We start from the raw sequence: 42,742 nt of genomic DNA, 5'->3' as shown, positions 1-42,742 counted from the left end.
GATAATTAAATCTTCTTTATTCATTTTTTACTTCCTAATTTTTGAACATCTTATTTACAAGTTATCAACATTGTTGACAACTTATAAACATAGAATTATTCATTAATAGCTATCTCATCTTCTATATCGGTTAACACTGATTCAAAATCTTCATATTTTCCTCTTTTAATAAAATCTTATAAAAATAATCAAAATAATATTTTGACTATTTAAGCAATTATTAATTCTTTATACTTCTGCATTTCTATTTCTATAATTTTTAAGTTTAATAGTCTGCTTGTAAGTCTACCTTTCATATATTCAGAATCAGTTTTTTTATTCAAACTCTTTAATAAATCATCATAGCTTTTATTTGATGTCAGTATCACAGTTTTTTCTCCGCTTCTTATATTATCAAATATTTTATAGTATCCATCTATGGCATAATGAAAACCTACGCTGTCAATATCATCTATCATAATAATATCTGCATTTTTGGCATTATCTATTTTTTTATCAATAGTGGCTTTCATATCTTTATCTTTAGCATTTTTATTGAATAAGTTTTTATTCAAATCTTCAAAATGGCTAGCCTTCATATACATTACTTTGATGTTATTCATAACATATATCTGCCATAACATTTTTAGCATTGTAGTTTTACCTGTTCCGCTCTTCCCCCTGAAATATAATGACATTGTACTTCCTACATTCAAATATTTTTTTATAGAATTAATCAGCTCAGTTTGATTAAATCTTTTTGCAAAAATATCTAAAGTCATTTCATTATCTAATGTGCCGAATACTAAATTATATGTTTTTATAAGGTTATCAATTCTTTCTATCTTTTCTGATATTTTAGTTTTTTCATCGCTTACACAGTCGCACATAGTAGGCAGACTGTATTTCCTTCCTGAAAAACTTAAATCATCTGGAACTTTTAGAAATCCATACTCATCGCATTTAGTACATTTTGGGTCTTTTCCGTCCCTTGCTGTTTTTTTTAATTCTTCCAAATATTTTTTATAGCTTTGCAGACAGTAGCTGATATCCGCAATTTGCAATTTGTGAATACGCATCATCTAGGTTTCCTCCCTCTTCTATAATTTTTAATAAATAATTCAGTTTATCAATTCCGCTTGGTATTGTATACTTTTTTGGATTCTCGCTCTGAGTTTTATTTTCTTCGTTTGTATTACTTTGTTTTTTTCCTGTGTTTCTAATAGAGCATACTTTGTTAAATCCTGAAGTCTTAAACTTTTTCGTTCTTCAATAGGTAGCCTGAAAAAACTTTTTTTAACTGAGTTCAATACTTCATCAATATTGTTATTTTTTCTATTGGAAAATGCATCTAATAAATGTTTTTTGTACAATGCTGATTTTATGTAATCAATCCTAAAATTAACTAATTCCTTATGAAGTTTATTAAACTTTTCTAAAAACTCATTCTGAAGCTGAAGCTCTTTTATCTCTTCATCATCTGTTAAAAGTTTTGCTGGATATATTGAGCTTTCGTCCACATCTTCATTAAACAAACTAGGCTCATCATATATCACAGTAACAGTAGCTTCGAGATTCTGAAGTTTTTTATCCTCTTCTTTCAGCTCTTCAATTTTATTTTTCAAATTAGTGAAATCATATACAAGTCCGCTTGATATTAATTTTCCTTTTTGATAAGTCCTTGCTATTTTTATTTTTAAATAGCCTTTTGCCTGCAGACTTTTTCTTTGTCTGCAAAAACTTGTTTTTTTAGAAGTCATATTGCAGTCGCTGATTTTTTCAAAATCTTTATTTGTTAAATGAAATATCCAGCATACAAATTTAAACTCGCTTGCACTCAATCCTAATCTATCGCTGTATTCAAGCACTTCAAAAGGTATTGTCAACAAATCTGCAGGATAATCTATTTTTCCGTAAAGTGCTGAAAACTTTTCTAACTCTGCCATTATTCTATACCGCCTAATATATTTTTATAAGTCAATTTTTGTACTAACATTAAACCGCCTCCGTGATAGTATTTTTTTAAAAATATTCCTCCTTCTGCAGTGATAAAAATTATTAAGGCAAAGAACTGCCCAAATGATTTAAATAAATTTCTACTGCATTTGTTTTTGATATTTTTTAGCAGGAATGCTAATTGATAAAATAAACTCTGTTCTTTATCTAAAAAAGTCAAGCATAACTTTTTAGTTGCAATTATTATCGAGATTTTTAAGAATTGTTTTTGTTGTAAATCTAGTATGTTTTTTAAGCGTACTAGATTTTTTAATTTATTGATTTGTATTTTGAGAGAAGATTGTAAAACTCGTACCGCTTTCCATAGTCTTATAAAATTCGTTAAAATTAAAAATTTTCAGTATATAATTATAAATCCAATATTCAAAAGATTTAGAAAATCTTTCAAATATATTATCAATATCCTTATCTAATTTTTTTAATTCATTTATTCAAGTTAATAATGTATTTTCAATAATTTCTGTATTCATATATTAAGTATAATAATCAAATATATAAAAGCAATTAATTTAATATTTAAAAAATTATTTACACACACCGCCCTATATCTTTATTATTTTGTTTTCAATTTTAATCTTTATTTCCTTACTGCTTATAACAAAAAAGCATGCCCGTCCAAGTTTTGATTAGATTTATAATTAACTAAACGCACGGTTAATAATTTTTTTAATATTAATAATATTATGAATTATAACTTATTTATATTTTTCATATTATTTAGCGTGCGGTATTGAATTTGTTAATTAAATAAAAATTAATTATTGACATTTTATGATTTTTATAATAGAGTAATTGACTATGCGGAGCGGGTAAACGCGGTATTTAAGTAACTAATACTGAGGAAAGTCCGTACCTCTAAAGGGCATCATGCAAGCTAACGGCTTGAAGGCGAAAGTCTATGGAAAGTGCAGCAGAAAATATACCGCCGATTTGGTAAGGGTGAAAAGGTATGGTAAGAGCATACCGCATTTGTGGCGACATGAATGGCAGTGTAAACCCCATGAGAGGCAAGAGCAAACAGAAACGGATTGCCCTTTTCCTAAGTTTCAGGTGGCTCGCTGGAATATTATAGTGATATAATATCAAGATAAATGTTTACCTTAAATGACAGAATACGGCTTATAGCTCCGCTTATTTTTATAATGTTAAAAATAGTTAAATAATATTGTTATTTTTTTATTATGAATATATTATTTATAAATCATAAATAAAAATTGGTAAATAAATGGTAAGCATAATCATCACAACTAAAAACTCAGAAAATTTTATCGCTGATTGTATAAATGCTGTAAAAAATTCTAATTATAAAGATACTGAAATAATATTGGTGGATAATAATTCTACTGACAGAACAGTAGAAATAGCTAAAGAATTAGGTGCTAAAACTTTTATTAAAGGTCCAGAACGATCTGCTCAAAGAAATTATGGGGCTGAAATGTCAGGAGGAGAAATAATAGGATTTTTAGATGTTGATATGACTTTATCAGAAAATGTTATAACAGAATGCTTGGAAATTTTTGAAAACAATAAAGATGTGCAGGCTATTTATATACCTGAAAAAATTTACGGAAAAAGTTTTTTTAATAGAGTAAGAAGTTTTGAACGTTCATTTTATGATGCTACTGTTATAGATGCTGTAAGATTCTTTAGGAAAGAGGCATTTATAAAAATAGGAGGCTTTGACCTAAACTTAAATGGTACTGAAGATTGGGATATAGACAGAAGAATAAAAAAAATAGGAAAAACTGACATAATAAAATCTCCATTATATCATCATGAAAATCATACTCTAAAACAATATATAGTAAAAAAAAGCTACTATGCTTCAAATTTTGATAATTACTTCAAAAAATGGGGACATGATAAAACTACTAAAAAGCAATTTGGAATGTTTTATCGTTACATTGGCGTTTATATAGAAAACGGTAAATGGAAAAAACTATTATCCCACCCTATTTACTCAGTATCTATGTACTTCTTAAGATTCTTAATAGGCATTGTTTATATACTTTCAAAATTTAATATATCAAAAAAAGAAAATGTTTATAAGGATAAAAAATGTTAAACTTAGCTAATAAAAAATCATTAATAATACTTTCAATAATAGCAATTATAATAGGAATATTTTTAAGATTTTATATATATAATAAATCAATAATAGGAAAACCTCCAAGATTAGATGAACAGTACCAATTCTATCAAACAGAAAAACATATAAAAGAAAAAAAATTTCCTATAGAAGGTGTTTTCCTAAATACTCCAGATACTTATTATAGCGAAGAAGGCTCAAGAGTTCCAGGTGGATATTTTTATTTATCATATATACTAAAATATCTCATTGGAGGAAGAACTTATGAAGGAGCAAGATTTATTAATATGCTCATTTCTATATTAGCAAGTATTATATTTTTTGTTTGGAGTTATAAAAGATTTTCGCTGACCACATTTAGTATTATTTTAATGCTTATGTCTGTTAATATATATTTCTTAAATGCTGGAAATAATATATATAATCCGAATAATCCTCTAATACTATCTTTTATTTTTTTACCTGTACTTTATGAATATTTATATAATGAAAAAAAATTCATATATGCTGTTTTGCTGTTTCCAATCTTAGCATTATCAGCACAATGCCATTTTTCAAATTTCTTTTCTTTAATTCCATCCCTTATAATATTTTTAATAATAAGATGGAAAAAAGATACAAAAGAAAATATAATCCCGTTGTCTATAGGAGTATTCATATCATTTCTGACTTATCTTCCTTATTTAATATATCAATTTCAAAATAATTTTGAAAGCATATCAAAAATATTAGGAAGAAAATCAGAAATAGATGCAGTCAATATAATACAGCCGCCTCAAATTTATTCAATATTACTTTTCACTACAAATGAATCTGGAAATAAATATGTAAATGGAATAAAAGATATAATAAACAGTTATTTTGGAAGCAATCCTTTATATATTTTTACTTTTATATTTTATATATTATCATTTGTATTTGCTTTGACAGCATTAATTTACGCTTATAAACATTTCTTTACTAAGAAGATGTTAACAGATAATGATAAAAAGACAAATACATTAAAAGATTTATTATTTTTCTATATATTATATATAATAACCTCTATAGTATTCTATATGCTTGCAAATATAGGTTCAGGAAGACCGCATTATTTTTATTCATCATTTACTTTAGGATTCGTACCTATAATATATTTTATAGAAAATATAAAGTATACAAAAAATAAATATATAAACTATATTTGCTTATATGCTTTATTAAATATTATAGCTATTTTTATTTATAGAATATAATTAAAACTTTATTATACCATTAAAAAATTGTTTATCTCTCCATTCGATAAAGTCTTCAAATGTTGTAATATTATTCTGTAGAACGGCTTTATAATATTCTATACCCATTATTTTTATATCATCAGGAGTTTCATATTTTAATTTTAATATTATATTTCTTTTTTCTTCAGTAAGCATATTCATTATATCATCAGCATCTTTCTCAAAATATCCGTCATAATAAGATCCTTCTAGTATATGAATAATATCAATCTGCCAAATTTCATCTTCACTGCATTTATAAAATAAATGCCACTCTATACAATGCTCATCTGTATATATTAAATTTGTATATGTAATTTTTTGTATATTTTCATTTGAAGCTATTTTAGATATAGCATAAAAACTTTTTTCTATATTTAATTCAGATGTATAAACATGAAAATCAATATCCCTATTTTTCATTAAAAGTCCCATTTTTAAAGAACCTACTAAATTAACTCTAGCGCCAATATTTTTAAAAGCATTTTCAATATCAAGTTCTTTTATAATATTAAATGCTTTATTCTGATTATAATTAGAAAGTTCTATAATCTCATTAATATGATTATTCATAATTCAAACCTAAAAAATAAATATTCATTTTTAATAAATGATAAACTATTTTATTTTATTATTCAATAAATGATATTTAAAATATAATTATGTAATAAATATAAAATAAGAAGTATATAATTTAATATAAAGTATCGCTTATATTTTAAACTTAAAAATATTAAAATTTTAATATAAAACTAAATTATAAATATATTCACTTTTAACGACATTTTATATTCTTGACAATTTAAAATTTTATAGTATAAAGAATTAACATAATATTAACTGTATTTATTAATTTGAGGAAAGCAGATGAAAAAAGGTAAAAAGTCCGAAATAAAAAAATTAAGAGTAAAAAAACATAAAAATCTTTTACTCGTAAAAAGCGACAGTGAAGAAGATAAAAGAAAGTTAGAAACTATTAAAGATATACTCATAAATAATAATGAGGATCAGTCTAAATATGATTTGCATAATTACTTTTTGAATAATAAAGGAGAAGCTATTTTTAAACATCTTCCTTTTTTTGATATATATGAAAGACATTTTTCAAAATATAGAGGTAAAGATATCAATATGATGGAAATCGGTGTAGGAAGCGGCGGAGCTGTAAAGATGTGGAGAGAATATTTCAGAAACAATAAGCCTGAAGCTAATGTTAATATATATGCGATAGATAAAAATCCTAAATGCAAACAATTTGAACAGGATAATATAAAAATATTTATAGGCTCTCAAGACGACAGAGATTTTTTAAAAGAAGTAAAAAGTCAAATTCCAAAATTAGATATTTTAATAGATGACGGCGGACATAGAATGAATCAGCAAATTATAACTTTTGAAGAGATGTATGAACATATAAAAGATGACGGACTTTATTTATGCGAAGATGTTTATACTTCATATTGGCCAAATTTTGGAGGCGGTTATAAAAATCCTAATTCATACATAGAATATACAAAAAATTTAATAGATTATCTTAATGCATATTGGGCTACAGAAGAAGATGATTTATTTCCAAATGCCTTTACAGACAGCACCTACTCTATTCACTATTATGACGGTATAGTAATAATAGAAAAAAGAAAAAGAGATACAAGATATAATGATATATGCCAGCAGGCTATTATAGGTAAAACTAAAGAATGATTAAAAGTAGATACGATTTTTAATAATATAAAAACTTTTGATAAATTTAAAATATTGTTTGTATAATAAATAATTAAAAGCTGCATTAAAAATTATGATTAATTGAAATATTATATAAAAAATAAAAACTCTTAATTTTATTATAGTTATTTTATTTTCCTTTTCTTTTTGCCAATATATAAGCAAAACTATCAAAATATTTCATAATACTTTCATCTGTATTATATTCATTATCGCCAAGCAAATAATCGCATAAAACTTCTCTCAATCTTGTAAACTCTTTTATGCTATGTTTTTTGTACTGAGCTAATATAGTCAAATCTATAAGTTCTAAGGCTCTGTATGCAGAATTTTTAGAATATTCAGAATTATTTTTCTTTTTAAATTTTATTGCTCTGTAAACTTCACTTCCAATATTAGCCATCTGTTCTGCAAGACTTAAAGTTTTCCATTTTCCATTTGCTGAATCTTTATGCATATAACTCATAAATATACCTACTGCTTAATGATTAGATTATTTAATATTGATATTATTTTATTTCTAATATTTTCATCTTCTACATACCTGCTTCTATTATTATCAGAAGGTCTTATATTGATTAAAGAATCAAACTCTATAAAATCTTCATCATCTAATTCAGGATAAATATTAATCCCCCATAAATCATGTTGTGAAGAACCATTTTCTATAAGTAAAGATTCCAAATCGCTGTGAAGTTCTGCATCCAAAGCTAATTCATTTTTTTCTATATCAACAACACCCTTCACCATATCCGTAAAAAAATTTCCAAGCAGATTTTTTATTTCTGACGCTTCAATGCTTTCCCTTATAATTATCATAAAATATTAATACTCCATAAACATATTTAATTAACATAACATTAACGGCAATATAAATTTTTTATATAGAAATTTAGTATGTACATAAATATTTTTTATAATTTATATTCCGATAATAAGAGATAGTTTTATTATCAGCAATAATAAAATTTTAAATGCTAGAAAGCTGAAAATTGTGAGCGTATAGAAATTTATTTGCTGTACTTTTTGACGAATACTGCAAATCAAGCGTACAATTTTTATTAAAAATATATAGCAATAAAAAAATAATAAAAGAATTTTAGATTATTACGAGAATAGAAACGATATAATAATCACTTCTATATTAAAACAGGAGATAAAAATGAGAGTTACTGAACAAGCCCAATTTAATAGAACAGTTAGTACAATAAAAAGAAACTATAATGAGATGGAAGTTTCTCAAACTAGATTATCTACTGGTCAAAGGGTGCAGTACCCTCACCAGAATGTTACATCAACTATCAATTCTATATATTATAGAACTAGAATGTCATCAGTGGACAGATATCAGAATAATATAGTCGATGGAAAAGAAAGATTAAGTGTAGCACATGATTCTATGTCTGCTATAACAGAAGCTTTGAACAGAGCAAGAGATTTAGCAGTACAAGGAGCAAACAGCACTTACGGAGCAGATGACAGAGCTAAAATGGCTATGGAAGTAGAAGAAATGATAGAAAGAATATATGATATATCCAAAACTCAAAGCAAAGGAGAGTTTATATTCTCAGGAACTAGTATTAAAACAGCACCTTTCAGAGCATTTTACGGATATGATGAAAAAGCAGGACGCTCTATAGTACAATCCGTTATGTATGAAGGTGATGGAAATGCTCAAAATAGAGAAATAGAAAACGGACAAGTTATTAATGTAGCAACTCCAGGTAATTATGCTTTTTGGGGAACTGATATGGAAATAATATCTACAACAGATGCTTCAACTTATATTGCTGCTGAAGATCAGGATATTATGATAGATGATATGGTTATTAATATTAAACAAGGCGATAATATTGAAGCGATAGTTCAAAGAATAAATGATGCTAATGGAAATGTAAGTGCCAGCATAGGAGATTTAAAAGGCGGAGAAAAAGTTATACAGCTAAAAACAGGATCTCCTCATAAAATACTTCTACAGGATTTAGCAGGAGGTACAGTTTTGCAGGATATAGGATTAGTAAGAGAAGGTGCTGCCAATAGTCCGGAAAACAATTATGAACCTAGCACTTTAGTAACAGGAAAAAGCATATTTGAAAGTTTAATCTATTTAAGAGATGCTATGCTAAATGATGATGTAAGAGCTATAGGAGGAGAAGCATTAGGATATATAGACAGTTCTTTAGATAATGTTGCTACTGTTCAGGCTAATGCATCTTCTAAAGTAACAAGACTTGATATGGGATATACTAGCTTTGAAAATCAGAAATTAGCTATTGAAGAAGCTTTAGCTAAAAATGAAAATATTGATTATGCTGAAGAAATAGTTAATTTTAATATGTGGCAATATGCTCATAATGCTTCATTACAAACAGCCGGAAGATTATTAGGCAGAACTCTTATGGACTATTTGAGATAATATAAAAAATAAAATGCTGACAATATAAAATATTTTTAATGTGTAGAAGGAAATAATTTTATGCCGGAAATAGAATCTAGGATATTAGGAAAAATAGAAGTTTCAGATGATTCATTATACCATCTAAATGGTACTATATTAGCATTTGAGGAGTATGATGAATTTTATCTTGTTAATATGGATGAGGAAGGAACTTTTAAGATACTTCAGTCTAAAGATAATAAAAATGTATGCTTTATACTTATAGATCCGTTTTTGATATTTAAAAATTATGAACCTGATGTGCATGATGATGATATAAAATATTTAGGTATAGAAAATAATGAAGATTTATATCTGCTTACTATTGTCAGCATTCCAAATAGTGATTTTAAATCTATGAGTGCTAACTTAGTAGCCCCTGTAGTTTTTAATATAAAAAATCACAAAGCTAAACAATGTACTGTCTCAGGAGATAAATATACAACCAGACATTCAATTCTTTTAGAAGATAATGATTCTTCAGAAAATGCCAATACAGAGGAAAGGAGTTCATAACAATGCTTGTACTTTCTAGAAAAATAAATCAAAGCATAGTAATAGGAGATAATATAGAAATAATGCTCGTAGATATACGAGGAGATCAAATAAAACTTGGTATTAATGCTCCTAAAAATGTAAAAATATTCAGAAAAGAAGTTTATGAGGAAATAGAAAGCCAAAACTTAGAGGCCTCAAAAGAAGCTACTGCTGATAAATTAAATATTTTGAGTAATTTTGTTAAAAATAAATTTGGTAAAAAATAGTAATTAAATAATATTATTTTTCTTAAAATTCTTATAAAATCTAAACTATCATTATATTTATTTTTAAAAAGTAATAAATAACATAAGTCATCAGCTTGTAAATGGATTAATTAATCTGCCGTTTTTTATTAAATTAATAGGTGTTAAAATTATATAAGATATCAAGAAATTAAATAATGATATTATAGCTGAAAATATTAATAGCATATTATATGTTTCTAAAATTCTATTAAAGAAATTATTTATAAAAATAGGAATATCAAATTTCAAAAATACTTTCATTATAATAAATATTGTATTTAATATTAATGACAAAGCAAATATTACTATAATACCTTTTGAAGCATGTGAAATATCAGCCGGACTTAACTCCATATGAGAAGCTATTGCTATTGATAAATATAAAAATATCCAAAAAGTAATATTTTTGAAAGCAGAATACTCTACAATATTTTTTATAATATTAATAAAAATATTATAAGTATATACAAATATATTTGATATTGTATAGTAAAATATTGATAATATATCAGAATTAAATACTTGTTTATATTTTATAATAGGTATTTCAAAAATATTATTTTTTAACTCAGGAGCTAATAAAATAAATAATAAATAAACTATTAAAGTACCAATAATAATCGGTCCTACCCCTATAAAAAAATTACCCATTTGCTGATACCAACTTCTTGAATCATAACTATGAAGAACATAACCTATAGTGTCTGATTTCGTATTAAATAATTTTATATCATTAATTTTATGTTTGAATAATAAACAAAATAAGGCATGTGAAAGCTCATGTATAGGAGTACCTATCCAGCCTGTAATATAAACTTCTGTTTTAGCTCCTAATGTTTTAGCAAATATTCGCCTAGTAATAGAAGAAAGCACATATAAAATAAATCCGAATATTATGATACTTCCGAATGATCTGAATAAATCTATTATAGTTTTAGTTAGTATAATAACTATAAAATAAAAAAAATCTTTTATCATTTTTAATTCCGTATATGAATTTATCGGAAGAAAATGCCTTTTAATTTACTTTTAAGCTTATATAAAAATATAAATAAAGTATGCACTTGAAAAAATAGAGTTTATACTATAAACTATTACGACGATTAAATTATTTACATTATTAAATAATATCTGTTTTGTATTATAGTATAATGAGTGGAGAAAAAATGAAAAAAATAATATTTATGATGCTATTAATATTAAACTCTTTTGCTTTTGCTATAGATGATATAATAGACAAAGATAATATGCATAATTTAATAGAAGGAGTAACCTCAACAAGATTCGGCTCAGATAGAGTAAGCACCATATATGATTTTGCTCCGCTTATGAATCATAATACTCCTTTTAAATTAGGAGTAGCAATATTAGATTTATCACATATAGTTGATAATAGTCATACAAATGCTGACGGCAGCAGAAAATTAGCTTTTTTGCCTAAAGGTTTTGTAGGATTAAGCTACGGTATATTTGGATTTGGATATCAATTTAGTTTATATAATGACCTTAATAATAAAAACAGTCCCATTGCACATAGTCATTCATTTTCTTTCGGTTTTGCTACAGATAAATACCGATTATCATTACCTATTTCTGTATCTGTGGGAGATCCTTCATATTATGGAGGAAAAATTTCTGTTAGTACAACTCCTAAATTTTCTTTTATGTTTAGGGGTGGTTTATTAGATGAATTTACAATGTCGCTTCATTATGGTATACAGCTTTCTAGTGTTACAAATAATGTAGGAGGAACAAAAATAGCTCCTATGGTATTAGGAGGTTCTTTATACGGCAGTATAATGCTTACAAGATTTGATAATTATCCTGTTCAAATAAGTCTTCCTGTAAAATTAGGTTTCTACTATGGTATAGGTGCCAGATGGGCTACTATAGATGCAGGATATGCTGAAGATGCTACACTTAATTATTTATATGATGATGCAGGCGGAAGATCTACCGACAGTATATATTTCTATCTATTAATGCCTGCTAAATTTGAAGCTAAATTGGGGGCTATATATACTTATGTAATGCCTAGACTTATGTTTGAGGGTAAAATATATAAAGTGGATGGTGAATATAATTTGCATTATGGAGTTGAAGGAGAAATTCGAGTTACTTTGGTTGAAAATTTCACATTCGGTTTGACAGGATATGCTGAGGGTCAGGGAATAATGAAAAAAAGTGCTGACTTTAATATATATAATGCATTCGGCGGAGGATTGGATATTTGGGGCATTTGGCGATACTAATTAATTTATAAGAATTTAAATACAAAGCAATATACTATATTATAAAGTATATTGCTTTTTTATATAAAAACTTAATTATTAATAATCATTACTGCTAATATTTTATTTTCTATTTTAGAGATTTATACTAATCAATTATATTTTATGATATTTTTTTAATAATATATTAAAAAGTTATTGTATTTATCATACAATTTATTATATTATTAATAGATGATTGTGATAATTAACTACAATATGCAGTAATTATTTCACATAAAAATATTAGAGTCAATTAATCAGTAAAAGGAGGTATATTATGACTAAATTATTTAATATTTTAAATAACGAATGTACTTTTCTTAGTGATGAAGACTACGGCTCATTAATAGGCGAATATTATGAAATAATAAGTAAATACATATAAGAATTATATTATTTGTTTCTCCTTAAAGCCTATGCATTTATTGCATAGGCTTTTTTATTATAATTAATATTTTATACTTATATATTATATTGACAAACAAATAAAAATGCATATACTATATATTGATATAGTTTTTATTGGAGGATAAATTATGAACTTAGAAGAAAAACTTGAATTATATTATAAAGGCTCTTCTATAGAAGATGATATGGAGAAATGTGAATCTACAAATGATTTCAGTAAAATAAAAAGGAATTCTTATGATTATTTTCATTATAAAGAGGAATTTTTGAAAGATTATTTTTCTATAGAAGATGAGAAATTAAAAAAAAGATATGAACATTTCATGAAGATACTTATTTACGGAAACGATAAAGAAGGAGAAGGCGGAACTAGATATGTTATTTTTGATTATATAGTTAATAGAGATTTTGAAAAGTCACTCAGATATCTTGTTTATGGATATGAGAAAAGATATAAAGAGCAGGCAAGAACTTTAAATGGTGAAAAATTAATATATACAGTTTTTGAAGATTTTAATAAATACTTCAGTAAAGAGTTTGAAGAATACACAGATAAATATATTAATATTATTAATAACAATGACAATAAAAAAATACTGCATAAAATGGGAAGAGATGCTGTAATACCATTGATTGCAATATGTTCTGTTATAAAAAATAATAAAGAATGTGATGAGAAATATATAAATGCAGCTATAAAATCATTCGATGTTCTTCCAAATCTTTATGATACTTTAAATGTGATTGCTTCTCTTTTAGATAAAAACGAAGCTATAAAAAATAAATTTGTAGAAGTATTAAATAACAATGAAGAATATATTATTGATATGAATATTGAAATTGGACAGTATTTAAGATTATTAGATTACAGTAATCCTTATAAAGCCAAAGATAAATTCCTCAAAGCAATAAATTATCCAAACTCTTTTATATTTATAGCAAAACATTTTGAAGATTATTTTCATTATGCATTCATTTATGGGGCAAGAGATTTATATTTAAACTATAAAGAAGATTTTTATAAAGTTTATAATTTAGTAGGAAATGATTTAAAAAATGATAGAAACAAAAGAATATTTATAGTACTTAGCGGTGTTTTATTAGAGCATAATGATAATAATATAGACACAAATAATTTAAAAAAGTCTATACCTGTATTTCAAACTATAGTTAATAAATTTACAGAAGATAAATCTAATAGATATAATAAGAGACCTACTTTTACTACTACAGTAAAAATAGAAGAAATATTTGATAAAGATAAAAATAAACTCTTTGATACGCTTATAGATTATTATACAGACAAAAAAAATACATACAATCTATACAGTACATACAGATGGGGAAATACTCTCCCTGAATATTGTCTTAATACAGAACTTTATTATTTATACTCTTTATTTAATTATGACAGCGATGAAATGAAAAACTATAAAAAGTTTGCTCTTGATATTTTTAAATATTTACCAATTCAGATTGGAATAAGAAAATATATAGAAGTGCAGGCGTCTATAGGAAGTAAAACTTTAAAAGAAGTTATTGATAGTTTATTAAATAATAAAGAATTAAATATTACATTAAAAGAAATTCTTCTTTCATACTATTTTGATTATGCAGGAGATTTTTCAAATTATTATTATGACTATGGCGGAAAATGTCTACCTACATTATATAAAGAGCTTAGATGTGTAGATGAAAATAATAATGTTATTATAAACAGCGTAAAAGATGAATTATTTAAAAGCTATTTTGATGAAGTGGTAAATATATTAAGTGATGATAAGTTTATAAAAGATAATATAGCATCAAATAAAAATACAGCATTAGATATATTAAAGACTTTGTATAATAAATGTCATTATAATGATTATCATTTAGTTTATACAGTTCTTGAAAATACAAAGAGAGCCGAAGTAAAAAGATATTGTATTAAAGCTATTTCTGATAATGAAGCTATTACAAGAGAATATGTTGAAAATATGTCAGAGAAGGTAAGATCATCAGAACTTAAAGGAGCATTAAAAAATATTATTAAGAATTGGAATCTTAAAAAATATGGTGATAATTTCAAAAGTATTGATGAGGCTTTGGAGTTTATTGATACTTATTACAATACAAATTATGAAAAAAATATAAAATTCTTAGATGATGTTCATTTGACAAAAGTTTTATACAATAATGGAAAATTGGCTGATGAGAGAATATTTAAATATATTATTATGGAATATATGAACTTAATTGAGCCTGCCAGATTAAAAGACTGCGATATGCTTACTGAGATTCTTGATATTGATTCATTTACCAATGCTTTGGAAATGTTATATATTTATTGGAAAGATTCTAATTACGAAGCAACAAAGAAAAATATTTTAATACCTTATCTTTTGTATTCTGACAATTCAAAGATAGATAAAGTTTATCCTCTTATAAAAGAGTTTGCTAAAGGTTCCCGCACTGTTATGGGTGCGTTTATTGTAAAATGTATTGCATTAAACGGAAAAAGTTATGCATTAATATTGGTAGACAGCCTCACAAGAAAAGCACCTACTGCTAAAATAAAAGAAGTAGCAATAGAGACTATGGAAAATGTTGCATACTTACTTGATATGACAACAGATGAGCTTTCAGACAGAATAATACCTAATTTCGGATTTGACAGAAAAGGCGAAAAAGTTTTAAGCTACGGAGGAGAGGCAAAAAGAAAATTTACATTATCAATAAACAATGATCTTGAACTCACAATAACAGATAATGATAAACAAAAAATAATAAAATCGCTCCCAGCTCCAAACAGCAAAGATGACAAAACAGAAGCAGATAATGCTAAAAAAGAATGCACAGCTCTTAAAAAAGAAATAAAAACTTTAATACAGAGTCAGAAAATAAGACTTCAGAAAGTATTATTAAACGGCAGAAAATGGACTTATGATAATTTTAAAACTGTATTTGTTGAAAACCCTATAATGAATTTATTTGCATTAAAACTAATATGGGGCGTTTATGATGAGAATAATAATTTAATAGAAAGTTTCAGGTATATGGAAGACGGTACTTTCAATACTGTTGATGAAGAAGAGTATACTCTCAAAGAAAATGCTTTAATAACTTTAGTACACCCTTCAGAATTAAACTCTGAAACTATAGCAAAATGGAAAACTCAATTATCAGACTATGAGATATCACAGCCTATAGAACAGCTTGATTTTAAATATGAAGAGATTACAGAAAAAGATATAAGCGAAGACAAAATTACTTCTCTTAATTCCAAAAAAATAAAAGCAGGCGTATTGATGTCATTAGCAAATAAATACGACATGGCTAGAGGCGAGACTATGGACGGCGGAACTTTCTGCGAGTACATATTAAAAGATACTTATCTCAATATTGCTGTTCATATATCATTCGATTATATGTATTTTGGAATGGACGCTAATGAAGATATTGAGTTTGGCGATATAGAGTTTTGCGAGATAAATGACGGCATTGAAACTTTGATTAATCCTCTAAAAGTAGAAAAAAGATTTGCTTCTTCAATTTACAGCATAGTGAAAAGTGTTTTTGGAGATTGATTTTATTTGATTGAACTAAAATAAATTTATATTTTGATATGTGGGGCTTTCCTATATGGTGAGCCCCATTTCTTTGCAACATCAGAAATTATTGTTAGTTACAACATACAATTTTTATATAAGTATTAACACTTTATTAATCTTCACCAATCATTTTCCGTTGCTTCTTCTATATGATTTTTTCTTCCCAAATCATAATATTTTTTAAATATAAGTCTAAGAATTTTCATAATCTTTATCTTCTAGGATTATGATATTATATTCATTTAAATATTTCATATTTGAACTCCTTTTTATTTAACTGCTATTTATTAATTTAACCATCATAAGATCATGATCTATATAAATATTTTCAATTATATAATCATACTCAAAAGCTGTTTCTGTTATAGATATGATATATTTATTGCATTCATTTAATTTTTCAATTGTTAAATCTTCTTCATAATCATGAATTATTTTAAAGAAAAATTCAGAAAAATTATTTTCTCTTGAGTTTTTTATACCGCCTCTTACATCATAAATATTGTCAATAAGTGGTTTTATACAATCCATTTCATAGTATGGAATTTTTTGATAATAACCATCAGGCTCTGCATATAAGATATTTACAAAAATTAAACCTAATAAAATTATTTTTTTCATAGTTTAGCTCCTTTACTTTTTAAAATATCTATAATTTCAGTTCTTTTAAATGCTATCGCAAGATATAGAGCATTATCACCATTATCATTTTTTATATTAATATTAGCCACTAATTTATTAATTCCTTCGCCTTTAAATCATCACCATTAACTATAGTAATCATTAAAGGTGTAAAACCATCGTTATCTTGTGAATTAATATCAGCTCCTGCATCTAACAATATATTTGTTATTTGAACAGAACGTGCCCACATTAAAACATCTTGACCGTATTTATTTTTTATAGTTATATCAGCACCTGCTTCTAACAATAATTTTACTTTTTTAGGAGAACCGCTCTCTACAGCTATTCTTAAAGGGGTTTTACCGTCGTTGTCTTGAATATTAATATTAACCCCTGAATCTAAAATATTTTTTAATTCTAGACTTGATCCATATCTTACAGTTTTAAATATTTCTTCATCAGTTGTTGCTGAATACAAACTTATTGATAATAAGATTAAAATAATTAGTATTTTTTTCATTTTTACTCCTTTTTAATGTTCCCCCATCCAACCTAATTGTAAAATAAGTTCATAAGTGTCATAACAGATTTCATATATTACATAAGGGTAATCTAATTCTTTTAATACAAATTCTGTATATAATATGAGGTCTTCAGTTACATCTGTTATGTCTTTTTTTGAAAGAAAAGGTAAACCATTATCTTCAGTAAATGTCATATCTGATAATTCTATTTTTACATAGAAGTCTGAAATATTTTTTTGTTTTGCTCATTATAGCTTTAATTATGTTTTCTCTTATTTTTCTTACTGAACTATTATATACTATAGTATATGTATGGTAAGCTAAAGCAACATTACTTATAACAATTACCCCTGATAAAATAATTAATAATTTTTTCATTTTTTACCACCCTTTAATATAAGTGTGAAAAATCAATTAAGAAAACCATAGTGTTTTTAGTTTCTTTAACTTTTTACATTTTACATTTGACCCTGTTACTATTTTTACAAATCTTTTTTCTATATCAGATCTAATATAATCGGTGTTCCATTCGCTGCCTGTGAAATTAAATGTCATATAGAATGCAAAAATTCCGCTTCTTGTTAGGTCATCCATCCTTAAAACAGCCATATAAAACATCATTCCCCATTATCAGTTTCATAAGGTTTATCACTAAAATCTTTAACATCTATCATCTCATTATAGAGATTTTGTGAATAAACTATACCCGCTAAAACAAATAATAAGATTAATATTTTTTTCATTTTTTTGCTCATAAATATAGTTATTATTTTAATATGGTATTATATATTTACCGGTTTTATCTTTAAATTTTCCTATTAACAAGAAAAATATATCTACAAAATAAAAAAATCCAAATACATAATAATTTTGGGTACTAAACGAAACTATTAAAATTATTAAATCTATTATGCCAGTAAATATTTTACCAACATAAAACCTATGGAACGAAGGAAGTATTACAGCTAAAATTAAAGCAACCTTCCAGCTCTTTTTGGATATATTTCCGTTATCTTTTATAAAATTAATTTTTTCTGTAATTTCTTTATTATCCTTATTATTTTCAAGCAGTTTATTATAAATATCTTTTGCTTCTTTAAATTGACAATTTTGATTATAAGAATTTCCAAGCCAAGCCCAATTCCAATCATTATCAGGATTTAATTCTACCGCCTTATTCAAACATCATATAGCTTCTTCATAATTACCATTTAGATTATAAGAAGCACCTAACCAACTCCAATTAGTTTCATCATCAGGATTTAACTCTACAGCCTTGATTAAAAAATTTATAGCTTCATCATATTCTCTATTTCTATTATAAGAACAGCCTAGCCAATACAAATTAACTTCATCATCAGGGTTTAATTCAGCAGCTTTCTGAAAATACTTTATGGCTTCTTCATATTCTTTATTATCATAATGTGATTTTCCCTCTTTTAATAACTCATTATAATCTTCTGGCAATGGATTTTCATCTTCATAATTTTTATCTTTATCTATATCTTGAACAGATAATATTTGTACATTTCTTACCCGTCCGTAACCTCTTTCTAATCTCTCCAAAACATTTTCTTCTGAATTGGCTTTAATATTTTTAGTATCTGACTCCCATCTATAATGATTATTTACTCCTCCTCTAGTATAAAGTTCAAATTTAACAGTATACTCTTTAGCATTTTCATTTAATTTATCATTAGCATTTGCTGCTTTATATGCTAAATTTTTAACAGTTTCTTTTACTACTACTTTTACTACTACTTTTCCAAAATTACCTAATAATCCCATTTTAAAAATTTCCTTAAATTAATTTTTTATTTTACTTAAAATATATCATCAGAAAACCAATCAACTGAATACATAGTTTCTAATATTCTGCATACCTGCTGTGAATTATTTAATTCATTTAAAGATCTGCTAAGTTTATTATTTACACTAGTTAATTGATTGTTGATATCATTAGATGTATTTTCATTCATAATATTATTACTCCTTAAAAAATTATTTTGTTGCTACTTTAAAAACTAATACAGCTAGAAGAACTACTATAATAACTACTATTCATCCAACTATTAAAAGCCCCAATTTTAAAAATTTTACTATACCCATTAATGAACTATTAGCTTCTAAAACTCCATTCTGTATGACGTTAAGTCCGCCTACAATTAGTAATAATGCATCCTAAAACCAGCCTACTATTGGTATGACATCAGGCACTAAATATACAGGTGAAACTGTATATATTAATGCTAATATTAAAGGTATCCAAGGTACTATCCAGATTGGGCAGGTTTGTTTGAATTGTTATTATATTCATTGTAATCACTCATAAAAAGCTCCTATAATGATTTTATTGCAATGCCGAAAGAGAGGGTATTAATATATTTGATTATTTCCAAAGAGTGAAATAAATTTTTGATAGTTATTTGATAGAATGAGTTTATAAAGTTTAATAAGATATTATAATATGATGCGATTAAACGACATAATTAAATAAACCTTATATTAGTATTTTCATTAATTAAGTATATAACATAATTGACATTTGTCAATATTTTAAAAAAATTATTATTAAGTTTTTACTATTTGTGTGAATTATTAAATTAAATTAACACTTGGCAGTATATTTTTATTAAGTAAAAAAATTATAATAAATTCATGAATTATCAAAAAATAAAAAACTATAAATGTTTATAATTAGTGCAAATTCAAAGAATTTAAAAAATATTAGACTTGTTTCAAAACTCAACTTCTTAATATTTATAGTTTTTTAATTTAATATTTTTTTAATTATATAATTATAGTTGGGGCTTTGCCATTACGAAGTACACAGCGTACTTCGTAAACCACCACTTATTTTGCCGACGCTGTGCAAACCTACTTGGTGGTGATCCAGGCGAAGCCCGCCTGCGGCGAAAGACTGCATGTTTATATACTAAAAGATAGTTTATATAACATGTAAAACATAATATTTTTAATTTAAAAATTTAATGTTGTCAAGTAGTTTTGAAACAAGTCTAACATAAATCTATGTAAATTATACTTGACATAAAATACAAACATAGTAGAATATTAGCTATGAACAGTTTTTTACATATAAATAATACACACTCGACACTCAGCCTATAGTCTAAATTTTTTAAATAATTCTTTTTATTATATAATCACTTTATTAATATTATTATATATAAATAATATTTTGTTATTGCATAACTTTTCATGCCAAACGCTTCATAAACAAAGTGAGATATATAAAAATATAATTAATATTCTTCTTTTAAAATTAATAGATTATTTCAAGCGATTAATTCTAATTTTCAAAATTAAAATAGAAGTAAACACTATGATGTTTATTATAAAAAATTAAATTTAAGGAGTTCAAATATGAACAAAAAACTATTAAGTATTCTATCAATTTTATTTTTATTTAGTTTGTTAGTAATAAGCTGCAGCACTAAAGATACAACAGGTACAGGTACACCTGTAGATGCTAAATGGCATGGTACTTATGAGTATAAAAATAATGGTAGTACAGAATATAGCATAACAGTAGATGCGAATGGTATATTAGTATTTTCTTCTATAGGAGGAGTTTACATTACTGAGAGTATTAGCAATAGTAGTTTAACAAAAATATCAGATAATAATTATAAAAGCGGCTATAGTAATTATCAATATTTTGAATTTACTGATAATACTCTTATAATAACTAAAAGTGATAACACTAAAATAACTCTAACAAAAAAAACAGTACAATAAATATACTAAAAGTTTTATAAAAATAAGTGGCTATAAAAAGCCTCTTTTTTATTTTAATTATGATTATCTAAAGATTTAAAAAATTACTAAAAATATTTTTTATTGTTTAAGTACCATAGATATTGCACGCTTCTTAGTTTAAAAAAAGCAGGTATTCATTATAATTTAAATTACTAAAAATAAAAAAGGAATACCTATGAAACAATATAATACAAATAAGAAAAAAAGATAGTATTAATTATTAGTAAAGCTAAAAATAAAAGAGTGCAGGCTATCAAATTTAATATTAGTATAAGAGCTTATTATTATTAGAGGAAGAAATTCGAAGAAACAGGAACTATAGAAAATAAGAGCATGAAACCTAAAAATACTCCTAATAAGGTTAAAAAGAAAAAGATTATTAATAAAGTAATAGAAGTCCGTAAGAAATACAAATATGGTAAGCTAAAAATTAAAAAACTCTTAGAAAAAGAAAATATTAAAATAGGTACTACCGCTATTGAAACTATATTAAAAGATTATAATCTCTATCGAAATAGAAAGAAGAAAATAAGAAAAAAACATAGAGGAAAGCATGCCGTTTATATCAAAGAAGCTAGTACGCTGTATGCTTTCGAAGCGAAAAAGTACAAATAGATGTTAAATATGCTTTTTTTGGAGAAATATGCTATTATCAGTTTACTGCTGTAGATATAGCTACGAAAATAAGTTTTAGATATTTATATGCTGAAAAAACACCGGAAAGCACTATTGATTTTCTTGAACGTATGCTAGAATATTTTCCCTTTCGGGTTCATTGTATTCAAACAGACAATGGTACTGAATTTACTTACCGAAAACTTTTATTTGAGAAAGAATACCCATTAGATATATTTTGTAAGAAGAAGCATATTAAAAGAGTTTATAGTACAGCTACGAAGTGCCCTGTGGGACTCATCACCTTGGTACAATGGAGTAGTTGAAAGTACACATCACTGCGACCAAAAAGAATTTTATGACTTTTGTAATATGGAATTAACTTTAGAGAAAGCTAATCAAAAATTAAGAAAATATAATAATTTTTGGAACTACAAACGCATACACTCATCTTTAAATTACGACACACCCATGTTATACTTTAAGAAATTAAGGAATACTTAAAATGCAATATCTCTGGTTCCTATGCAAATTTGATGAATATTCCTTTAATACAAATAATACAAATATTTTTTCATAATTATAAAATTAAAGGAGTTTTTATGTACTTAGCACCTGTAGGCTTAGTAGTTTATAATAGAATTGAACATACAAAAAGAGTTATTGAAGCTTTAAAGAAAAACACTTTAGCTTCAGATACTGATTTATATATATTTTCAGATGCACCTAGTAAAAAAGAAGATGAAGCATCTGTTTATGAGCTTAGAGAATATTTAAAAACTATAAAAGATGGTTTTAAAAATGTTTATATATATGAAGCTCAAAAAAATTTAGGTATAAAATATTCCACTGTTAATGCTGTAAACAAAATATTTGAGCATCATGAATATTTTATAGGTTTGGAAGATGATATTGAGACAAATAAACATTTTCTTGAGTTTATGAATAATGCTTTAAATTATTATAAAGATGATAAAGATGTTATGGCTATAACAGCGTTCTCACATAAAAATGCTACTAAAAATCATAAACATGATGTTATATTTACATACGCTTTTCATAGCTGGGGTTGGGGGACTTGGAAGAGTAAATGGAATAATATAAATTGGGATACTTGCGATACTTCTTGGTATAATAAAAGTATTAAGCATAAAATATTAGGAGGAGTTTTTTCTTGGTTTCATTTACTTGCTATAAAAAAGTCTGTTAAGGATAATTTTTACATTCAAAATAATTTATGGGATATTTATTATTCATTTACAATGTATACAAGAAAAAAATTATGTGTTTGGCCTTCAAAAAAATCTTTTACAAATAATTTTGGTTTTGATGGTACAGGCTATCATAAATTTGATTTTCATCATGGCTATTTTGAAAAAAATTTAGATGATGATAATATGAATATAGAGTTTTCATCTGATAAAAAAATGAATTTCTTTGAGTATCTAATCATATCAATAAAGATTGGTATATTCAGTTGGGCTAATGGATTTATAACTATGTTTTTAAGTAAATTTTTTAGAAGATAAAAAATATTATAACTTAAATTTTTGCCCACTTTTCTACTTTTATAACCCAAGCATTAGTTTGATTAGCAGCTTCAAGTCCTACTTCACTGTCTTCAAATATAATGCTTTCTTTTTCTTTTACATTAAAATGTTCCATACATTTATAAAATATTTCAGGGTGTGGTTTCTTCTTTTCTACATCATTGCCTGTTAAAATTAAATCAAATAATTTTTCAAGTTTGAATTCCTTTAATATGCCGTAAACTCCGTTAGGAGAGGCTGTAGTTGCTAATGCTGTATATTTTTTATTTTCTTTTTTATTATAGTTATCGATTAAAGTTTCTAATATGAGAGGGTGAATTTGTATTAGATTAAGATTGGCTAAATATATTTTTTCTTTTAAATTATGAATAGATTCTATTAATTCATTATTTTTATTTTCATCTTTCGTAATTTTATTTTTTAATTCTAAAATATTTTTTGTAAATATTTTGTAATGAAGTCCGAAGCATTTATTATAATAGTAATCTTTATCTAATTCTATATTAAATTCTTTGAATGCATTGTAATATGAATAATAATTTAAATATGCACTATCTATAAGAGTGCCGTCCATATCAAATATTAGTAATTTTATATTATCATTGTTTAACATTTCTAAAACCTTTTTTCATAAATATTTTTTATTATAACATATAAAATAAGTAATTCCAATTTATATTAAAAATGATATAATATTTTTACAAATTTACTGATGAAAGTAAAGATAAGTTAATATTTAAGAGAAATATATATTTATGAAAAATATAAAATCTAGGATAGAAAAAATTATTAAACTTATTTCCGAAGGTCTTTATGAAAGGGAAGAAATAGTATCTTTAACCTTACTTAGTGCTGTAGCAGGAAAGCCGATATTTCTATACGGTCCTCCGGGAACTGCCAAAAGTTTTATAGCTAAAAGAGTGTCTTTAGCATTTAAAGATTCAAAGTATTTCGGATATTTAATGCAAAGATTTTCTACACCTGAAGATATATTCGGACCTATTAGTTTGGAAGAATTAAAAAATGATAAATACATAAGAAAAACCGAAGGATATTTACCGGATGCAGATTTTGCATTCTTAGATGAAATATGGAAAAGCACTCCAGCTATACTTAATACACTTTTGACTATAATAAATGAAAGAGTTTTTAAAAACGGAAATGAAGAAATAAAAGTACCATTAAAGGCTTTAATTTCAGCAAGCAATGAAACTCCGCCTGAAGGTCAGGGTCTCGAAGCTTTATATGATAGGTTCATTGTTCGTTTAATGGTCAAGAATATAAAAAGCAGAGAGAATTTTGAGAATATACTTCAAAATACTCAATTGGATTCTTATATAAAGATAGATGATGAATTGAAAATATCAAATGATGAATGGATAAATATAAGAAAAGAAGTAAATAATATAAAACTATCAAAATCAGTTATTGATATAATTCATAATATAAAACTTTCTATAGAAAAGTTTAACGAAGATAATAGAGATATAGCAATATATGTTTCAGATAGAAGATGGCAGAATATTTCATATTTACTTAAAACTGCTGCATATTTAAATGAGAAAAATGAAGTTGATATTTATGAAAGCATTTTAATTTATAATTGCTTATGGAGTTTGGAAGAGCATATTGAATCAGTAAAGAAAATAGTAGAGAATGCTATAAGTTTATGCTATGATTTGAATAATCAGAATATTAATGAGTGGAGAGAAAGCTTCAAGAGTATTAATGAAAATATCAATAATGAGTTTTATAATTTAGAAAAAACTTATAATACTGAAAATATAGATGATAAGCCTCATATAGCAAAAACTTTATCCATTAATATTGATGAATACGGAAATAAGGGTGAAACTATAATATATATACCAATAAAACAATTAGGTAAGAAAGGTTATTTTTATCCTTTAGATATAGGAAGAAATCAGACAAGAAAATTCAGATGCAATTTTAATGGTACAGATAAATGCACTATTGAAATAAATTCTGCCACTGCTTCAAATGGTTTTGTATCCGGCATGCTTTCTAAAAATTATGAGTTTCTTACTGAAGCTGAGCCTGATTTTTATATGAAAAAGGTTAGTCCTAAAAAACTTGAAAAAGAAAAAAAAGATTCTTATTTAAAATTAATAAATTCTTTAATATCAAGTATTGAAAATATTATAGTGAATTTTAAAAATGATTTTAATAAAAATAAATATTCAAATAAAAGTGTATTCATATCAGATGAGAAGTTCAATTTTTTTACAGAAATGTTTAATTCTTATATAGAAAATCTTGAGAGTGAAAAATTGGATGCACAAAGAGTTAAAAGTGAAATAGAGCAGCATGAAACAATTTGACAATGATTCTTATAAAGATGAAATAAAAAAAACAGAGATAATGGCTAAGGGAGTATTTAATAGTGCTTTTAATAATCTTAGCAGAGATGAAAGATTGAGTGAAGAGTTAGAAATAAAAATTACTAAATGGAAAAAAGATTTAAATGTATTTATAAATGATAATAATCCCTATCAGGACAATAAAACAGAATTAGATATAGCATTAAAAAAATTGAAAAATACAAGCAGAGAAGATATATTTAATGATTTAAAGAGCTTAGATGCTTTATCCATTGATACGAAGTTTTGGAGAGATAGATTATCAAATTCAGATGATTTAAATATCTTAAAGAAGAATATAATTTCAGTATGGGAAAAAACTTATAATAAAAAAAATAATGATTGGCTTGTTTCTACTGTAAAAGAGCGAAGGGACAAATTTATTTCTGATATAGAATCTTGGATTAATTTGCTTAAAAAATTAAAATATATATCAAATATACTCAGAATAAAAACAGGAGTATTATGGGATTTTAGAGTAGGGGAGTTGGAAGAAGAAGATATATCTTTATTAAAGAGATGGGTTGATTTTATTAATGAACATAAAGATATAGAAATAATTTGCGACAGCATAGGAAGAAGAATTGATATAGAAAAGTCATTGAGAAATGTTGAGTTTAAAAATACTTACAGTAATACAAATAAAAAAATAAGTTCTAAAGAAGAGATAGTTGGAATATACTTTGCTAAAGATATAGAAAATGTTATACCAGAGGAGCTTTCTTTACTATGCAATGAAGAAAGTGAAAAATTATTTAAATTAAAATATATAGAAAATAGGCTTATGTGTTTTGATAAAAGTGCTTATGTATTTAATGATGATATGGAGCATTTGGTTAGAGCCGGATATAAAGAAGGCAAGGGTGATATGATTATATGCATAGATACAAGCGGTTCTATGAAAGGTATTAATGAATATATTGCCAAAGCTGCCATGTTTAAAATGGTTATGCAGGCTTTATCAGAAAATAGAAATGCATATCTTATAAACTTCAGTACAGAAATATATACCTGCAAATTCACTAAAGAAAATGGAATTGAAGATTTAATAAAGTTTTTGAAGTTAAGTTATCATGGAGGTTCTGATATATACAAAGCACTTTATGAGGCAAATAGAATGATGAATACCTCTTCCTTTAGAAATGCTGATGTATTAGTTTTATCTGATTTTATAATGGAGGATATGCCTAATAATTTGGTAACTATGTGCAGCAGACAAAAAAATAACGGCAATAAATATTTTGCTGTATCTATAGGAAAATTCCCTTTTGGTTATTCATACAGAAAAGTATTTAATAAGCATTGGATATTTGATATAGATGATGGCTTAAAAGAAATTTATTAATTTATAGTTTTATCTGTTCTAAATTATATACCGCATCTTTAGGCATAAATATATTTATAATTTTTTTTTCTCTTTCTATATTTTCAGTTGTATATATTGTTATATTTTTTTTATTTTCTGTATTAAGAATATTATTTTTTTCTAAATATTTTTTTACAGATATTGCAGTGCAGTAAGAAGGATCTATTATATTTTTTATAGAATTATCAACATCATCTTTTAATAACTTTTTTATATCATTTATAATATGCGGATAATGGGTGCAAGCTAATACTAAAGTATCAGATTTTTTATCTATTTTTTCTAAATAATTTTTTAATACATCAAATCTATTTTCATAACTATTCCAATCATTTTCTATCATAGGGCATAATTCTTTGCATGCTATTTGAGTAACTTTAATGTTTTTATTTTTATTTATCATTTTATCTTTATATATATTTGAATGTGTTGTAAACTCTGTAGCCATTATTGATATATTATTATTTTTTGTATTATTTAAAGCATCAGCAGTACCATTTGATATAACTTCTATTATAGGTATTTCATATTTTTGTTTTAAAATATCATAAGCACATGCAGAGATAGTATTGCATGCAATTATAATCATTTTGCATTTTTTATCTGCTAGAAAGTCAGCCATTTTCAATGTTAATTTTATAATTTCATCTTTTGATTTATCGCCGTAAGGAATATTAGCATTATCCCCAAGATATATATAATTTTCATTAGGAAGTATTTTTAACAGTTGTTTTAGAACTGTTAATCCTCCGAAGCCAGAATCAAAAACTGCTATAGGCATATTGGATATAGATGAATTAATGTTCATTATTTTATCCTATTAAGTTAACTAAATAAATATCGAATTATTATATAAAGTATTTCTATAAAGTCAATGATATTGTGAAATAAAAGTTATATTTTGTAATAAAATTACTTGTATATAAGTAAAAAATATTGTATAATGCAGTATTAATAAAATTAGAGAAATAGGAGTATTTTGATGAATAGTAGTATTATAGAAGCATTACAAATAATGATCATTGGTATGGCTGTTGTTGTATTGTTTTTAATTATATTAGTTTTCGTTATGAAAATTGTCGGTGCTGTTGTAGCTAAAGTAGACAAACTAATGCCTCCTCAGGAAGCAATTTCTTCTTCTCCGGCACCTGTACAAACATCTAATAATGATAAGATGGTTGCTATTGCTATTGCTTTAGCACATGTTCATAGTAATAAAAAATAAGAGTATATAGTTTATTAAGATTAAGGAGAAATGATAATGGCTAAAAAAGAAGTAAAATTTATGCTAACAGCATTCAGAGACGGATTTCAATCTGTTTATGGTGCTAGAGTATTATCTAAAGATTTTATGCCTGCAGTAGAAGCATTTGTTAAGGCAGGAGTTACATATTTTGAATCAGGCGGCGGTGCAACTTTCCAAAGTGCATTTTTTTATAACCAAGAAAATGCTTTTGATGTAATGGATACTTTTAGAAAAACAGTAGGTCCTGATGTTAATTTACAAACATTGGCAAGGGGTGTTAATGTTGTAGGTTTGGAATCTCAGCCTAGAGAAATGATTAAATTACATGCCCAATTATTCAAAAAACATGGTATTACAACAATTAGAAACTTTGATGCTTTAAATGATGTTAATAATCTTATTTTCAGCGGTAAATGTATTAAAGAAGCTGGATTAAAACACCAGGTATGCGTTAGTATGATGGCTTTACCTCCTGGATGTGAAGGTGCACATGATGCTGCTTTTTATGCCAAAGTATTAAAACAAATTATAGATAATGTAGAGTTTGATTCGGTATGTTTTAAAGATGCTTCAGGTACTACTACTCCTCAAGTTGTTTATGATACAGTTAAAGAAGCTAGAAAACTTTTAGGTTCTAATATGCATATACAGGTTCATAGTCATGAAACTGCTGGCATAGGTGCTGTTCAGTATAGAGCTGCTTTGGATGCAGGTTGTGATTGTATAGACCTTTCAGCTGCTCCTGTATCAGGCGGTACTTGTCAGACAGACTTGATAGTTATGTGGCATGCTTTGAGAGGAACTGAATATGAGTTGAATATCGATATAGATAAAATCAGAGAAGCTGAAGAAGTATTTAAAGACTGTATGAAAGATTATTTCTTACCGCCGGAAAGCAGAACAGTAGAGCCTATGATTCCATTTGCTCCAATGCCGGGTGGGGCTTTAACAGCTAATACTCAGATGATGAGAGATATTAATGTAATGAATAGATTCCCTGAAGTTATTAAAGCTATGACTGAAGTGGTAAAAAAAGGCGGTTTTGGTACTTCTGTAACTCCTGTATCTCAATTCTATTTCCAACAAGCATTTAATAATGTAATGCAGGGTAATTGGAAAAAAATAGCTGACGGATATGGTAAAATGGTATTAGGTTATTTTGGTAGAACTCCTTCTACTCCAGACCCAGAAATAGTAAAAATAGCAAGCGAGCAATTAGGTTTACAGCCTACAACTGAACTTGCTATGGATATAGATGATAAAAATCCTAAAAAAGGAAGAAAAGCTGCAGAACAGGCTTTAAAAGATGCTGGAATAACAGATCTTTCAGATGAAAATGTATTCATAGCTGCTGCTTGTAAAGAAAAAGGTATACAGTTCCTTAAAGGCGAAGCTAAACTTGGTATTAGAAAGAATGCCGGCGGTGCTTCTTCTGATGGTGTTAAAGCTACAAGTAATGAAGTTACTGTTACTATAGGCGGTTCAAGCTATGGTGTAAAAATAGAAAATGGAAAAGCTATAGTTGATGGTGTAAGCTATGATTATACTATTAAAGATGGTATAGCTGCCGGTGCTGCTCCAGCTGCTGCTGCTTCAAGCGGTTCAGCTACACCTGTTACTGCCGGATTACCTGGTACAGTAGTAAAAATAGTAGCTCCTGTAGGAACTCAAGTTCAAGATGGTTCTACTATATTAATAGTTGAAGCTATGAAAATGGAAGTAGAAATAAAATCTTCTGCTAATGGTGTTGTTAAAGAAGTTAAAGTTAAACCAGGAGACGCTGTTGTTGCAGGTCAGGAATTGGCTATTGTTGGCTGATAATTGATGCTGATTTTAAGGAGATAAAAATAATGAAAAAAATATTTTTAGTATTTGCACTTATCTTTATGACAGCATCTGTGGTTATGCCTCAAGAAAGTGCTCAGAAACCTCTTAATATAAAAGATTCGCTTATTTCTTTGGCTAGAAATACTGCTTTCGGCGGACTTTTTCCTAGAAGCGAACAGGAAATAGCAGAAGCTCAGGCTAAAGCTGAAAACAGTAAGCAGGAAAAATATCAAACTAAATTGAATGATATTAAAGTAAAATCTGTACCTTTATGGCAGAATGCTATAATGATTTGTGTAGGTTTGCTTTTAGTTTATCTTGCTATAGCTAAAGGATTTGAACCATTACTTCTTATTCCTATAGGTATGGGTGGTATTTTGGCTAATATCCCTATTGCTAATATAGCGGCTCTCCCTATAGTTGAAGTTATGAATGGTATACCAGTAACTTTAAGCAGCGGCGGATTCTTAGGTCAGATATACACTTTTGGTATTGAATCTGGATTATTCCCATTGTTCATATTTATAGGTGTTGGTGCTATGACAGATTTCGGACCTCTTATTGCTAATCCTAAAACTGCATTATTAGGGGCTGCTGCTCAAATAGGTATATTCGGTACTTTATTAGGTGCTATGATAATATCTGCCTATGTACCTGTAATTTCTTTCTCTTTGAAAGATGCTGCTTCTATAGGTATTATTGGAGGTGCTGACGGTCCTACTGCTATATTTACAGCTTCAAGACTTGCACCTCATCTATTAGGTGCTATAGCTGTTGCTGCTTATTCATATATGGCTTTAGTTCCTATTATTCAGCCTCCTATTATGAAATGGCTTACTACTGAAAATGAAAGAAAAATTGAGATGAAACAGCTTCGTCCTGTAAGCAAAAGAGAAAAAATAATATTCCCTCTTACTGTTATTATTTTGGTTGCTTTACTTTTACCTGATGCTGCTCCTCTTATCGGTGCTTTGATGTTTGGAAACTTAATAAAAGAATCTGGTGTTACTGAAAGACTTTCTAAAACTGCACAAAATGAGTTAATAAATATTGTTACAATTATGTTAGGTTTATCAGTTGGAAGTAAATTAGCTGCTGATAAATTCCTTCGCTTTGAAACACTTGGTATATTAGTTTTAGGTTTAATAGCGTTTTCTATGGGCACTGCAGGCGGTGTACTTCTTGCTAAATTAATGAATTTAGTTAGTAAAGATAAAATTAATCCGCTTATTGGTGCTGCCGGAGTATCTGCTGTTCCTATGGCTGCAAGAGTTGCTAATAAAGTTGGACAGGAATCAAATCCTCATAACTTCTTACTTATGCATGCTATGGGACCAAATGTTTCCGGTGTAATTGGTTCTGCAGTTGCTGCTGGAGTGCTTTTGGCTATATTAGGTTAATAAGTTATACAAATAAAAAAGGAAGCTCAATTCTTTGGGCTTCCTTTTTTATTTTTTAATTAAAATACAATTTAATTTATATTAAAACTCTGCACAAAAACCTTTATATTTCTCTACATAACCTACAGGATTATATGACAATTTTGCTTTTCTAAGTCCCAAATCTCCTACATCCTGCTCTCTATTAACAAATTTAAATCTCTCATAATCACTTACATAATTTTTTAAATTTTCTAAAAACATTCTGTTTATAGCCTGATAAGTACCTTTATAATTTCTATCACCTCTTTCAGAATGAACTACTATTGTATCTCTCATACTCAAATCAGCTATTGTATATGCTACTACTTTTTTATCAATGTATATTGCACCGCCTGCTATATTATTTATAATGTCCCAATTATCAAGTAAAGTTCTTATCATTATTGTATCAGCTTCTGCTCTTACTTCATGAGATAATAATTTATTACTGTCAAAGGCTTCGCATTCTTCAGAATTATTTTGAGATGCATCATTATTTTTCTTTTCTTCTTCTTCCCATTTGGCTTCAAAATCAAGTATATCTTTTACAATAGTTTTATCTATAGGCTTGTACTCAAAATCATTTTTTATAAATTGATTATACAGATTTTTTTTATTATGAAATTTTTTTCCGGGAAGAGTAACTAAATCATTAAAATCGTATAGATATTCCCATTCATCTCTGCTTTCTCTTATTTTTATTTTAGTAGTTTTCTCCCAGAATAAAGCAAGTTCTTTAGGTATTCTTATAACGGCTTCTCCTGATATTTCACAAGGTCCCATATCATTGCAAAAATCAGTATTAAACCAATCTCCAACGGGTGCCCAATAAGTAATGTAAGGTGATTTCTGTCTTATCCAAACTAATTTTTCTGTAAATGCCCACTCAAGCATGTATATATCTTTAAGTCCTAGTAGATTCATAAATGTATAATCTGCTGACTGCTCTGGTGTTATATAAAAATATTTATGATATAGTTCTTGTTTATCTAAACTAATAGGCTCAAAATTAAGCATATATTTTATCCTTTTTTTAATTTTATTGACTGTATATTATATATCAAAATGGATTAATGTAAATGCTGTCCAATTTCAAAAGTTTTGTTTAATTCTTCCTTTAATATCGCCTATATTAAATATTCCTCCTGCTATTAAATATTCTAAATCTTTGCAGCCTAGATAATAATATTATGTCATTTTCTTTAGAGTATTTAGTAAACTCTTCTATTAATGCTTTAGTATTGACATTTGCTCTTAATATTAGTATTCTTTTCATTTTTGACTCCTTTTACTATAAATAATTATTGATATTATTATTATAGTATCATATATTAGTATAATCAAGTACTAACAAAAATGTTATATACTAACTATAAGTAAAGTAAAAGGATAATTTTATGAAAAAAGATAGCTTAAAAGAAAAATATATGGAAGATACGGGTTTTTCCTATACTATGTCATTAATATCTGGTAAGTATAAGATGATAATATTATATATATTGTCAGAATTAAAAGTTGTAAGATATAATGAATTAAAAAGAATAATATCAGCAATATCGCATAAAACACTGAGTTTAACTTTAAAAGAATTAGAAAAAGATGATTTAGTAACTAGAAAGGAATATCCTCAAATACCGCCTAAAGTAGAGTATAGTCTGTCAAAAAGAGGAAAATCCTTAATACCAATACTAGATGCTATATGTGTTTGGGGAGAAAAAAACAGAAAATAATTAATTATTCCTATTTCTTTTATTAATAAAACTTCTTACTCTTCTAAAGAAATCATTTTTACCATTTTCATCTATAAGTACATATTTCAGCATAAATCTTAAATATGGATGATATACATACATTGTCTCTTTTATTGTTAGTCTTGTTCTGCCATTTTCAGCATCTTCTAATATATATGTCCATAGAGCTGTAAATTCATTTTCCATTTTAACGATTGATATTTCGCTGTTTTCTATTCTTCTTACTTCTATTAACTCCTGATATGTTCTTCTATTTGAATAAGTCTGCATTATTTTTAATTTATCATTATCTAGTTTTTCTACACGAACTATAGATATATATTTTAACCAAGCAGGGTAGTTTTCATAGTTTATAAGCAAATTATATAGTTCCTCTCTTTTAATATTAAATACTTGAGTTTTTTCTTTTGAGAAAGAAGGGGGGATATTCTTTCCGATTAATGTTGGAAGAAATATCATTAGTGCCATTAATATTAATGGAAGTATTATAAATATTGGTATTAAGTAAACTAACATTTATTCGCCTCTTTTAGTTAAAGTATAAAATTTTGAGTTATAGTATTTATTAAAAAAGTTTTTTATTATTATAAGTATGATTCCGCAAAATGGAACGGCAAATAATACTCCTAATAAACCAAAAAGAACTCCTCCTATAATTGTGCTGAACATTACAGCTATTGGGTGTATCTTTACTGATTTTCCTAATATTTTAGGCGCCATTATTCCTGAATCTATTACTTGTATAATTCCGTATATTATACACATTTTTAAAGCACCATACCACCATATTTCTTCTGTAATTATTCCTATAAATAGGGCTGAGATAAATGCGGCAAATGGTCCTATAAATGGTATATAATTTAGAATTCCTCTAAGTAAAGCTAATATAAAGGCATATTTGGTATTTGTTACTGAGAGAAGTATATAAGTTATTATGAAAAATGATACAGCTAATATAGTCATTCCAACTACATATCCATTTATTATATAATTTGAATTTTTTATTATATCACTTACAGAATTTTGCCATCTCATAGGAATTAGTTTTATCATTTTTCCCTTGATATTTTGGAAATCCAGCATTAGATAAAAAGTTACAAATGGAAGTATTACAAAGTATGAAAATATTATACTGAATATTTTGGTTATGCTGTTTATATTCTGGAATCTAAAATCTATAATTTTTTTATACATTAAAGTTATTACGCCGCTATTTCCGAATAAAAAGTCATTTATAGCTTGTGAATCTATTTCTAAATTTATATCAAAACTTTTTCCTATAGTCCTATTTAATTTTCCAGATAATGTTATAAGCATATCTGATATAGAGTTGTATATTTTATCTACATACTGCGGTAATGTTTTTAATATCACTTCAATCTGTTCTATGGTTCTAGGAAGTATGAATATAAAAAATATTATAGCTAATATGAGCAATGGTATGTATATTAATAATACGCCTACTATTCTAGGAATTTTTTTTTGCATTTTTGTTATTAAAGGATCAAACATATACGCAATGAATATACCCCAAATAAATGGAGCTACTAAATATCCAGCCTCTTTAATTACCCATAATGTAAATAGTGCTAATATTAATACTATTGAAGTTTTTGCCCATATATATTTCCAAAAAGGTATTAATGCTGCTATAAGTATAAGAAATAATATAATAGGGTTTATTATTTCCCTAATCAAATAACAAAAATAAAAAAATGCTGAGAATACTATTGCAATTAATAGTATTTCTCCCCCAATAATCAAAATTTTATTATGTATTAAAGAATTATTATCTTTAGAATAAAAATTATTTTTACCAATCATATTCTTATATTATAATATTAAATAGTTTTTTTACAACATATTTTATAAAGTTTTATAAAAATTTAAAAAAAATGCTTGCTATTTTTTTTAAATATGCTATAATGCAATACATATCGTTGATGAATAATTTTAAGGGCCTGTAGCTCAGATGGCTAGAGCGTTCGACTGATAATCGAAAGGTCGGTGGTTCAATTCCTCCCAGGCCCACACGCTCAGGTTCTTTAATAATATATTATTCGGGGGTTTAGCTCAGTTTGGGAGAGCGACTGCCTTGCACGCAGTAGGTCGTGGGTTCGATCCCCATAACCTCCACATCTTAATAAAACTATTCTTAAATAATTATTTGAGAATAGTTTTTATTTTTTAACGATAAATAATTTTTCTCCAATAATAGAATAGGAGGATATTCATTATGAAAAAAACTATACTTATATTAATAATTATATCTATATCTTTTATCTCTTTTAATAGGCTTTATCCTCTTAGTCAAGATGAAGAAACTTTTTTGGATGCAGCAATATTTGGTGATGAAGATGTTATAGAAAAAATTATTGCTAAAAATATTAATATTAATGTACAAGATGATGTAGGCAATACTGCTCTTATATTGGCATGTATGGAAGGACATATTAAAGTTGTAGAATTATTAATTAAAGCAAATGCTGATAAATCCATAGTTAATAAACATGGTAATGATGCTTTATTCTATGCCAAGCAAAAAAATTATACTGATATAATTAAGTTAATTGAGCAAAATATTTAGTTTTAAAAAATTAGCTCTTCATTTTCTTCTTCAAGTACATAGTTTGTAATAATGATTATTTCATCTTTATTATCTAACATGCAGTCATTATTCGGATTTATAATAACATCATTGTATCTTTTCACTCCGATGATAATAATTTTTTTTCTAAGTAAATATAAATAAACATCTTTAAAACTTTTTGATTCATTAAAATAATCGGAGTAGGGCGACATTATTATATCTTTTCCATTTTTACTTAAAAGCCCATAGAAAATGTACAGTATATTTGAACTTATAGAAGCCTGTGCCATAAGCATGCCTATTAATTTACCGCTTACTATAAAATCTCTTACATCATCAGAATATATTAAATTCCTTTTTTGTATTGAGTTTAATAAAGAAAGTATTGCTATATTTAGATTCTCTTTTCTTATAATCTGTCTTATGATTAAAAGTATATTAATGCTTTTTACATCAGTAAGATTATCTTCTGATATTAAAACTATTTTTGTAGTATTTTCTTCTTTTAGTTTTTCACGCATAAACTTATATTTATTTTTTTGAGATTTTATTGAATTGTAACTAATCATACTTGTATTATGATTTTCCATATATTCAGAAATCTCTTTTATTATTTCATCATATCTGTTCTCTTCGCATATTAATAAAATATTATTTTTGTATTTTATTATGCTTGGTTTTATATCAGGATATTCTTTTATATTATCATCATTATTATTTCTTGAAAGTATTACAAGTCTGTTTTCTTTTTTTAATATATAATCATAATTAGGTATTAATAACTGACTTCTATCTTCTTTTGTTATACCTAAAAGTATCATACCTCTTTCAAGATATTTTAACGCGGCATCTTCAAATTTGCAGTCATTACAGTCATGATCTGTTTCTATATAAAATACATTGCCGTCATTTGAAAATAAATCTTCATAAACATTACTAAGTCCTGTATAAATAATGCTTTGAGCTATAAGTTTGTATAATATCTCATATTTGTAAATTACATGTATAACAAAGTTTTTTTCTTCAATAGATTTTATTATTTCAATAGTATCTTCTTCATGAACTAATACGCATATATTGATTTTTTTATCAAGTTCTTCTTCTTCCACTATCTTTTTTAAAGCTAGAAGTATATTTAATGACTCTGTATCATCATTGTTTATTATTGATATGCTTGAAGATTTTGCTATATTAAGAAGTTTAATATTTTCTATTCTGCTAGCGGATCCTTCTCTTATTATTATATTAGTTTTCTTACTTCCTTTTATAAAGGATATTCTTTTTCTTATTATATCAACATTATGTTCTGAGAGTATAATTATAGTTTTTACTTTAGCCATAATAAACTCTTCTACTATAGTCAAAGCCTCTTCGCCATATCCTAATATAATAGAATGATTTTTTTCCATAATAAAAGCGTTGCCTTTACTTAAATTATTAATTCTATCCTGAAGAGCCTTATTAATCATTGCTATAAGAGAACCCCAGCCGCATACACCAATAAAAGTTACCATAAGAAAAGTTAATACAATACCTGTGCTGCCTTCTACCGATGATATATTTCCTGTATCTATGAACTGCATTAAACTATCCCAAAATGCATCTTTAGGCGGATACTGAAAAAATACTATTATAAATATAGACACTATTAAAAGAAGAATTATTATTGCGAATACTAAAAGCATTAATTGATAGAAAAGACCTTTATTAAGCATTCTATCAATTCTATATTTTATATAATTAGATATATCTTTTATCATAAAAAACTCATAATCTTTTTTATATATATAAAAGATTATACTAAAGTAAATTAAAATTGCAAAATATTTTTTATTAAAATAAATAATATTTTTTATTTATATTTAAATAAGATTTCTATATAGATTTTTGATGTCTTCCAAACTAGGCTTAACAGGATTAGTTAATATACATACATCTTTAACGGCATGTGAAGCCATTTCATCTATTGCATTTTCAAATTCTGTTTTATCAACACCATAGTCAGTTATTTTCTGATTTATTCCTATTGCTTTATTTAATTCTAAAATTAGGGATTTTAATATTTTACTTGCAGTAATATCATCATCTATATTTTTAACATTTAAAAGTCTTATAATCTTAGCATATTTAGAAGCAGATTTACTGCAATGCTCAGCATTATATTCTATGACATAAGGCATTAATATTGCATTCGCTCTTCCATGAGGCTGACTGAATCTTCCTCCAAGTGCATGTGCCATAGCATGTATTAAACCTAAACCAGCATTATTAAAAGCTATGCCGGCAGTACATGATAATTCATGCATAGCTATTCTAGCATTAGCATCCTTTCCATTATGAACAGCTTTTGAAATATTATTAAAAACTCCTATTATAGCATACTCACTATAAGGCATAGTAAATGCACTTGAATTGATAGATACATAAGATTCAAAAGCATGAGTCATAACATCCATTCCGGTTTCAGCTGTTATTCTAGGAGGAACAGTTAAAGTAAATTGAGAATCTAATAATGCTATATCAGGAAACATTTCATTTGAAACTAGAGGTACTTTAGTATGTGTTTTATTATCAGTTATTACTGCATAAGAAGTAACTTCAGAACCTGTACCGCTTGTAGTAGGAACAGCTATGAAAAAAGGCTTTTTCAAACCGCTTGACATTCTTTTATTTATTTCTAAAGCAAAATATATTACTGATTTAGCAGTATCTATTACAGATCCTCCGCCTATAGCTATTATGGTATCAGACTCAAATGTTAAAATCTTACTTAAACATTTTATAACTATTTCAAAACTAGGATCCGGTTCTATATCTGAAAAAATTTCATAATCAATATTATTTTTTTTTATTAATTCTATTGTTGTATCGCAGGCACCGATTTTGAGCATATTATTATCCGTAAAAATAGAAACTCTTTTAGATTTTGAAAGATCCAATTCTAATAGAGCATTATGCCCAGATATTATTTTGGTATTTAATATGAATTCCATTAATAACTCCTACTATATAATGTATAGAAAGAATATTTATTGAATTTTTACTAATATTTATTAAGTATATAACCATATCTATAAAAGTCAATAGAATATTATAAAAAAATAAATTTGTTTCATATTTTTGAAAATATTTTAATATTAAATAAAAAAATGATAAATATTTAAAAATTGTATCCAATTTCAAATTCCCAAGTAAAAGGTTTAGCAACAGAATATGTAGAAAGTATGGGAGTTTTATTAAAAATATTTTTAAAATGCATAAAAAATATTAAGTGCTCAAACCATATAGAATAGAACGATATATTAAAATCATGAAATGCTTCAGAATATCTTATAGGTCTATAATCTGTTAAAGGTCTTGGAACAGAGTAGGTATAGTAAATATTCAATGATAATGAGCTTAATACTTTATTTTTTGGTATAAAGTCATAGCCTAATAGGGCACTTATAACATGTTCGGGCAAGCCTATTTTAGGCATTTTATCTTTACCCATATAGGCAAGCTGATAAGAATAACCTAATTTTGTTTTTATCTTATGATACCCTGCAAATGGTATATCATAACTTATGCTTGGTGTAACTATATGAGAAGTTGCTGTATCAACATTTATAGGGGTATTACCATACCAAATTATTTTATTTGTATATGTTGTATATGCATAAGATGCTTCTATTTTCAAATTGGTAACGGGTTCTAATGTTAATTTTGTGAGTAATTGATTATAGCTTTCAGGCAGCAGCTGAGGATTACTAAAAGTTCCGTAATATAAATCATTAAATGTGGGTGCTGTATAATCACTCATATAACCAAAATATAATCCGTAGCCTTTATAAAAATTTAAATTAAATCCAACATTATATGCTAAATAATTTTTATTTTCTTGATTTGTGAATACTTCATTTTGATATTCATATTTTATACTTGGAAGTAATGTAAATATTGGTGTTGCATTATCCCAATATCCGAAAGATAACTGCATTTCATATTTTAATGAAAGAGAATGTCTTTGGGGATAATAATAGAAATTAGTTTCTATGGAATTTGTATCTTCTGTTAAAATATCATATCTATATTCAGGTGTTAGTTTATTATACATTGTAATAGTATTTGGTATAAATTCATCCATTCTTGATAAAGAAGTATTTAAAGCTATAGCATGCGATTTATAATCTGATATAAATTTACCATTCTGATAATAAGGTCTGTCTACAAATGAATCAAATAAATATGATAAAGTAACAGTATAATCTAAAATATCAGAAAATCCATTATATGATACTGAAGATGTAAGAGTAGTAAAAGTAAACCAAGAATCTGTTTTATTTATAGGCGGAATTTCGTATTGTGCTGCAGAACTAGAATATGATATATTAGCAAATACATTTATATAATCTTTATTATCGAATGTATATTTATAGTTGGCTGATGAGTTTACTATAAACTGCCTATTATCTTTGAAGTTTCCTTGTATTCTGTCTCCTGAAGAGTTAATAAAATCATAATAGTAATTAGCATCGCTGTAGTATGAATCTGCTGTGAAAGTAAATACCTGATGTTCATCAATATTTCTGGAAAATAGTATGGACGGTCTCACAGTATTATAAGAACCATAACCTAATGATATCAAAAGTATATCCTGAACAGGACTTTTAGTTGTAATATATATGGAGTTTCCTATTATTTCAATAGATTCTATCAAATTTGAAGGTATTCTTCTTAAATCAACACCGGCATCAGCATTTCCTTTAGCAGTATTCATAAGTACGCCATTAACATATATTTTTATATTGTCTCCATTGGCTCCTGCCGGGTCAACAACTTCATTTCCCATATATGTACCTTTATTAACAAATCCCGGCTGATTAGCTAAAACTTCCTGAGCATTTTTATATCCCATTCTATCTATTTCTTCAGAAGTTATTACTCTATTATTTGCTTTTATTGGAACTTTGGGAGCTGAAGGCTGATTTGTCTGATTAGTTTGAGATGCATTCGTTATCTCTACTTGAGAAGTAACCCAAATACCGCCTTTAAGTTCTCTTATTAGGTAAGTTTGAGAATATAATAAATTTGTAAATATAAATAATGCTATGATATACTTTTTCATAATTAAAAATTTTGTTTAAATATTATAATATATTTTTTATTTTTATTAAAGCTGTAAATAACCGAAAGGCCACCAATATTTAACCCAATCACTAGTGTTTTCATTAGGTATAACATTTTCATCAGATCCGCCACCATACCAAGCCTGTTCCACACCTTCTTCATCTATTATAATAAGTCTGTATCGTATTAACATTCCAACACCTGTTTTATTATCCCAATATACTCCGGCTATATAATTTTTACCATTGTATTTGCATATCATACATCTTTTAAAAACTGTTCTGGCAGTTGTTCCATTTTCCCATTTTTCTTCATAATAGTTAGCATCTTCTTTGAATTCGCCTGTTATTGTAGTATAAGTAGATGCAGCATATATAATTTTATTTTTAACCATGTTTTTCCATAGTTCTTCAATTTTAGCCTGGGTTATTTCTCCTGTAAAAGACTGATTGCCGTAATAAACAGTACCGTTATAACCATTAGAAATTTCAACACCTGATACGCTTTCTTTATCAGCGGTTTCTTCAGCTGCTTCCTGTCTAGGATCTGTTGCTGATTTTTGACCGCATGAAATAGAAATTATTAATATTATGAATATTGTTATTATAATTTTAATTCTATTTTGCATAATAATTTCCTTTTATCATATTAATTTTATAAATAAATCAAAAGATACTTTATAAAAATTTCATAAAGTATCTTTTGAGTCAAATATAATAAATATATTTTATTGTTGTTTATATACTGTATAATTATTGTAAGTTTTAAATGCTCCGCTTGCTATTGTAAAAGTATTCAATGCTTCTTCTAAAGTGTCAGTGTATTTTTTATCAGACAATGAAGCTTCAGAAAATTCCACACCATTTTCAGTTAAATTTCTAAATGCTATTGCATAATACTTTTTAAGTAAACTATAATCTAAATTATATCCATACCTGCCATAAATAATGCCTTCAGTATCAGATATCCAACCTATTGCTTCTACAACAATATTATAATTCATAATTTTGGGATATTCAAAGTATGAATTAAGTGCACCTGCATAATCATTTTCATTATTTATATAATTAAATACTAATGATGTACCTTGCCATACTTGCTGTAATAGTTTATAATTTGCTCTATCTTTCCAATTTGTAGTATCAGCAATAATATTTTTATTCTGATTGTTTGGATTATTTGGATTTGAACATGAAACAGATGATAGTATAATAATTGCTAATATTGATAAAATTTTAATTTGTTTTTTCATAATAAAATTCCTTCAATTTATTATGAAAGTTTTACTATATAACTTTCACTGAATTTCTTATGATTTCACAATATAAAGAACGGCTTTGTATAACCGCTCCTTTGTATATTTCATAATTTTTAATTAATAATTTTGTATTTTTTTC

The 42,742-nt window shown here is 26.3% G+C and carries 44 protein-coding genes, 2 tRNA genes, 1 other RNA gene and 1 pseudogene; 21 read left to right on the top strand and 27 right to left on the bottom strand.

Annotated elements, in window-relative coordinates:
• Positions 1 to 209 precede the first annotated feature (209 nt).
• Together BFL38_RS09000 and BFL38_RS08995 are read right to left on the bottom strand one after the other, a co-directional pair.
• Positions 210 to 1,061, bottom strand: coding sequence for an AAA family ATPase (locus tag BFL38_RS09000; RefSeq protein WP_069726746.1), 852 nt, complete (start codon positions 1,059 to 1,061; stop codon positions 210 to 212).
• 39 nt (positions 1,062 to 1,100) lie between these two features.
• Positions 1,101 to 1,925 carry a hypothetical protein gene (locus BFL38_RS08995; RefSeq protein ID WP_256097241.1) on the bottom strand — a complete coding sequence of 275 codons (825 nt, stop codon included), beginning with the start codon at positions 1,923 to 1,925 and terminating at the stop codon, positions 1,101 to 1,103.
• An 867-nt stretch (positions 1,926 to 2,792) separates the two neighbouring features.
• On the opposite strand from BFL38_RS08995, the gene rnpB reads away from it, so the two are divergent.
• The 3 genes from rnpB (at position 2,793) to BFL38_RS08975 (ending at position 5,319) form a co-directional block, all read left to right on the top strand.
• Positions 2,793 to 3,133, top strand: an RNA gene (gene rnpB, locus BFL38_RS08985) — RNase P RNA component class A.
• An 87-nt stretch (positions 3,134 to 3,220) separates the two neighbouring features.
• On the top strand, positions 3,221 to 4,060 hold the full coding sequence (locus tag BFL38_RS08980; protein WP_069726744.1) for a glycosyltransferase family 2 protein: 840 nt from the start codon (positions 3,221 to 3,223) through the stop codon (positions 4,058 to 4,060).
• Positions 4,054 to 5,319, top strand: a complete 1,266-nt coding sequence (locus BFL38_RS08975; RefSeq protein WP_069726743.1) for a glycosyltransferase family 39 protein — start codon at positions 4,054 to 4,056, stop codon at positions 5,317 to 5,319. The genes BFL38_RS08980 and BFL38_RS08975 overlap by 7 nt, the downstream gene beginning before the upstream one ends.
• Here the strand turns inward: BFL38_RS08975 and BFL38_RS08970 are convergent, their stop codons facing one another.
• On the bottom strand, positions 5,320 to 5,913 hold the full coding sequence (locus BFL38_RS08970) for a hypothetical protein (RefSeq protein ID WP_069726742.1): 594 nt from the start codon (positions 5,911 to 5,913) through the stop codon (positions 5,320 to 5,322).
• A 294-nt stretch (positions 5,914 to 6,207) separates the two neighbouring features.
• On the opposite strand from BFL38_RS08970, the gene BFL38_RS08965 reads away from it, so the two are divergent.
• Positions 6,208 to 7,044 carry a class I SAM-dependent methyltransferase gene (locus tag BFL38_RS08965; protein ID WP_069726741.1) on the top strand — a complete coding sequence of 279 codons (837 nt, stop codon included), beginning with the start codon at positions 6,208 to 6,210 and terminating at the stop codon, positions 7,042 to 7,044.
• Positions 7,045 to 7,195: 151 nt separating this feature from the next.
• Here the strand turns inward: BFL38_RS08965 and BFL38_RS08960 are convergent, their stop codons facing one another.
• Together BFL38_RS08960 and BFL38_RS08955 are read right to left on the bottom strand one after the other, a co-directional pair.
• Positions 7,196 to 7,531 (bottom strand): hypothetical protein, encoded by a 336-nt coding sequence (locus BFL38_RS08960; RefSeq protein ID WP_069726740.1) that lies wholly within the window; start codon positions 7,529 to 7,531, stop codon positions 7,196 to 7,198.
• A gap of 8 nt (positions 7,532 to 7,539) precedes the next feature.
• Positions 7,540 to 7,884: a DUF5674 family protein gene (locus BFL38_RS08955; RefSeq protein ID WP_069726739.1), complete on the bottom strand. Its 345-nt coding sequence runs from the start codon at positions 7,882 to 7,884 to the stop codon at positions 7,540 to 7,542.
• A gap of 343 nt (positions 7,885 to 8,227) precedes the next feature.
• Between BFL38_RS08955 and BFL38_RS08950 the strand changes: the two genes are divergently transcribed.
• The 3 genes from BFL38_RS08950 to csrA are packed head-to-tail and all read left to right on the top strand — an operon-like array spanning position 8,228 to position 10,266.
• Positions 8,228 to 9,481, top strand: a complete 1,254-nt coding sequence (locus BFL38_RS08950; protein ID WP_069726738.1) for a flagellar hook-associated protein 3 — start codon at positions 8,228 to 8,230, stop codon at positions 9,479 to 9,481.
• A gap of 60 nt (positions 9,482 to 9,541) precedes the next feature.
• Entirely contained in the window at positions 9,542 to 10,018 is a 477-nt protein-coding gene (gene fliW / locus BFL38_RS08945; RefSeq protein ID WP_069726737.1) for a flagellar assembly protein FliW, read from the top strand.
• Between the two features lie 2 nt (positions 10,019 to 10,020).
• On the top strand, positions 10,021 to 10,266 hold the full coding sequence (gene csrA / locus BFL38_RS08940; protein WP_008724655.1) for a carbon storage regulator CsrA: 246 nt from the start codon (positions 10,021 to 10,023) through the stop codon (positions 10,264 to 10,266).
• Between the two features lie 90 nt (positions 10,267 to 10,356).
• On the opposite strand, the gene BFL38_RS08935 is transcribed toward csrA, so the two are convergent.
• On the bottom strand, positions 10,357 to 11,265 hold the full coding sequence (locus BFL38_RS08935) for a hypothetical protein (RefSeq protein WP_069726736.1): 909 nt from the start codon (positions 11,263 to 11,265) through the stop codon (positions 10,357 to 10,359).
• A gap of 188 nt (positions 11,266 to 11,453) precedes the next feature.
• Here BFL38_RS08935 and BFL38_RS08930 point away from each other — a divergent pair, with 188 nt between their 5' ends.
• Both BFL38_RS08930 and BFL38_RS08925 read left to right on the top strand, forming a co-directional pair.
• Positions 11,454 to 12,539 (top strand): cell surface protein, encoded by a 1,086-nt coding sequence (locus BFL38_RS08930; protein WP_069726735.1) that lies wholly within the window; start codon positions 11,454 to 11,456, stop codon positions 12,537 to 12,539.
• 557 nt (positions 12,540 to 13,096) lie between these two features.
• A complete protein-coding gene (locus tag BFL38_RS08925; protein WP_069726734.1) occupies positions 13,097 to 16,537 on the top strand; it encodes a DUF4132 domain-containing protein in 3,441 nt (1,146 codons plus the stop codon).
• Between the two features lie 297 nt (positions 16,538 to 16,834).
• Here the strand turns inward: BFL38_RS08925 and BFL38_RS08920 are convergent, their stop codons facing one another.
• The 10 genes from BFL38_RS08920 to BFL38_RS15515 form a co-directional block, all read right to left on the bottom strand.
• Positions 16,835 to 17,182: a hypothetical protein gene (locus BFL38_RS08920; protein ID WP_069726733.1), complete on the bottom strand. Its 348-nt coding sequence runs from the start codon at positions 17,180 to 17,182 to the stop codon at positions 16,835 to 16,837.
• 109 nt (positions 17,183 to 17,291) lie between these two features.
• The gene (locus BFL38_RS08915; protein ID WP_069726732.1) at positions 17,292 to 17,705 is read right to left on the bottom strand and encodes an ankyrin repeat domain-containing protein; all 414 of its coding nucleotides are present in this window, start codon (positions 17,703 to 17,705) and stop codon (positions 17,292 to 17,294) included.
• Positions 17,706 to 17,717: 12 nt separating this feature from the next.
• Complete coding sequence (locus tag BFL38_RS08910) at positions 17,718 to 17,903, bottom strand: hypothetical protein (RefSeq protein ID WP_069726731.1); 186 nt, start codon at positions 17,901 to 17,903, stop codon at positions 17,718 to 17,720.
• Positions 17,890 to 18,087 carry a hypothetical protein gene (locus BFL38_RS08905; protein WP_069726730.1) on the bottom strand — a complete coding sequence of 66 codons (198 nt, stop codon included), beginning with the start codon at positions 18,085 to 18,087 and terminating at the stop codon, positions 17,890 to 17,892. Before BFL38_RS08905 ends, BFL38_RS08910 begins: the two co-directional genes overlap by 14 nt.
• A 36-nt stretch (positions 18,088 to 18,123) precedes the next feature.
• A complete protein-coding gene (locus BFL38_RS08900) occupies positions 18,124 to 18,318 on the bottom strand; it encodes a hypothetical protein (RefSeq protein ID WP_142950336.1) in 195 nt (64 codons plus the stop codon).
• Positions 18,319 to 18,326: 8 nt separating this feature from the next.
• On the bottom strand, positions 18,327 to 18,452 hold the full coding sequence (locus BFL38_RS15525; protein ID WP_256097240.1) for a hypothetical protein: 126 nt from the start codon (positions 18,450 to 18,452) through the stop codon (positions 18,327 to 18,329).
• 28 nt (positions 18,453 to 18,480) lie between these two features.
• Positions 18,481 to 18,891 (bottom strand): NINE protein, encoded by a 411-nt coding sequence (locus tag BFL38_RS15520; protein ID WP_256097239.1) that lies wholly within the window; start codon positions 18,889 to 18,891, stop codon positions 18,481 to 18,483.
• 3 nt (positions 18,892 to 18,894) lie between these two features.
• Complete coding sequence (locus BFL38_RS08890) at positions 18,895 to 19,497, bottom strand: tetratricopeptide repeat protein (protein WP_069726728.1); 603 nt, start codon at positions 19,495 to 19,497, stop codon at positions 18,895 to 18,897.
• Between the two features lie 35 nt (positions 19,498 to 19,532).
• The gene (locus BFL38_RS15180; RefSeq protein WP_176720569.1) at positions 19,533 to 19,688 is read right to left on the bottom strand and encodes a hypothetical protein; all 156 of its coding nucleotides are present in this window, start codon (positions 19,686 to 19,688) and stop codon (positions 19,533 to 19,535) included.
• 202 nt (positions 19,689 to 19,890) lie between these two features.
• Positions 19,891 to 19,953: a DUF1232 domain-containing protein gene (locus BFL38_RS15515; protein ID WP_256097244.1), complete on the bottom strand. Its 63-nt coding sequence runs from the start codon at positions 19,951 to 19,953 to the stop codon at positions 19,891 to 19,893.
• Between the two features lie 1,140 nt (positions 19,954 to 21,093).
• Here BFL38_RS15515 and BFL38_RS08885 point away from each other — a divergent pair.
• The 3 genes and pseudogenes from BFL38_RS08885 (at position 21,094) to BFL38_RS08875 (ending at position 23,633) form a co-directional block, all read left to right on the top strand.
• Positions 21,094 to 21,468 (top strand): hypothetical protein, encoded by a 375-nt coding sequence (locus tag BFL38_RS08885; protein WP_069726727.1) that lies wholly within the window; start codon positions 21,094 to 21,096, stop codon positions 21,466 to 21,468.
• 196 nt (positions 21,469 to 21,664) lie between these two features.
• Positions 21,665 to 22,608 (top strand): annotated as a pseudogene (locus tag BFL38_RS15760) (integrase core domain-containing protein).
• Between the two features lie 98 nt (positions 22,609 to 22,706).
• A complete protein-coding gene (locus BFL38_RS08875; RefSeq protein ID WP_069726725.1) occupies positions 22,707 to 23,633 on the top strand; it encodes a glycosyltransferase in 927 nt (308 codons plus the stop codon).
• Positions 23,634 to 23,646: 13 nt separating this feature from the next.
• Here the strand turns inward: BFL38_RS08875 and BFL38_RS08870 are convergent, their stop codons facing one another.
• Positions 23,647 to 24,267 (bottom strand): HAD family hydrolase, encoded by a 621-nt coding sequence (locus BFL38_RS08870; protein WP_069726724.1) that lies wholly within the window; start codon positions 24,265 to 24,267, stop codon positions 23,647 to 23,649.
• A gap of 142 nt (positions 24,268 to 24,409) precedes the next feature.
• Here BFL38_RS08870 and BFL38_RS08865 point away from each other — a divergent pair, with 142 nt between their 5' ends.
• Both BFL38_RS08865 and BFL38_RS08860 read left to right on the top strand, forming a co-directional pair.
• The gene (locus tag BFL38_RS08865; RefSeq protein WP_069726723.1) at positions 24,410 to 25,996 is read left to right on the top strand and encodes an AAA family ATPase; all 1,587 of its coding nucleotides are present in this window, start codon (positions 24,410 to 24,412) and stop codon (positions 25,994 to 25,996) included.
• Positions 25,983 to 27,380, top strand: coding sequence for a VWA domain-containing protein (locus tag BFL38_RS08860; protein ID WP_069726722.1), 1,398 nt, complete (start codon positions 25,983 to 25,985; stop codon positions 27,378 to 27,380). Before BFL38_RS08865 ends, BFL38_RS08860 begins: the two co-directional genes overlap by 14 nt.
• Position 27,381: 1 nt before the next feature.
• On the opposite strand, the gene murI is transcribed toward BFL38_RS08860, so the two are convergent.
• Positions 27,382 to 28,209, bottom strand: coding sequence for a glutamate racemase (murI, locus tag BFL38_RS08855; RefSeq protein ID WP_069726721.1), 828 nt, complete (start codon positions 28,207 to 28,209; stop codon positions 27,382 to 27,384).
• Between the two features lie 174 nt (positions 28,210 to 28,383).
• On the opposite strand from murI, the gene BFL38_RS08850 reads away from it, so the two are divergent.
• The 3 genes from BFL38_RS08850 to BFL38_RS08840 are packed head-to-tail and all read left to right on the top strand — an operon-like array spanning position 28,384 to position 31,874.
• Positions 28,384 to 28,626 carry an OadG family protein gene (locus tag BFL38_RS08850; RefSeq protein ID WP_069726720.1) on the top strand — a complete coding sequence of 81 codons (243 nt, stop codon included), beginning with the start codon at positions 28,384 to 28,386 and terminating at the stop codon, positions 28,624 to 28,626.
• A gap of 36 nt (positions 28,627 to 28,662) precedes the next feature.
• On the top strand, positions 28,663 to 30,465 hold the full coding sequence (locus BFL38_RS08845; RefSeq protein ID WP_069726719.1) for a biotin/lipoyl-containing protein: 1,803 nt from the start codon (positions 28,663 to 28,665) through the stop codon (positions 30,463 to 30,465).
• A gap of 32 nt (positions 30,466 to 30,497) precedes the next feature.
• Positions 30,498 to 31,874 (top strand): sodium ion-translocating decarboxylase subunit beta, encoded by a 1,377-nt coding sequence (locus BFL38_RS08840; protein WP_069726718.1) that lies wholly within the window; start codon positions 30,498 to 30,500, stop codon positions 31,872 to 31,874.
• Positions 31,875 to 31,955: 81 nt separating this feature from the next.
• On the opposite strand, the gene BFL38_RS08835 is transcribed toward BFL38_RS08840, so the two are convergent.
• Both BFL38_RS08835 and BFL38_RS15175 read right to left on the bottom strand, forming a co-directional pair.
• Positions 31,956 to 32,912, bottom strand: coding sequence for a DUF2156 domain-containing protein (locus BFL38_RS08835; protein ID WP_069726717.1), 957 nt, complete (start codon positions 32,910 to 32,912; stop codon positions 31,956 to 31,958).
• Between the two features lie 115 nt (positions 32,913 to 33,027).
• Positions 33,028 to 33,171, bottom strand: a complete 144-nt coding sequence (locus BFL38_RS15175; RefSeq protein WP_176720568.1) for a hypothetical protein — start codon at positions 33,169 to 33,171, stop codon at positions 33,028 to 33,030.
• Positions 33,172 to 33,292: 121 nt separating this feature from the next.
• Between BFL38_RS15175 and BFL38_RS08830 the strand changes: the two genes are divergently transcribed.
• A complete protein-coding gene (locus tag BFL38_RS08830; protein ID WP_069726716.1) occupies positions 33,293 to 33,625 on the top strand; it encodes a winged helix-turn-helix transcriptional regulator in 333 nt (110 codons plus the stop codon).
• Here the strand turns inward: BFL38_RS08830 and BFL38_RS08825 are convergent, their stop codons facing one another.
• Positions 33,626 to 34,162: an SRPBCC family protein gene (locus tag BFL38_RS08825; RefSeq protein ID WP_069726715.1), complete on the bottom strand. Its 537-nt coding sequence runs from the start codon at positions 34,160 to 34,162 to the stop codon at positions 33,626 to 33,628.
• Positions 34,163 to 35,470: an AI-2E family transporter gene (locus tag BFL38_RS08820; RefSeq protein WP_069726714.1), complete on the bottom strand. Its 1,308-nt coding sequence runs from the start codon at positions 35,468 to 35,470 to the stop codon at positions 34,163 to 34,165.
• A 133-nt stretch (positions 35,471 to 35,603) separates the two neighbouring features.
• Between BFL38_RS08820 and BFL38_RS08815 the strand changes: the two genes are divergently transcribed.
• The 3 genes from BFL38_RS08815 to BFL38_RS08805 all read left to right on the top strand — a co-directional run bounded on the left by BFL38_RS08815 (position 35,604) and on the right by BFL38_RS08805 (position 36,233).
• Positions 35,604 to 35,677 (top strand) — tRNA-Ile (locus tag BFL38_RS08815).
• Positions 35,678 to 35,708: 31 nt separating this feature from the next.
• Positions 35,709 to 35,782, top strand: a tRNA-Ala gene (locus BFL38_RS08810).
• 100 nt (positions 35,783 to 35,882) lie between these two features.
• Positions 35,883 to 36,233 carry an ankyrin repeat domain-containing protein gene (locus BFL38_RS08805; protein WP_069726713.1) on the top strand — a complete coding sequence of 117 codons (351 nt, stop codon included), beginning with the start codon at positions 35,883 to 35,885 and terminating at the stop codon, positions 36,231 to 36,233.
• A gap of 2 nt (positions 36,234 to 36,235) precedes the next feature.
• On the opposite strand, the gene BFL38_RS08800 is transcribed toward BFL38_RS08805, so the two are convergent.
• The 5 genes from BFL38_RS08800 to BFL38_RS08775 all read right to left on the bottom strand — a co-directional run bounded on the left by BFL38_RS08800 (position 36,236) and on the right by BFL38_RS08775 (position 42,597).
• Entirely contained in the window at positions 36,236 to 37,996 is a 1,761-nt protein-coding gene (locus tag BFL38_RS08800; protein WP_069726712.1) for a CASTOR/POLLUX-related putative ion channel, read from the bottom strand.
• A gap of 102 nt (positions 37,997 to 38,098) precedes the next feature.
• The gene (locus tag BFL38_RS08795; RefSeq protein WP_069726711.1) at positions 38,099 to 39,229 is read right to left on the bottom strand and encodes a 1-propanol dehydrogenase PduQ; all 1,131 of its coding nucleotides are present in this window, start codon (positions 39,227 to 39,229) and stop codon (positions 38,099 to 38,101) included.
• A 167-nt stretch (positions 39,230 to 39,396) separates the two neighbouring features.
• Positions 39,397 to 41,343, bottom strand: a complete 1,947-nt coding sequence (locus BFL38_RS08785) for a TonB-dependent receptor plug domain-containing protein (RefSeq protein WP_069726709.1) — start codon at positions 41,341 to 41,343, stop codon at positions 39,397 to 39,399.
• A gap of 45 nt (positions 41,344 to 41,388) precedes the next feature.
• Positions 41,389 to 41,973 (bottom strand): hypothetical protein, encoded by a 585-nt coding sequence (locus tag BFL38_RS08780; RefSeq protein ID WP_069726708.1) that lies wholly within the window; start codon positions 41,971 to 41,973, stop codon positions 41,389 to 41,391.
• 99 nt (positions 41,974 to 42,072) lie between these two features.
• The gene (locus BFL38_RS08775) at positions 42,073 to 42,597 is read right to left on the bottom strand and encodes a hypothetical protein (protein ID WP_069726707.1); all 525 of its coding nucleotides are present in this window, start codon (positions 42,595 to 42,597) and stop codon (positions 42,073 to 42,075) included.
• Positions 42,598 to 42,742: the final 145 nt, after the last annotated feature.

Source organism: Brachyspira hampsonii (assembly GCF_001746205.1).
Lineage (GTDB): Bacteria > Spirochaetota > Brachyspiria > Brachyspirales > Brachyspiraceae > Brachyspira > Brachyspira hampsonii_B.
Note: the sequence above shows the minus strand (reverse complement) of the source record. Positions and strands in the feature narration are given on the sequence as shown.

Excerpts from the sequence above, each read along its gene's own strand:
- BFL38_RS08970 (WP_069726742.1), bottom strand. The coding sequence starts at position 5,913 with ATGAATAATCATATTAATGAGATTATAGAACTTTCTAATTATAATCAG.
- BFL38_RS08950 (WP_069726738.1), top strand. The coding sequence starts at position 8,228 with ATGAGAGTTACTGAACAAGCCCAATTTAATAGAACAGTTAGTACAATA.
- BFL38_RS08820 (WP_069726714.1), bottom strand. The coding sequence starts at position 35,470 with ATGATTGGTAAAAATAATTTTTATTCTAAAGATAATAATTCTTTAATA.
- BFL38_RS08780 (WP_069726708.1), bottom strand. The coding sequence starts at position 41,973 with ATGCAAAATAGAATTAAAATTATAATAACAATATTCATAATATTAATA.
- BFL38_RS15175 (WP_176720568.1), bottom strand. The coding sequence starts at position 33,171 with ATGAAAAGAATACTAATATTAAGAGCAAATGTCAATACTAAAGCATTA.
- BFL38_RS08995 (WP_256097241.1), bottom strand. The coding sequence starts at position 1,925 with ATGGCAGAGTTAGAAAAGTTTTCAGCACTTTACGGAAAAATAGATTAT.
- csrA (WP_008724655.1), top strand. The coding sequence starts at position 10,021 with ATGCTTGTACTTTCTAGAAAAATAAATCAAAGCATAGTAATAGGAGAT.
- BFL38_RS15525 (WP_256097240.1), bottom strand. The coding sequence starts at position 18,452 with ATGAAAAAAATATTAATCTTATTATTTGTTTTAGCGGGTATAGTTTAT.
- BFL38_RS08830 (WP_069726716.1), top strand. The coding sequence starts at position 33,293 with ATGAAAAAAGATAGCTTAAAAGAAAAATATATGGAAGATACGGGTTTT.
- BFL38_RS08860 (WP_069726722.1), top strand. The coding sequence starts at position 25,983 with ATGAAACAATTTGACAATGATTCTTATAAAGATGAAATAAAAAAAACA.
- BFL38_RS08785 (WP_069726709.1), bottom strand. The coding sequence starts at position 41,343 with ATGAAAAAGTATATCATAGCATTATTTATATTTACAAATTTATTATAT.
- BFL38_RS08925 (WP_069726734.1), top strand. The coding sequence starts at position 13,097 with ATGAACTTAGAAGAAAAACTTGAATTATATTATAAAGGCTCTTCTATA.
- BFL38_RS08915 (WP_069726732.1), bottom strand. The coding sequence starts at position 17,705 with ATGAAAAAAATACTAATTATTTTAATCTTATTATCAATAAGTTTGTAT.
- BFL38_RS08850 (WP_069726720.1), top strand. The coding sequence starts at position 28,384 with ATGAATAGTAGTATTATAGAAGCATTACAAATAATGATCATTGGTATG.
- BFL38_RS08845 (WP_069726719.1), top strand. The coding sequence starts at position 28,663 with ATGGCTAAAAAAGAAGTAAAATTTATGCTAACAGCATTCAGAGACGGA.
- BFL38_RS08835 (WP_069726717.1), bottom strand. The coding sequence starts at position 32,912 with ATGCTTAATTTTGAGCCTATTAGTTTAGATAAACAAGAACTATATCAT.
- BFL38_RS08885 (WP_069726727.1), top strand. The coding sequence starts at position 21,094 with ATGAACAAAAAACTATTAAGTATTCTATCAATTTTATTTTTATTTAGT.
- BFL38_RS08800 (WP_069726712.1), bottom strand. The coding sequence starts at position 37,996 with ATGATAAAAGATATATCTAATTATATAAAATATAGAATTGATAGAATG.
- BFL38_RS08930 (WP_069726735.1), top strand. The coding sequence starts at position 11,454 with ATGAAAAAAATAATATTTATGATGCTATTAATATTAAACTCTTTTGCT.
- BFL38_RS08825 (WP_069726715.1), bottom strand. The coding sequence starts at position 34,162 with ATGTTAGTTTACTTAATACCAATATTTATAATACTTCCATTAATATTA.
- murI (WP_069726721.1), bottom strand. The coding sequence starts at position 28,209 with ATGAACATTAATTCATCTATATCCAATATGCCTATAGCAGTTTTTGAT.
- BFL38_RS08795 (WP_069726711.1), bottom strand. The coding sequence starts at position 39,229 with ATGGAATTCATATTAAATACCAAAATAATATCTGGGCATAATGCTCTA.
- BFL38_RS08975 (WP_069726743.1), top strand. The coding sequence starts at position 4,054 with ATGTTAAACTTAGCTAATAAAAAATCATTAATAATACTTTCAATAATA.
- BFL38_RS08955 (WP_069726739.1), bottom strand. The coding sequence starts at position 7,884 with ATGATAATTATAAGGGAAAGCATTGAAGCGTCAGAAATAAAAAATCTG.
- BFL38_RS08900 (WP_142950336.1), bottom strand. The coding sequence starts at position 18,318 with ATGGCTGTTTTAAGGATGGATGACCTAACAAGAAGCGGAATTTTTGCA.
- BFL38_RS08875 (WP_069726725.1), top strand. The coding sequence starts at position 22,707 with ATGTACTTAGCACCTGTAGGCTTAGTAGTTTATAATAGAATTGAACAT.
- BFL38_RS15180 (WP_176720569.1), bottom strand. The coding sequence starts at position 19,688 with ATGAATGAAAATACATCTAATGATATCAACAATCAATTAACTAGTGTA.
- BFL38_RS08905 (WP_069726730.1), bottom strand. The coding sequence starts at position 18,087 with ATGAAAAAATTATTAATTATTTTATCAGGGGTAATTGTTATAAGTAAT.
- BFL38_RS08965 (WP_069726741.1), top strand. The coding sequence starts at position 6,208 with ATGAAAAAAGGTAAAAAGTCCGAAATAAAAAAATTAAGAGTAAAAAAA.
- BFL38_RS09000 (WP_069726746.1), bottom strand. The coding sequence starts at position 1,061 with ATGATGCGTATTCACAAATTGCAAATTGCGGATATCAGCTACTGTCTG.
- BFL38_RS08960 (WP_069726740.1), bottom strand. The coding sequence starts at position 7,531 with ATGAGTTATATGCATAAAGATTCAGCAAATGGAAAATGGAAAACTTTA.
- BFL38_RS08920 (WP_069726733.1), bottom strand. The coding sequence starts at position 17,182 with ATGAAAAAAATAATTTTATTAGGTTTAATTTTTGTAAATATCTTATAT.
- BFL38_RS08910 (WP_069726731.1), bottom strand. The coding sequence starts at position 17,903 with ATGACATTTACTGAAGATAATGGTTTACCTTTTCTTTCAAAAAAAGAC.
- fliW (WP_069726737.1), top strand. The coding sequence starts at position 9,542 with ATGCCGGAAATAGAATCTAGGATATTAGGAAAAATAGAAGTTTCAGAT.
- BFL38_RS08805 (WP_069726713.1), top strand. The coding sequence starts at position 35,883 with ATGAAAAAAACTATACTTATATTAATAATTATATCTATATCTTTTATC.
- BFL38_RS08865 (WP_069726723.1), top strand. The coding sequence starts at position 24,410 with ATGAAAAATATAAAATCTAGGATAGAAAAAATTATTAAACTTATTTCC.
- BFL38_RS08890 (WP_069726728.1), bottom strand. The coding sequence starts at position 19,497 with ATGGGATTATTAGGTAATTTTGGAAAAGTAGTAGTAAAAGTAGTAGTA.
- BFL38_RS08870 (WP_069726724.1), bottom strand. The coding sequence starts at position 24,267 with ATGTTAAACAATGATAATATAAAATTACTAATATTTGATATGGACGGC.
- BFL38_RS08775 (WP_069726707.1), bottom strand. The coding sequence starts at position 42,597 with ATGAAAAAACAAATTAAAATTTTATCAATATTAGCAATTATTATACTA.
- BFL38_RS08980 (WP_069726744.1), top strand. The coding sequence starts at position 3,221 with ATGGTAAGCATAATCATCACAACTAAAAACTCAGAAAATTTTATCGCT.
- BFL38_RS08840 (WP_069726718.1), top strand. The coding sequence starts at position 30,498 with ATGAAAAAAATATTTTTAGTATTTGCACTTATCTTTATGACAGCATCT.
- BFL38_RS08935 (WP_069726736.1), bottom strand. The coding sequence starts at position 11,265 with ATGATAAAAGATTTTTTTTATTTTATAGTTATTATACTAACTAAAACT.